This is a genomic window from Aliivibrio friggae, assembly GCF_057368515.1.
The window spans coordinates 57,672-115,342 of sequence record NZ_CM170649.1; the positions used below are offsets into that span (position 1 = coordinate 57,672).

The window sequence follows — 57,671 nt, forward strand, 5'->3', positions numbered from 1 at the left end:
TATGAATAAAAAAGAAATAATAGAAACAACAAATATGACCATTGATTATGAGAGTTTAACTGTGCTCATAAAAGCAAATGGTGATGAAATTAAGCTTAGTCTTAACGAAGCTAATCTATTATTTCTGCTTTATAGCAACCCAAATAAGATCTATACCAAAGATGATGTTTATCAGGAGTGTTGGCAAGACACTTCTGTTTCAAACAGTGTTGTTACTCAAACGATTTCACTACTGAGGAAGAAGTTTCTCAAATACAATATTGTCGTCATAGATACCATCAAACAAAAAGGGTATAAATCAGGTGATCGTTTAAAAACGGTAACTCAAAAATCACGCTACTACTTATTACTTCCTCTCTTCTTTTTGTCTTTCGCTGCCCTTTTTATTATCTATAACAAAAAAGAAAACCGTGGTCCGATAGAGCAAAGCCTCATCTCTCTTCAGCCGAATGTTTATATGCTTTCAACCTCTGAACACATTGACTTAAACAGCATTGAACTTAATCCTGATTATCTTTATTTCTTCAACAAAGAAAAAAAACATCTTTCAATATCAATTTGCTTCGTTGTTGACGATATATGTAATAACTCTTTTAATAAATTCATACTGCTAGATAGTAAAAACAAAAATCACACCAATATTCTTAATGATGTTATTAACGTAAAAATAGACAAGAGGAAAAGATTAATAAATAATTCAGATACTTACGGGTTCTTTAATCTACAAAGTAATATAAGTGTGTCGTCAATAAAAGAAGAAGCCTATCAAGCCCAGGTCTCTTATAGCTTTTACTTTCAAGAAATTGCTCATGAGAAGTACAATGTGAATAGATCAATTTATATTAGTGAATCTGGTTACCATGGGAACTATACGAACTACAGCGATGTAACAGTAAATTTTGATAAATCATCTTTAATCGCCGAGTTCGTTAACTCAGATGGTCAGAACAACCTTATACAAAATGGATACATTCAAGAAACTGAAAAGTTAAAAATATTTCCTTTACGCTTTAAAAAGTTAAAAAAATATAATTATATGCACTTCTATATTATAGATGATACTTATAGCCTCGCTTACAATGAAAATGAAGGGGTTTCATTTATCGTAAACGAGAACTATTAATAATTCACACTATTATAAAATAGAACTTCTTATCGATTGATTAAGCTCATCTGTTATTTTTATATTTTTCATGCTAAAAACTTCATTGATAAACTCTTTCTCTTTAGTTGTTAACCCCTTGCTACATAATGAGTCTTTCCCTTTACTCTCGACTGTTTCTTTACGACTCATAAATACCTCTAATATTTCAGATTATAATGAAAAGAATTTTAATTGCTTCTCTTGAGATACAGAAAGCTCAGATAAAGCATCTGCGTTAGAACTAATATTATTCATTTCATTAATATTATCGTTGATACTTTCTGTCATTAAATTAATACTTTCGCTAATAGACATAATAGCTTGATTTTGTTCATTTGCTGCTGTTGCTACTTCGGTATTTGAACGAGTAATTTCTTCTATTTCAACTGATATATCAACTAGTTGACTGTTTGTTTTATTTGTCATTTCTTGTGTTTCATTAATAATATCGATTGATTTAGAAACAGATTCAACCACATCATTAGACGTATTTTGTAAGCGGTCAATAACTTCTTGAATCGTTAATGTAGATTGCTGTGTTTTTGCAGCCAACATCCTTACTTCATCGGCAACAACCGCAAAGCCTCTACCACTCTCTCCTGCTCTTGCAGCTTCAATCGCAGCATTAAGTGCCAGTAGATTAGTTTGATCTGAAATAGAATCAATAACGGTGATCACTTCACTTATCTGTTCTGATTGTATTTTCAATGATTCAACTTCTTTCGCTGTCAATCCCATTTGAGATACTAGCTCTTGGCTTAATTGGCTACTGATAGAAGCTGTTTCTGCACCAGAACGGCTTAAATTAAGTACTTCTTTTGCTCTTTCATCCGCATTCATCGCAACATGATCAACTTGAGTCGCTGCCGCTGATAATTCAGTAATTGCCGCAGCAACAAGATCAATCTGACACTTTTCTTCTAATACGTTTTTTTCGTTCACGCTCATTAACACATTTAAACTTGATGATGATGAAGATACTTCTGATGCCACACCTCTCAATACATCGACGACTTTATGTAAATGAGTAACCGTTTTATCCGTATTTTGGCATAGCTCAGCGATTTCATTACTACCGGTTAAAGAATTAAGATTATTTAATTCACCTTGAGAAAGCGACTCAATTTGGTTTCTCAAGATTTTAATTGGATTTACAATCGTCTTAATCGTTATCCAAGTAATTAAGATTGTCAGTAAAGTAAAACAAATCATCGACATTATTATCAATTTTTTACTCGAAAACATTAATTCAATGCTGTCTTTCGATAAATTACTACTGATTGTATTAATGCGAGACACTTGTGATTTTATGACTAAATTAATATCACTCTCAAGCTTATAGAGTTCATTTGTATTTTTATCTAAGTTTGCTCTTAATTTTGAGAAAAGGTTATATATTGTATATAAATTATCAATCCTTTCTTTAATTATATTTTTAGACTCACTTACATTCAGCTTTAATAAATTAGTATTAAACCTCTCAAACTCTTTCTGGATTATATCATCATCCCCTTCAGAACTATTAAAATTGTAGAGAGCACTCAGCTTCATTTGAAGAACCTCCGAAGAAGAATATAAAGCCTCCTCTATTTCTAACCATTCATGTTGATAGTTAATAGAACTAGAGTCTTGCTTTTCTTTACTCAACAATTCAATTGAATCACTTAAATAAGGTAATTTACCCCAAGATATTTGCATTTCTTCTGAAATTTTTTGATTATCTTTAATAATAAAAGCAATACGCTCTAATAACTCAGAAATGTGATTTAGGTCAGTAATTAGTTGCTGTGTTGTATGTTTTTCATTCTTAATCTGTTCATGTTCAGCTGCTATATCTTTAAAGTCTCGATGAATACTTTTTATTTTATTAAAAACAGATTGGTCAATTTCTTTTAATGTTTCTGGATTAGATAATGAACGATTTACTTCACTAAATATCTCGAGGATTTTCATTTCACCACTAGATAAGTAAGTCATTTCCTTTAGACGTACATTCAATACTTCAGAGTTATTTACTGACTGATTCATTGCAGAAGCAATAATCATCATAGATGCAATCATTACAATAATGGCAAATAAAGGGGGAAAAACGATTTGAAATCTTAAAGGGATATTTAATAAAAAACGATTAATACTACTCATAAACTACTTTGTAACCTGCTCATTAGAAATGGCGTTGAAGTATATGAACCCATATTATTAATTTCAAATGGCAAAAAATACAATAATAAAAATTACTACATATTTTTCAGTATGTTAAATCACTATATCCTTGGATATTTTAGATCTTTTTATAAAAAAAGAGCACTCCTTATATTGGAATGCTCACTATCTAATTTCAAGCGATATAAACGCTTTAATTAGAAACCAAAATTGCGCGACTGCTTAACCCATTCTCCAAAGTCAGCAATAACATTTGCGATGGCTCTTCATTTAATGCTTCACCCGTCCAAAAGTCACGCCACATTGAAGACTGATCAGCAACCATGTACGAAATTAAACAGCTAACTATGTAATTTCCATAGAATACTACGATTCAAGATACAAGCAACAATAACAGGCGCAGGACGAGAGTCTGGAAGGGGTTAATACATTAAAAATACCAAGCCAGTTATCATTGATACTGACTTGGTATACTCAACTACTCTACTTATACTTTGAAGAATTGTAGCTGTTCTCTTTGATTTTCAAAAAGCTCAGATAAGTGTTGGCTAGCCAGATCACTTTGATGCTCCAACGCATGATAGAAAACAACGCATTAGTGCTGCAACGCCTAAAATTGAGTGTTAGAGCATAGATTAAATATGAAAAACAACCGGTTATCTAAACCGGGTGTTGATAAAAATACAAGCCTATATTTTCTTAGAAGTTCATACCTAAAGATAACTCTACATTCTTAGTAGATAAATCAGGGGCGTTTTGCGAGGTCGCACCTATCCCATAGTCATAATAATTATAAGCTAAATTGATATCTATTAATTGGTTAGTCCAACCAATCTTATTCTCCAATTCTAGGATATCCTGTTCAGATACATCATAGTTAAAGTCAACTCGATAATAAAATTCATTAATATAAGTCATATAACCTAATGTTAAAAATGTATGCTGGAATTCATAAGAATCAGAAATACTAGATTCTGTAAGATCAAATTCATATATTGTGCTCTTTATACCAATATTTCCGGTTCCTGTTGAGCCAGTATGAACATAATTACCAGTAAAACTAAGTTTTGAATAATCAAGCTTATTCATATAATCATAATCTTGATTTACTATATTTAAACTTGAACCAATAACAAAATTATTAATGACAATTTTACCAAAAATAGTCCCGTCATTGTCAAATGGCTCTGCCGGAGTATTATAAGTTAAACCAATTAAGCCAACACCTAAATTAACTTGACCAGTAAACCCTAAGCGTGAGTCAATGCCATCATTCTTTTTAGTATGTAAAGAAATATTTGACGACACATTCCTTATATCTTTTACATGATACATATCATTTTTTGCTAAAGAAGAAGATGACATAATAATGAGAGATAAAGTTAAAAACCTGTAATTTTTCATTGTACCCTTATTAAATAAAATAATTAAGCTAACTATTATAATTTAAAAAAACACAGATAAAAATATGTAGTAATATTAATTAAAAACGTTAACACATACACACTAATAATTAGTTAACATAATATACCAAAATATACTAAGATGTAAGTTTAATATATTACCCTATTTAGTTTTAAATATTTATTTTATATGTTACATAGTAATCCATTAAAAAACCAAGCACTCACATTAATAAAACATTACACATAATAAATGCATTTAAAATAAACTAACACTGATAGACTTGAAGATTCACCACTAATACATGACTAGGCACCATCAATAGGATGAATAATCATTTACATTAAAATCAATAACTTAAGCTGGAACACGACTTATAACAGAGAACAATTAGCCATTTCATTACGAATATGATAGATTAATCAATAAGTTGTATTTTTTACAAAAGAGTTTTAAATGGAAAATAGAAAAAATTTAAAAACTTCTCTATTTACAATTAACTTTGAAAGCAATTTTATTGAGATAAATGATGGGGATAGAATTAAAATAACTCATATTGAAGCTAATGTGTTAAATCTCTTATTCACGAATCCAGACGTTGTTTATTCACGTGATGATATATTAAATCATGCTTGGCATGATAATAGTAACAACTATGATTCGGTTGTACCTCAAACAATCTCATTGTTACGTAAAAAATTACATAAATATAATATAGATGCAATAGAAACAGTAAAAGGTCAAGGCTATAAAGCAAATAATAATATTTTGAAAGATGGAAAATCGACTATAAAAATACCAAAAGTAAATCGCACCATTCTTTCTTTACTTGTATTGTCCTTACTTATTCTTACCATATTTCTTGCTTTTAAAGCATATAATAAAAACAAAATACCCCCGCCAATAAAACAAACATTAGAAGCTAGAAGTAAAAACCTAAATATATTGTCAACATCATTACCGATAGTAGTCGATCATAGCCTTTTAAAAAATGACATTAATTACTTTATAAACCGTTCAGAAAAAATAATAAGCTTATCAGCATGTAAAAAAGAAAGTAACACATGTAGTTCTATTTATAACGAACTCATATTTTATACAGACGAATTTGACATTAACAATAAAATTTCAAATATTATTTTTGAAGATGATATCCCTGACGTATTCCATAATAATGATGGTAAGTTTAGCGCTGTTAGTAAAATAAAACTATCATCTAGTGATAACTCTGATTACCATGGGCTTACTTATATTAATGTGGATGTTAAAACGAAGAACAAAGATTTTTTCATAACTGAATTTTCAAACTCTACCGCGGAGAGTGGTTATAGCGGGCATTATAATATTAATACTAGCTTAAATATGTCATTAGTATCAAAGATAAAAAACAACATTAAATATAAATATATTTACAAAACAAAATTAAAAGATGAATATGATTCTCTTGCAAAGTCCCGTTCCCATTTTGGTATGATCCAAGAGCAAAATAATACTTTACTATATAATTTTATTTTTGATAAAGGAAGGCAGTCTACATATAAGCATTATTATCCTATATTCGATAATATTGGTTATTTATATCAAGAGAACTATGATTCTGGAGTTTTAATCTTTACCTATGACTAAAAGGTCACAATAATTAAATTATGACCTTTTTAAATTTAGTTTATTCTAATTTCATTCCTTTTTTGCATACATATTAAAAACCTTAACGATGAACTCTATTTCCTCTTCACTCAACCCTTTATTATGAAAAGGTAAATGATCCGGCTGCTTACTCTCTGATTCATTAGTCATACAAATTAAAACTTATATATTAAACATATTGTTATAATTTAAAGAAAGCCAATTGTTCTTTTTGGTTTTCTGAAAGCTCTGATAAATGATTACTCGCTTGGCTAGATTCTCTTATCCCTTCAACGTTTTGATTAATACTTTCAGTTATCACGTTCACATTTTCGCTGATCGATGCTATGGCTCTATTCTGCTCATTGGCAGCAGCAGCCATTTCTGAGTTTGTGTGAGATATCAACTCAATCGAATCGGAAATACTTAGTAATTGTTCGTTTGTATCAACACTCATTTTTGTTGTTGAATGGATCATTTCTATCGACTGGTTAACAGAGTTAACTACATCTGATGATTTTTGCTGTAAGTTATTTATGATATCTTGAATATTTTGAGTAGATTGTTGTGTCTTAGCAGCTAAAACTCGGACTTCATCAGCTACGACTGCAAAACCTCTACCAGTTTCACCTGCCCTAGCAGCCTCAATAGCTGCATTAAGAGCTAATAAATTTGTTTGTTCAGATATAGAATCTATAACAGTAATTACTTCACTAATTCGGTTAGTTTGATCATTAAGTATCATAACTTCACCTGATGTTTCATCCATTTGAGTAGCAAGATCTTGACTTAATTTAGCACCATCTGAAGCTAACTTCGCACCATTACGACTCATATTTAATACATCTTTTGCTTTCACATCTGCTTGAGTTGCGGATGCATCCACTTGAGTAGCAGAAGCCGATAATTCAGTAATAGCAGCAGCGATTAAATCTACTTGGGATTTTTGCTCTGAAGCATTCGCTTCACTTTGTGTCATTACTGCTGCAAGTTCCGTTGATGCTGAAGAAACTTCGTCACCAACATTTCTTAAATTACTAATCATATCTTGTAAACGTAAGACTGTTGTATCTGTGTTTTGGCATAACTCGCCAATCTCATTACTACTTGCTATCTGGTTAATTGAATCAAGATTACCATTTGAAACATCAGACATTTGTTTCTGTAAAGTTAAAATTGGCTTTGTAATTATGTCAGCAATAATCCAACCAATCACAAACGTTATCGCTAGGACAATTAAGATTGACATGATTAATAGATTTTGACTTTCATCTATAAGGTCTATATTCAACGTTGACAAATTCTGATTAATTTCATCAATACGCTTTAATTGTTCTTTAATTCCATTATCTATGTCATAACCAAGAGATACTGCACTTTCAGTTTTATCATCCATCTCTCTTGCCGTATCCCAAAGGATATTAGCAACTCGTTGATGGTTATTTAACGATATTTCAAACGATGTTTTTGCAGTTTCATTAGGGATTAATTTAGCTAATTTAAATAATTCATCAAAATTAGATTTGATTAATTCATCTCGAGGGATTCCTTTTGAATTTAACACCTCACCGCCATAAATATAGCCGAGGCTACTTTCAAGACGAGCTGCAATAGAAAATAACTCTAAACGGATAGGTCGCCACTCATTCATTACTACACTATCATTCAAATTTGATATTGTGTCATTTGCACGAGAAATATAATCATTAAAATAATCAATTTCAGTCCATTCTTTTGTTCTTAATAGATGTAATTTATTAACATATTTGATTAAATCTTCTTGCTTCGGTATTAAAGAAAGTATTTCATTCAAATCTTTTTCTAAACTTCCCGATGGATTTCCTAATGCTATAATAAGCTCATGATGTTCTAATACCCTATCAAAATCATTCTTTATTTTTATATATGTTTCGTTAAATTCTTGTTCTGAATTTACTAATAGATCAGGAGTTCCTAGAGCTCGAGTCAATGATAATCTAAGTTGTAAAAAATTTGATTCTGCATCTGACAGGCTACTAGCCTGTAGTGCTCTAACATCTGATATCTTTGCATTCTCAACTGCTGAGCTAAGCTGTTTAGTAATAAAAAATGCCGCTATAAGTAACACAAATGCACTTATGATGACTGGCAACAAAACTTGGTATTTTGTTTTAATATTCGCTAATAATAAGCTGACTTTCGACATTACCTTTCCCTATTCAATATCTATTGATAGTAAATATAATTTTACTATCTACGTTAGTCCGTAATTGTATTTGAGAGATATTTTAAAAAAAAGTAACCGCATTAAGTAAAAAAATATAAAAGCTTAAATATCAATACCATAACTAATATATTTCAGTTTATATTATACTAAACTGAAATTTAGATATAAAAAAACCGAGCATAATGCTCGGTTGAAGAAAAATAATTTATGCCACTGTAACTAAAATTGCCCGGCTACTTAATCCATTCTCCAAAGTCAGCAATAACATTTGCGATGGCTCTTCATTTAATGCTTCTCCCGTCCAAAAGTCACGCCAAATTGAAGGCTGATCAGAAACCAATACGTGTTCTATTGGAGCATCTTCATAATTAAAGAGACAGTGAAGCTCATGTTGATGATTAAGGCTTAGTATACAGTGGCTATTTGATAACGATTTAAACTGAGCCGAATCTTGTGTTAAGCGATGACGTGAAAGTAAATTTTTCCATGTCTTTTTCGCAAAACTATTTAACTCAGGTAATGGATCACCAGATAGTGTCAATCCACCAGATGCAAGAATGACATTACGATGAAAATCATAATATTTTCGCTCGGTTCCTTGATTCGATAATGATGTCAAGGTTACGCAATCAGGATCTATTTGCCATAACTTACGATGTTGCCAACTACGGTAAAATGTCTCTTTTGCAATTTGTTCAAATCGCTCTGGATTTCGCTCTACATCATCCGATACTCGCATTGCATCAACTAACCCTAAAGAGGGCCACATTGGTGCATTACAACCTAGAATCAACGCCTCGCCTGCTCCATTGATAATTGCCTGCATACCTAAACGATACGCCTCTATGCCTGTGATACCAGATTGAACTCGGTGACCTTTTAAACAACCCCAGAAATTAGCATCCAGTTTAAAAAGCTCAACGCCCCATTCCTCTCTCATAGTACGGATAACTTCAGTAAGGTGTACCTGAACTTCTTGCTTAGAGGTATCAAGAATATACCAAGGAGTGCAACGCCAGCCTCCGTAAGTAATATCTTCCGCTTTGAGTAAGTCACCATTATGATGGCGCACAAACCAATCTGGATGATTCTTAAATATCGCTGATTCAGGTTGAGCAATAAACGGGGCAATCCAAATTGCCGGTTTCTTACCTTTTTCTTTAATAGCGTTAAGTAGACTTTCAATACCATTTGGGAATTTTTCTGATGCCGTTAACCAATCCCCCATAAAGGCTTGATAACCATCATCTAATAATACCCACTCAAGCGCTTGTTGTTCATCGCACATTACATCAACATTATCGAGTACATTTTGTTCTGTAACATCGGAATAATAAGCATACCAAGAACACCAACCCACTGGCGCATTCTGTTTTACACCAGCTCGAATAGGGTGTTGCTGCTGTACTTTAACAGCATAAAGTTCATAAAGCTCAGCCAATGAATCCGCTTTCACGACAGTCATAACTTCCATTTGGTTACTAGCCCAATCTTGTGGTTTGGTATCTTCACCATCTAGAAAAGCCATTACATTCATTACGCCTTGATATTGATGAATTTCAAAATATCCAGCAAAACGATAACATGATGTAAATCCAAATAGAGTGAAACCATCTGACTGCTCAACAACCAAATAATTATAAAAACGTTTTTTTGCTTTTTCTGAGTACAGACGATAACTGGTGCTATTATCAGGACAACGGCCGACATCTTGTGGCGAGTCAACTTGTCCTGCTGTTTGAGCAAGCATTTGAAAGCCATCGCCTAAAATTCTTGCATCATGCTCTAACTGAGTTGGTAATTGTAGAACTGGATAATGACTATCAATAGGGGAGTTATGAATACCAGCAAAACGCATAGTGATTTGATCATCTTGCATTTCATAAACTAAATCGGTTTGAACAGGAATTGTTTCTTGTCCGCATAAGAAAAATAATGGATTCATCATGAACTTCCTATCGCTGATTTCTGTACGAAATTAAACAGCTAACTATGTAATTTCCATAGAATACTACGATTAAGAATACAAGCAATAGCGACTAGTAAAGGACGGGAGGTCTGAAGGAATAAAAAAAAGCTTAGCAAAACTTAAATGTATAATAAATAAACTCAATCTCTTCATGTGTTAATCCTAAATTGAGCAACGAGTCTTTATTGATTCTGCTTACATCGTGTGCATTCTTATGATTCATATTTATTCTCGGTTCAAAATCGGCCATTGTAAAATACCAAGTCAGTTATCATTGATACTGACTTGGTACGCTTAATCACTCTGCTTATACTTTAAAAAACTGTAGTTGTTCTCTTTGATTTTCAGAAAGCTCAGACAGATGTTGACTGGCTTGAGTGGACTCTCTAATCCCTTCAACATTCTGATTAATACTCTCAGTAATTACATTTACATTTTCACTGATTGATTCAATCGCTCGACTTTGCTCGTTAGCAGCTGTTGCCATTTCAGCATTAGTTTGAGAAATAAGCTCTATTGAATCAGAAATACTTAGTAACTGATTATTCGTGTCCAGACTCATTTGAGCCGTTTTATGGATCATCTCGATAGACTGATTAACTGAATCAACCACGGTCAATGACTTCTGTTGTAAGTTATTAATAATATTTTGAATATTCTGCGTTGACTGCTGAGTCTTCGCTGCAAGTACACGTACCTCATCAGCAACTACCGCAAAACCTCGACCACTTTCACCAGCACGTGCAGCTTCAATTGCCGCGTTCAATGCTAATAAATTAGTTTGCTCAGAAATAGAATCGATAACCGTAATCACTTCACTAATGCGATCCGTTTGATCTTTCAGTATCATTACTTCAGTTGAGGTTTCATCCATCTGAATAGCAAGATCTTGACTTAGCTTAACCCCTTCAGCAGCTGATTGAGCCCCATCACGGCTAATACTGAGAACTTCTTTCGCTTTTATATCTGCCTGGTTTGCCGAAGCATCTACTTGATTTGCTGAAGCCGCTAATTCAGTAATTGCCGTTGCAATCAAATCAACTTGAGATTTTTGATCTGACGCATTTGCTTCACTTTGTACCATAATTGCTGCTAGTTCCGTTGACGATGAAGAAACTTCTTCACCAACATTACGTAAGCTACTAATCATATCTTGTAAGCGGACTACAGTGCTGTCTGTATTTTTACATAACTCACCAATTTCATTGTCACTTGATTGATGATTCAATGAATCTAGACGACCATTAGAAATATCAGACATTTGCTCTTGAAGTACTAAAATTGGTTTTGTTACGATCTGGGCGATAATAAAACCAATCAACAAAGAAATAATTACAGTAACCATTAAAGCAATTAACAATAAATTCTGGCTTTCAGAAATTAGTGACATATTTTTGTCTGAAATATCACTATTCATTGCTGTTAGTCGAACTCTCTCATCATTTAACTCTTTATATAGAGTCTCTCCAAGTTCAACTAATGCTTTCTTGTCTTTATTTATTTCATCAGTAGCATTCCACAATACAATATTAATTTCCGATTGAGCCTTAAATGCTGAGGCAAGAATATTTCTAGCTTCTTCATTTTCTAATGGTTCAATTAATTTAGATAAAGCTTCAAAATCTCGATTAACAATATCTATTCTTGGCGTTTTACTTACCGATGTATATAAGTCTTCATTGAACAAAGAAGTCATCTGAATTTCGATGTTGCCTGCTTTATTGTATACTTCAGGTAATATTTTCTCCCAATACAACTTGGATTCTTCATTTTCTGACGATGTAAATATCAACTCACTTGCCTGCTGAATAGGAGTAGTCAAATACAGAGAATTACCCCATTCTTTTATCTTTTCATCATTATGATTTACAATCTCATTTACATATTTTTTATAATCATTCAAATGAGAAATCAATACATTAAGTTCAGATTGAAGTTGCTCAGGAGATTTAACGGCTGCCCCCATTTTTTGCAATGTTCGTTGTTGGTTTACCATATTATTAAAATTAGAACTCAGCTCAGAACTAATACCATCAAAATCGATCAATTTTAACGATTCAATATTTGTAAAACCTGCTGATACACTCAACCTAAGAAATAATAAACGAGACTCAGAAATAGAGACATTACTCAATTGGTAACTTCTATGGTCTGATATTTGAACATTACGATTTGTAGATTCTAATTTTGAGTTCACTAAATAGATAGCTAACATCATTACTATAATAGTAGCTAGAACTGGAACTAATATCTGATATTTTGTTTTTAAATTTGAAAGTAACTTTTGCAGCATTCTTGCATTATCCTAATGGTTTCACTTATGTGAAATTTTCGGCGAAAGAATAATACATATTTTGCTTTTCTCATAGAAAAATAATGTTCATTTCTAATTAATTTTAAAACAATAAAAAATATATTCGATAAGTTATAAAAAAAGCTTTTGTTATTATACTCCCCCTTAAAATATTAATGATATATATAAAAAAAGCACCTATATTTAGGTGCTTTTTCATTAATTAACTTTTATTGTCTTATTCAACAATAATCGGACCACCGAATGATGTTACTGGTGGAACCTTACCTTTAAACTTCTCAAAATTTACTAAACATGTATTCGCAGAAGTCGCCTGAGCAAGCTCAGATGATGGAATATCTTGTGTTAGTGTATTTGGATCGCCATAAGTACAGATTGCCCCCACTTTTTCGTTCAATGGACCGTACCATGCACCTTCTTCGATACGGATAACACCACTTGGGTAACTATCAGTAAGAACTGCACCAGCAAGAAGCTGACCACGGTCATTAAATACGCGAACTAAATCGCCATCTTTAATGCCCTTCTCTTTTGCATCTAGAGGGTTAATGTATACAGGTTCACGGCCTTGAACAGCATAAGTAGCACGGAATGCTTCAGATTCACACATTTGTGAATGCAGACGCTTGTCAGGGTGACAAGATTGCATCCAGAATGGGTGTTTCTTAGAGCCAGGGCCACCGTGTGAACGTTCTGATTTCTCGAACCACATTGGGTGACCTTGACATTCTTCGTAGCCAAAGCGCGCAATCTTACGGCTTGTAATTTCAATGAAACCAGAAGGCGTACCTAGAGCATTAACTTCAGGGTCTTTACGGAAATCGGCGTGACGAACCCATGGTTTACCTTCACCAAAGTCTAGAACACCTTTTTCCCAGAACTCATCAAATTCAGGCATATCAAATTTGCCTTCGTTTGCTGTACGACAATCAGCATAAAGTGAACGAACCCACTCCATCTCATCCATGCCACGGGTATATTCTTTATGACGGCCAAAACGACGAGTCAGTTCAGTCATGATCTCAAAATCAGATCTTGATTGGTATAAAGGATCAACCAGTTTGTGCATTGCTACTAGGCCACGCGCAGAGTATGAACCGTATTGGTCAATATCGTTACGTTCCCATTGCGTACATGCTGGAAGTACGATGTCAGAGAAACGACACGTTGCAGTCCAAGCAAAATCAATCGTTACAACCGTTTGAAGTTTTTGGAACGCTTTCTTCATACGGTTACGATCTTGGTGGTGATGCCAAGGGTTATTACCCGAAATAACCATCATTTTGAAATCAGGCAGTACAACTTTAGAGCCGTTGTAACGGATCTCTTTACCTGGTTCTAATAGACAGTCGATCCAACGTGCTACAGGGATAGTACTGCTGTAACCGTTAAAATCGTTGTTATTCCATTTAGGTTCGTTACCTTGATCCACGTTACGTGGGAAACCACCAGGACCTGCAAAACCAGTAGAAGGAACACCAACACTTGAATAGTGGTGACTGTAAGATACACCACCACCAGCAAGACCGATTTGACCAGTCATTGCAGATAGAACCGTACCCATCCAGTATGGTTGCTCACCGTGCTGCTGACGCTGAATACACCATCCAAATAGGATTTGTGTACGGCCAGTAGACATCATTTTCGCAAAATCACGAATTTGTTCAGGTGATACGCCACAGATCTCAGCAGCCCACTCAGGAGTTTTAACTACTTTATCTTTAGTTTCACCAAGTACGTATTGCATAAACTCGTCAAAGCCTAGGCAGTAAGTATCGATGAATGCTTTGTCGTACAAGTTCTCAGTGTATAACGTGTAAGCAACAGCCAACATGAACGCCACATCAGTTTGTGGATTCAAGTACATGTGGTCATTTTGTAAGAAACGTTGCGTTTTGTTTTTAACTGGGTCAACAGAAAGCACATTTACTTTACCAGCAGCCACTTTTTCTTTTAGTTGCTCAAGGTATGCGTAAGATTCATGAGTTTCACAGTTCCAACCTACTTGTAGGTTTTTAACTGGATCCGTTGCCCATAAAATAATGTTATCTGAATGCTCGATGATCTCAGACCAAGAAGTACCTTGTGCGTATACCTCTGTAGAACCAAGTACGTAAGGCATGATCGTTTGACCAGCACCCGTCGAGTAGTCACCTACTTTCTTGATGAAGTTACCATGCATACCAACAGCACGTTGCATTTGAGCAGTACAGTTATGGAAAGAACCCGTTTGGTTCCAACCAGTTTGTCCTGCGTGTAGAGCCCATGGACCGTAGTCTTTTTGAACACGCTCAAGCTCACGGTAGAATAAATCTAACGCTTCATCCCAAGTTACACGTACAAAACGGTTATTACCACGAGTCTCAGCTGAGTACTTATGCTTTTTCAGCCAATCTAGACGCACCATTGGGTAACGTACACGGCTTGGACTGTAAATAATACCTTTGATACCATCCAACATATCTGTTGGATGTTTATCCAGATCTAGCGCTTTAATTTCTTGAACTTTGCCCGCATAGATATGTGCACGGAATGCACCCCAATGTGAGCCAGATGTACGCCATGTGCCAGTTGTTTCTGCAGCATTGGCTTTTGAAGACATTAGTAGGCTTGGACCAACTAGAGATACTGCACTTGTTGTTGCAACACCTTTTAGAAAACTTCTTCTGCTAATAGACATAATTCTATCTACTCCATTAATTCTTAGTGTTTTTCGTCAGAAAAATCTGAAGAGTGTTTTTGTAGGTATTTCAATACAAGTGATTTGCTGTCTGTATCGAAGTTAACGAACGCCATCATACCGTCAAACATACCAGGCCATGTGTTTGAATCAAAATGCGCTTCTGCTGGTTGAGTGTGACATACAGAACAGTTAGTTTTGTATGACTCTTCAGCTTTCTGCCAAACAGTAGTGTAGTCAGGTAAGAAATCTTCTTTCTTCATCCATAGACTTACTGTTACACGCTGCCAAGGTAGACCGGTTAGATCATCTTCTTTTGTTTCGAATTTCTGAACAAACTTGTCGTTCTGAGCTGCATCTTTAAGCAAAGCACCTACCGCAATGTTCATACCAAAATCTTCTTGGATAACACGACCGAAGCCTTTAACTTTACGCCAGCCTTCAATGGCAACTTTCATTGCATCGCCTTTCTCTTCAAGTACAGTCACTTGAGAGGCAGGGTTTAATAGACCCGCTTCAACAGTCAGTTTCGCATCTTCATACATTGGAAGGTGACGAACAGAAACGTACGTTTGACCATCTTCATATTTAGTGTTGCTTGCTAGTTGAGTTAACTCACTAACCATACCACCAGAACTGTCCATATTTGCAGGAAGGCTGTGTGCGATACCTTTATGACAATCTACACAACTTTGATCACGCTCTTTCGCGCCTTGCATTTGAATACGAGCCGTTGGTTGCATTTTAGAGAAATCCATACCGTCATAATCATGACAGTTACGACACTCAAGAGATTTGTTAGCGCTAAAACGATCCCATTCATGCTGGGCTAAAACGATACGACGCTCTTCAAATTTCTCAGGCGTATCGATGAAACCGAATACATGAGCAAATACTTCTTTACTTGCTTGCATCTTACGAGCAATTTTAGAAGTCCATTCGTGTGGAACATGACAATCAGGACAAGTAGCACGAACACCTGAACGGTTTTTATCGTGAATAGTGCCTGCGTATTCAGGTTGAATGTTATCCGCGTGACAGCTAACACAGAACTCTTCTGTATTTGTTGCTTCTAACGCAACGTTAAAGCCACCCCAGAAAATAACACCTGCAATGAAACCACCAAGGGTTAAAACACCCAAGCTGATATGTACACTCGGACGAGCAAAAACCGCCCAAGCTCTTTTAAGTAATGACATCATAATTGCTTCTCTTTTTATCTAATTCTAATTGTTGTTTCGATTCTGTCTAAAAAGAGAGAATCAACCACCGTGACCTGGCATACCAAAAAACAGTGCCTGCATTAACCATACAGAGAAACCATACGCACCAACCACACCCACACTTAGAATTGGGAAAAGAACAACTGTGATGAAGAAAAAGGCTTTCCATTCAGATGAACGCTCTGCTCCATCGTTTTGCTTTATTGCATTGCTCATAATTTTATTCCTAGTTATCTTTCTACTTTATAAATATAGAAAATGTTAACAAGTTGTCGAACCTATCTGACATAGATTTTAATCCCTCACAAATAGTGCTTCAATTAAATTTTCAAGATAAACCCTTTTATCTACTAGTTTTTTGCGTTCATCCAGAGATGTATTTAATTGAAATATAATATGTAAAAATATTAATACTTGTGACAATTTAATTTTATGTGATAAATGTTAATAATGTTAATTACCTCTAAAGGATAGGTTATTTTAGCAACTTTACTAATTGATCTACATCAATTTAATCAATCTATTTTATAGAGTAGCACGTAAATATTACGCTATAGGTTTCTTTGATAAGCAATGTTGACATAAACACTCTGAGTTCTCAGAAACAATACCAACATCCCGAGTTTCAACACCAAAACACCAGCAAGTTTCCTTTCCCATTTTAATGTCACACTGAGCAGGCTTACTGCATTCTGGGCAACGATGTGTGGAGGCTTTTCCTGATAACCTATCCATCACCATCTCTCTCTCGTCATCTGTCATTGATTTCCACTCTATAATCTCAGTGATGGTTCGTTTGCAACCAATACAGATACCATCTTCATTTTTACAAGCTGCAATACAAGGTGTTTTCATCTTTACTTCTCTCTATGTCCTTTAAATCCCATACAAGTCATGGGATAATCGTCGGAATTCGACATCGTTATTATTAGGAATTATTTATGGCACTAAGCTTACAAGAGCAAATGCTAAAAGCTGGGTTAGTGAACCAAAAGAAAGTAGCAAAAGCAAAGAAAGCTTCAAAAAAATCACGAGTTCAAAATCGTGAAGCAAAAGCAGCGGTTGAACTAAACAAAGCCGCACAAGTAGAAAAAGACAAAGAACTAAGCTTAAAACACAAAGCTGAAAAAGAACAAAAAGAGTTAGCTGCACAAATCAAACAATTGATTACTGCAAATAAGCTAGATCGCACTCATGGCGATATCGGCTATAACTTTACTGATGGTACGTTAGTTAAAAAGATGTACGTAGACAAAACAATGCAAACACAATTGATTGCTGGCCGTCTTGCTATTGTTCACTTTAATGAAGATTACGAAATTGTTCCTGCTGGTGTTGCTGATAAAATTACACTACGTGATGAATCAGTTGTTGTACTTAACAACGTTATCGCGGAAGATGCACAGGATGAAGACGACCCGTATGCGGAATTCGTTATTCCTGATGATTTGATGTGGTAATAAGATGAGCCGTAAAAATAAAGTCAAAGAGACTCTTTTAAAAAAGCACCGTAGAACTCAAACGAAAAATAGCCGTTCGCATAATAAGCCGAAGTACATTTGTAAAGCTGATCGCGAAAAGATGGAGCTTGAAGCTGAACAAGCTGCCGCAGAATCGAAGAACACAGAAGTAGAACAAGTAACGCCATCAGAAGAGTAATATTTTCTGAGAGTAAGGAATAAAAAACCTCATTGTAATAATTAACAATGAGGTTTTTTTACGACTATACTAAGAGTGTTAATTAAATAATCTATTGATTAATATTAAAAATAACTCTATATATATGCTAATACTGCTTGTAAAGCATAAAGAGACCCAACCGTATATGTTGGCTCGACACCTTCAGGGCACGCTTGTTCTTTCTCATTTAACCAACAGGTATCAACGCCTGCATTCATTCCACCCAATACGTCAGAATCAGGGTTATCACCTACCATTAATACTTTAGATAAATCTACAGAGCCCATCTGAGAAAAAGTATGTTCAAAGATACGTTTATCTGGTTTTGCTACACCCACTTGTTCTGAAATCGTAATTAATTCAAAGTAATGGCTGAATTCGGTTTTTTCTAAACGGATTTTTTGTAGTTCAGTGAATCCATTGGTTATGATCCCCATCTTTACACCATTAGCTAACAATGAATCAAGTAATTCTTTTGCGCCATCTAGTGGGGTACAAATCTCTGCCATTGCCATCATAAAAGCACTATTCATTGCTTTTGGCGTAACTCCAACTTTCTTTGCCCACTCTTCAAAGCGTGTTTCTTGTAGCTGCTGAGCTGTAATTTCATTGTCTTGGTATTGCACCCACAATGGTTTGTTCACCAATTGATATTCAATGAATTGTTCTTTACTAAAATCAATGCCATAGCCTTCAAACATACGCTGTAAACCGGCAAATGCATCAAAATGAAAAAGTGTTTCATCGGCATCAAATAATATCCATTGGTACTTCATATTTACTTCCTTTATGAGGGCTTAAATTTTTAATATCATTATTTTGAGCATAAGTCTGATTGAGTCACACTTACACCTTTAATTTGTGCAAACCACTGTTGATCGGGCTCTAACCCTAAATCTTCTTTTGCCCAACGCGTAATATTAGCCCACAGTACATGGCCAGATAAATTCAATTTAACTGCCACCACATCGTTTTCTTTATCTTCTATTAGGCTTTCAATGATCACAGGTAAGATATTACGGATCGAACTTTGATCAGGTTGTTGCTTAATCAAAGAGACATCATTCGCTCTAATACGTAAACGAATGTTCTGCCCTTCTTCTGTACAATCACAAGGCGATTTTACCCAAATACCTTGCTGGCTATTATTTAATGTTACCAGTGTCATTGGATGCTCTGGATGCAGCTCTGTTATCGTTCCTTCCAATAACACCGAATGCTCTGATGCACTTAACCAAGGTCGCATTAATGGAGAACTCCAGACCTGTGTAATATCACCCGCTAGACTGACTTTACCTTGGTTAAGTAAAACCATATGATCTGCTAAACGTAATATTTCATCTAAACTGTGTGATACATAAATAATCGGCGTTTGGATCTCTTTTGCTAATCTCTCTAGATACGGCATAACTTCATGCTTTCTTGGTAAATCCAAAGAAGCCAGTGGCTCATCCATTATAAGTAATGCCGGTTCAGATAAAATAGCTCGACCAATTGCCACTCGCTGCTTCTCACCACCAGATAAAGAGTGAGGATAGCGCTGCAGTAAAGATTCAATGTCTAATAGCTTTACTACATCATTGAATAAATTAGTTCTTTTACCATTGCAGCCATAAAGTAAATTTCCCTCTACTTTATAATGAGGAAATAGACGGGCATCTTGAAATACATAGCCAATATGACGCTGTTCTGGTGGCACTGATACTCTTGTATCCGAATCAAATAACACCGAATTATTAAGGCTAATTCGTCCTGAATCTGGTGAGCTAAGACCACTAATAATATTTGCGAGTGAAGACTTACCTGCCCCTGAGCGACCAAACACTGCGCTGATACCAGAAGATGGTAACGATAATTGAACATCGAGGTTCAAATCACCTAATTGTTTTTTTATATCAATGACTAGCATAAATTAACCCATTAACCTTTTTTTACTGGCACGCGCTAACCATTCTGAAAGTAATAAAGATATTAAAGCGACAATAATTGAAATAACACACAAACGTGCAGCTTCCATTTCAGCACCTGGGATCTCAATATAACTAAACATAGCAAGAGGAAGCGTTCGAGTCTCACCCTCTATATTTGAAACGAAACTGATCGTTGCACCAAACTCACCTAAGCTACGTGCAAAAGCCAGTACCGCCCCCGTCAAAATACCAGGTAACATCAATGGTAGGGTGATCGTGCTAAAGACTTTGGTGCGAGATGCTCCCAGTGTTCGAGCCGCTTGTTCTAATTTTTGATCGACTGATTCTAGAGCCAAACGAATTGCACGAACCATCAAGGGTAATGCAACAATAGCTGAAGCGAGTGCAGCCCCTTTCCAATTAAAACTGAATGTTAGGCCAAATAGCTCATACAACCATTTACCAATAGCGCCTTGTCGTCCCATTGAAATAAGCAGTAAATAACCAATCACGACTGGTGGCAGCACTAAGGGTAAATGAATTAAACCATCAAGTATGGCTTTTCCTTTAAACTCACAACGAGCCAATATCCAAGCCAAAAGGATACCAATAGGTAAAGAAAAGCCAACAGCTATGCCTGCAATTTTTAAGCTCAGTAGTAATGCTTCTACTTCATAATCCGTCAATATCATTAAATTGTTGTAAATCCATAAGAGGTGAATATATTTTTGGCTTTTTCAGATAATAAATATTGGTAAAAATGAGTGACTTTATTTGAGTTTTTATTTTTTATTATTGCCATTGGATACACAATAGGATCATGAGAATCAGCAGGGAACTCCTCCACAATTGCGACTTCTTTTGACAATAATGCATCTGTTTTATACACAATACCCAGTGGCGCTTCATCACGTTCAACAAACAATAAAGCAGAACGAACATTGTTGCCTGACGCAATATGATCTTTCACTTCAGGCCAGCGAAACTGTTTTTCTAAACTTTGTTTTCCATAGATCCCCGCAGGTACATGCCTAGGATCTGCCATTGCAATTCGGAAGCCTTTTTGCCCAATAAACCACTGCCATGTATTTTTTTTGGGCGTGCTTTTCGAGGCAATTAACACCAAGCTATTTCGTAATAAATCCACTTTGCTTTCTGTGTCTATTTGATCTTGTTCAACCAAATAGTCCATCCATTTACTATTTGCTGAAAGGTAAATATCCGCCGGTGCGCCATTAGCAATTTGTCGAGCCAATGAAGATGACCCAGCAAAGCTGACTCGTACTTTTTCACCCGTTTCATTTTGGTATTCATCAACAATATCATTCATCACATTGGTTAATGACGATGCAGCATAAACCGTTACATTTGCTGATACTGATAAAGAGCTAAACAAGAGTGCTAAAAATAATGTCAATCGGGACATACTTATACTTTCCTTAATATGCTGCTTTCTTTTCAAATAAATTTGGCCAGATCTGTGACAGATCTAAACTCTCTTCAATAGACTCAGCAATACGCTCAATTGCTTCTTCTTGAATTTCGCTCATATCTACCGCTTTAGCCTTTTGTAGACCCGCCCAAGATAAAATGGCTTCAAATGCGGCGGGCTCATCGAAAATACCATGCAAATAAGTGCCAAAAATGGTGTCTTCATCATTAAGTGTACCATCATGCCTTACGGTACTTTCATTTGTAATTGAGATTGGGTAATTATTATCTATAGCCTTAGTGCCTTCTTTTATACGAGTACTTACTCCGGCATGAATTTCATAACCTTTAATACTTGCTAAAGCTTGTTCAGGAAGGTTCAACGTCCCCTCAACCAACGTTAATTGTTTTTGTTTTTTTAACTCAGTGACGATCGGTAAATAACCTAAACCAGAAATCGAGGAGGCTTTTCCCTCCAAGCCAAGTGGGTCAGAAAGATTCTCACCTAACATTTGATACCCTCCACAAATACCCATGACTTTACCGCCATAGCGTAAATGCCTCTCAATGTCTTTATCCCAACCTTGTGATTTAAGATAAGTTAAGTCGGCTTGGACTGATTTACTGCCCGGTAAGATAATAAAATCGGCACCTGACAAAGAATGTCCTTTTCCTACAAATTGAAGATCTATTTCAGGATGTAAGCGTAATGGATCAAAATCGGTATGATTACTTATGCGTGTAACGACAGGCACTTTAACAACAAACTTCCCTTTCTCTTGCTGTTCACTCTTAATCGCATCTTCCGCTTCTAAATTTAACCCATGTAAATACGGAATAACACCCAATACTGGTTTACCCGTTTTATCTTCTAACCACTCAAGTCCAGGAACCAATAATGAAATATCACCTCGAAAACGGTTAATCACAAAGCCTTTTACTCGTGCTTGTTCTGATTCAGACAATAATGCCAGCGTGCCATAGAGATGAGCAAACACCCCACCGCGGTCAATATCAGCAACAATAATAACAGGAACATCAGCCGCTTCTGCAAAGCCCATATTAGCGATGTCATTTTCACGTAAGTTAATCTCAGCAGGACTTCCCGCTCCTTCAACGACAACGCACTGATAGTGATCAGTTAGATAAGAAAAAGATTCTAAAACATAAGGCATGGCTAATTTTTTGTAATCTTGAAAGCCCCAAGCATCCATAGTTTCAATCGCTTTACCCTGAACAATAACTTGAGCACCAATATCAGTATTTGGCTTTAATAAAATAGGATTCATATGAACATGAGGTTTTACTCTTGCCGCATCAGCTTGAAGTGCTTGAGCCCGACCAATCTCCCCCCCTTCTTCTGTCACCGCGCTATTAAGTGCCATGTTCTGTGGCTTAAAAGGGGCAACTTGGATCCCTTTATTGGCAAGAACTCGGCATAAGCCTGCCACAAGTACGGTTTTTCCTGCATCAGAGGTAGTACCTTGAACCATTAACGGAGTAAAGTTGTTCATAATTCCATCTATTTTACGTTAGAAATTCAGTCGATAATATTAACATTATTCTCAGTTGAGAGGCGAGGTTCTGTTTGTCTTCTTATGTTCTTAATTCAAGATGAATCGAATATGAATAATTTACTCACGATAGATTCAACCTTGTTTTGTTTTAATAGCTCTATCGAAGCGATACCGCTTAAATTAACTCTCTATGCATCACTTAAGGATCTATTATGAAAAAGACAATTATTGCTATTACTGCAGCCCTAATCTTATCTCCTACTATTGCTCTTGCTGGAAATGGTGACCACGACAATCATAAACAAGCACAATTTAATTACACTGGTCCTGTCAGCACAATTACCGTTGCTGAATTACTGAAAGATACAAGTATGTTCACTGAGCAAAATGCCATTGTAGATGGCCAAATCATTCGCCATGTACGTAAAGATAAATACCTATTCTCTGATGGCACGACAGAGATTCAAATTGAACTAGATGATGATATCTCATTACCAACAGCAATTAATGAAACCACGAAAGTTCGTTTATTTGGTGAATATGAAGGCGGAAGCACACCAGAAATTGAAGTTGATAGAGTTCAAATCCTGTAAAATCACCTAAAATACTTATAACTTGGCCTGCATTTTGCAGGCTTTTTCATAGATAAAATTCATGAATGTTAGGTTAATAAGTTATGGAATCAACTAAGTACATCAAAAAGGCTCTCATATTGGCAACCATGCTATCTTCGTCAACAGCAATGGCCAATAACTTCCCTTACAGTTTTTTTGAAGCCCGAGTAGGTACGAGCCCTGGTACATTTGGTGCTCAAATTAACCAACAATTTACTGAAAATTCTCACCTCGTAGGGCAAATTGAAAGTAAATTTGAAGGTGACTGGGATATCAATGGTGGTATTGGTTTTAATGGACCTATTAATGAATTTGCTGATATTTATGGTCAACTATTGCTTCATAACGTAAAAGACAAATCAAGTGACAAATTTGGTGATGAAATGCTCACTGAAGTAAATATTGGTCTTCGAGTTTGGTTAATGCAACAAATTGAAGTTGGCGCTAAATATGGACAGCTATTTAATAGTGACGTAAGTAAAGATATCGGTAGCGTGCATTTTCGTTTTCATTCAACGGAGCAGTTATCTGTTGGTGCTGAGGCTAAATTTAGCGGTGTTTATGGTGGTCAAATGATGATGACTGCCAGATTTACATTCTAACTACATTATTACACAACTTAGATCACATTATTAGCTATTGATAGAACTAGTTATAACAGTATATCAATAGATACGTGTTATATATTGCGCCAAATTCTTATGCGTAACTAATATCTGTGGTCTTAATATGCTGAAAAATATTTCAATCAAAAACAAACTCACATTAATGTTTGTGATTGTCATCCTAGTGATGGCATCAATTCAAACAGTAATGACTGGACGTCAACTACTTGATGAAACCTATCGCTCAGTGAATCAGTTTTCAGCAGCAATTACTAAAGTAAGTGTTTCAGGGCTTGATAAATGGATAAGCGGTCGTACTAATATTGTTGAAGCATCCACTAATGCTTTTTCTCATTCAGCTATCCCTATCAGTTATTTTAACCAAGCTCAAAGAGCTGGCCACTTTATAATTAACTACGCAGGTTTAGACACTGGCGAGTTTTTTCAGAGCAATGATGATAATCCTGTCCCTGCAGGATACGACCCGCGTCAACGCGGTTGGTATAAAGAAGCTTCTTCGACAACAAATACCATAGTTACCAGTCCTTATGTTGATGCCGGTAATGGCGATCTTGTTGTAACTATTGCGAAAGCATTTAGTACTAATGGTTATCGTGGTGTTATTGGTGCCGACGTTAGCATTCAATCTATTGTTGATGATATTTTAGCTATTAACCAAGATGGTGTTTCTGCATTCCTAATTGATGGCAACGGCAACTTTGTTGCCCATCCTGATAGAAACATGACCATGAAATCTATTTCTGCACTTGGTAATGATTTCTCATTAAGTCGAATCCAACAACTTGCAACGAACCACTCTCAAACCGAAGTTAATGTTTATGGTAGCGATGCTTTTTTAACTGCTGCAAAAGTACCTCAAACTGATTGGTATTTCATTGTTGTTGTTAATAAGCAGCAAGCCTTTGCCTCAGTTAGAAGCGTATTACGCGATTCTACAATAATGACATTACTTCAAATCGCTATCATTGCCATTCTTGCTATGTTCTTAATTAAGCACGCATTAGCCCCTTTAAATACATTAAGCAAAGCAATGGAAGATCTGGCAAATGGTAATGGCGACTTAACACAACGCATTGAAGTTAATTCTAAAGATGAAATAGGAATATTAGCCACTCACGTCAATGGTTTTGTTGAAAAACTTCAATCCATAGTGAAAGATATCGCAACCTCTTCGTCAGAGTTGGATTCACAGTCAAAAGTGAGTACAAAAGTAGCCCGTCAAACTAATGATGGTTTAACTATTCAATTAAATGAAATTTCACAAATCGCTACTGCTGTTCATGAAATGTCAGCGACAGCTCAAGAAGTTGCTAACAACGCGCAAATGACGGCAGATTCTGCGGTCAGTTCAACTGAGAATTGCGAGCAAGGTAAATTAGTTATCATGCGTAATCAGGAATCAATTACTAACCTTGCTAACCAAGTAGACAACGCATCAGGTATTATCCAAGAGCTAGATAAAAACGCACAAGATATTAATACCATTCTTTCGACAATTCGCGATATTGCTGAGCAAACCAACCTACTTGCACTTAATGCCGCAATTGAAGCAGCACGAGCAGGTGAACAAGGTCGTGGTTTTGCTGTCGTTGCTGATGAGGTTCGTGTTTTATCCCAACGAACTCACAGTTCAACGGATGAGATCCGTAATATGATCGAAACACTGCAGCGCAATACTGAAAATGCTGTTCAAAGTATGGATGAAAGCAAAAGCTTCGCTCAATCTAGTGTAGATGATGCTAATAATGCAACTCACGCATTAGAAGAAATTGCGATTTCTATTACCCAAATTTCAGATATGGCGATTCAAATCTCAAGTGCTGCCGCAGAGCAAAGAACGGTTACTGATGAGGTTAGTAAGAATATCCAATCAGCTAACGATGTGTCCGATCAAATGTCACATCAAGCTGATAATTCACAAAAATTATCAGAAGAGCTGCGTAGCATTGCTAAGCAACTAAATAATCAAGTTCATTTATTTAAATACTGATATCTAAGTAAATAACCAACAAAGCCAGTGCATGATTCCTAATATGCGCTGGTTTTTTGTTTCATAAATAGAAACCTTACTCCATTAATATAAAAACACTTGATTTCACTTCTTTTTAACACTAATTTGTTATTATGTTGTTAAAAAGGATATTTCGACATGAATCTGTTACGTAGTTTTATTGTATTATTGCTATTAATTCCAAGCTTAGCTTTCTCCCTTGAATTATCACCTCTGGCTCAGGTTCCATATACTGGTGATCTTGATAGTTTAAAAAAGAAAGGAACTGTCAGAGTTCTTGTTTCAGCCGATCTTGGTTTCTACTACATTGAAAAAGGCCAGCCTAAAGGAATTATTGCTGAGTTTCTTCACCATTTTGAATTACATTTACGTAAAAATAAAATTCATGTCAATGTTCAAGTTATCCCAATTCCACGGGATGATCTTTTTGATGCGCTCGAAGCTGGCTTTGGGGATATTGCCGTCGCTAATTTAACCATTACACCACAGCGTTTAAAATATGTGGATTTTAGTGACCCTATCATCAGTAACAGCCAAGAGTGGCTTGTGACCTCAAAATCAGTCCCGACGATTACTTCTTTCGATGACCTATCAGGAAAAGAAGTCTGGGTTCGAGCAAGTTCGAGTTATTTTGAAAGTTTACAGGTTATTAATAAAACCTTATCAGAAAAAGGGCTTCCTCCTGTACATGTTCAATTTATCGAAGAGAATCTTCAAGATTACGAATTAATGGAGATGATAAATCAAGATATCCTTCCTATTACTGTTATTGATAGCCACAAATCACAATTGTGGACAAAAATAATGGACAATATCACGATCAATAAATCACTCCCAATCCGCACTGATGCAAATATTGGTTGGGCAATAAGAAAAGATAGCCCTCAATTAAAAGTAGCGGTTAATAAATACGTAAAGAAAATTAAACAAGGCTCTTTTCTAGGAAATGTTATTTATAATAAATACCTTGATAATACCAAGTGGCTTAAAAATGCACTTAATCCCAAAACAGTTAAACAATTTAACAGCCTAGCTCTTTTATTCGAGCAATATGCGGATCAATATCAATTCGATTGGTTAATGATTTCGGCTCAAGCTTATCAAGAATCACGATTTAACAATCGACTTGTTTCTCATATGGGTGCGGTAGGGATTATGCAGGTACTACCTAAAACAGCCAAGGAACCTTATATAAACATAAAGAATTTCAGACAGTTAGAAAATAACATTCATGCTGGTGTAAAATATATGGACTTTGTTCATAAACGCTACTTCTTAAAACCAGAAATAACCAAAGAAAATCAAATGTATTTTTCATTAGCAGCTTACAATGCGGGCCCTGCTAATGTCAGAAAAATGCGTAGAATGGCGGTAAAGCACGGCTATAATCCTAATGTCTGGTTTAATAATGTGGAGATCATGGCTAGAAAGTATGTAAGTAAGGAGCCTGTTCACTATGTGGCTAATATCAGCCGTTACTATGTTATCTATAAACAGATTGCATTACTGCAATCACTTAGAGAACATCAAAACGCCTCCAACTACAAACTGTTTTAACTAGCCAAAAAAACGCCCAAAGATTATCTTTGGGCGTTTTTAGTTCAAATAGTTTATTCAAGCTATTTAGCTAATTTCACTTTTGGTTGAACAAACTTTTTACTAACATCGACAACCGCAACATCACGGAAGAAAGTTCTACCCAGTAATACAGGGAAAGTCATATGTGTACGATCATTCAACGTGAACTCTGTCTGAGTTTTTAAATCACCAATTTGAACCCAAGCTTCAATCACTGGGCGATCTGTTCTCTCTTCAGTACTCGATTGTCGAATCGTTACAATACGAGAAACAGGCGATTCAAATTCCTTGGTCTCATTACCACTATGAGCCAGTTTAAACTTAACCCAATCTTTTCCATCACGCTCAAACATTTCAATATCAATTGCAGAGATTGACGATGTTGTTGCTCCTGTATCTACACGAGCCTTAGCATTATGATTAATGGCTTTGATGTACATCCACTCTTCTTCACCTAAAATCAATTTACCATCTGCGGTTTTTAAACTTGTAGCATCTGGCTTCTTAACTGGTGGCTTTGGATCTACTTGCGGCTTCTGTTCTGGTTTTACTTCTGGATTTTTTTCAGGAGTAGCTGGTTGCTCTACCGCTGGCTTATCTGCCGTCTCATCAGGTGTCGTTGTTGCTGTTGTAGACATACAACCAGCAAGCAAAATAGGTAAAAGTAACGTTGACCACTTTTTTGTTATCTTCATGCGTTTTCCTTTACTGTCTTATTTATAATCATCTATTTTAGTATAGTGAATATCTCAAAAATATCTGTTACTTATTTGCAACAGAGGCTACAGATTTTGCAATATAATCAATATGCTGCTTTTGCATACCCGCAATATTAATGCGTCCATCACCTACGGCATAAATACCATGTTCAGATTTTAAACTTGCCATCTGATTAGGGTTGAAACCAATAACAGAGAACATGCCTTTATGCTGTTCAATAACGTCAAAGTCTGTTGATTGTGTTTCATCACGTAATGCCGCACAAAGATCAGTACGCAAACTTAATAGTCGTTTTTGCATCTCATCTAACTCTGTACGCCATGATAACGTTAATGCTTCATCATTTAAGATCCGACCAACAATCGCAGCACCATGATCGGGTGGCATGGTATAAGTAGCACGTGCCATTTGTAGAAGTTTTGCTTTGGTATTCATAGCTATTTCGATATTGGCAGCAATAACCATCGCAGCGCCAGTACGCTCACGGTATAAACCAAAGTTTTTCGAACATGAGGTAGCAATAAACATTTGAGGAACGCGGTCAGCCATAAAACGCAGACCTGCGGCATCAGCTTCTAAGCCATCACCAAAACCTTGGTAGGCAATATCTACAAACGGAATAAAACCATTCTTTAGCGCTAATTCTGTAATGGTAATCCAATCTGAAAGACGAATATCCGCCCCCGTTGGATTATGACAGCAGCCGTGAAGCAAAATAATATCTTTAGGACCAGCTTTCGCAAGATCAGCCAGCATCGCTGCACTATCGACTTGTTTTGTTGCAGGATTAAAGTAATTGTAGTGCTTAACCTTTAAGCCAGCAGCTTCCATGATTGGTTGATGATTGATATAACTTGGGTTACTTATCCAAACCGTTGCATCAGGCTCTGTTGATTTAATCAGATCAGCCAGCATACGTAAGGCACCACTCGCCCCTGGGGTTTGAATGGCAGAAACACGTTCATAAGCAGAGGTGTCACGTAGCAGTAAATCAACCATACTTTGGTTAAACACTTCACAACCAGCAAGGCCAACATAGGCTTTTGTGGTTTGCTCTGCAGCGATAGCTTTTGCTGAATCGCTCACCGCTTTCATGATTGGAGTTTGACCTTGGTCATTACGATAAACACCAATGCCGAGATCGACTTTGTTGTCACGATCGTCAGCACGGTATTCAATAGAAAGAGAAAGAATGGGATCTTTAGCTGGAGTCGCTATATTTTGCAGCATATTTTCATATCCTTATGATCTGTAATGTATTTAAATTACCATTCAGATAGGAAAATATCACGGTTTATTGTTTAGTTTTTCACATTTTTCTTACAAAACATTAATTGTATGAATAATTTGATTGCTCGAACCACGCCATTCCAATGACGGATCGGCTTTATCTTGTTCAAAGCGACCATCAATGAGTGTATCAATCAGAGCCACTATCTCTTTTTGTGTCTCATTAAGCTCGTTTAATTCGTAACCCGTCCACATCCAAATGTCTTTATTTTCACATTCAGATTTAACGCGTTTGACTAACTTAAGGACCGATTCGCAGTTCATTGGATGCAGCGGGTCACCACCAGATAACGACAATCCTCGACGATAAATACGTGTATCGTTCAAGTCAGCAATGATCTTATCTTCTAACTGCTGACAAAAAAGATGCCCCGAATTTGGATTTAATGTGGCCTTGTTGTAGCACCCTTTACAGTTGTGCTCACAACCAGAAACAAACAGGGTACAACGCGTACCCGGTCCGTTAATCACATCAATCGAATGATAGACGTGATAATTCATTATAAATGCTTCACTCGGCGTTGAACTTCTTCTTGCTTACCAAAGTTAAATGGACGTGCATCTGGACTGCCTAAGTAACCACAAACACGACGTGTTACTGATACTTTGGTTGAGTCATGATTACCACATTTAGGGCACGTAAAGCCTTTGCTTGTACACTCAAACTCACCGGTGTAACCACACTCATAACACTCATCAATTGGTGTGTTTGTTCCATAATAAGGCACACGGCTGTAGCTGTAATCCCATACGTTTTCTAACGCTTCAATATTGCGTTGCATGTTAGGGAATTCCCCATAACAAATAAAGCCACCACTTGAAATCTCAGGGTAAGGCATTTCAAAATCAATTTTGTCGTATGGGTTTACTGTTTTTTGTACATCTAAATGGAAGCTATTGGTGTAGTAGCCTTTGTCTGTCACTTTATCAATCACACCGAATTGGGTGTTATCAAGCTTACAGAAGCGAGAACATAAGTTTTCACTTGGCGTTCCATAAAGACTAAAACCAAAACCCGTTTCTTTTGTCCAAATTTCTACTGCATCTTTTAGGTATTGAATGATTTCTAATGCTTTTGCTTGAAGCTCAGCATTGTCATATAAGTGATCATCACTGCCAAATAGTGCTTCAATCGTTTCATGTACACCAATGTAGCCGAGAGATACAGACGCGCGACCATTTTTGAAGATGTTGATAATGTCATCATCTGGTTTCAAACGAACACCACACGCACCTTCCATATAAAGGATAGGAGCAACGCGAGCTTTCACACCTTCTAAGCGAGAAATACGTGTTTCTAATGCACGACGACAAAGAAGTAGACGATCATCAAGCAATTTATAGAATTCGGTAACATCACCTCTTGCTTCAATCGCTACACGAGGAAGATTTAAGCTGATCACGCCAATGTTGTTACGACCATCATGGATTTGCTCACCATTTTCTTCATAAACGTCTAGGAAGCTGCGGCAACCCATTGGGGTTTTGAATGAACCTGTCACTTCAACTACTTTGTCGTAGTTAAGAATGTCTGGGTACATACGCTTTGATGCACACTCAAGCGCAAGCTCTTTAATATCGTAATGTGGATCTGATTTTTTATGATTCAAACCATCACGAATAGCGAAGACTAATTTAGGGAATACCGCTGTTTTACGGTTTTTACCTAAACCAGCAATACGGTTCGCTAAAATAGAACGTTGGATCAATTTAGATTCCCACGTTGTACCTAAGCCAAAACCAAAAGTAACAAAAGGGGTTTGTCCGTTCGCTGTATGCAGTGTATTTACTTCATATTCTAAAGATTGGAATGCGTCGTAACACTCTTTTTCTGTTTGTGCTTGAGCAAATGCTTCAGCATCTGCAATGTTCCATTTTTCAGCCAATTTCTTCGCTTTTTCATAACTCACAGTTACGTATGGCGCAAGAATTTCATCAATACGGTTGATAGTTGTGCCACCGTAAATATGGCTTGCTACTTGTGCAATAATTTGTGCAGTTACCGCTGTTGCTGTCGCAATCGATTTTGGCGTGTCGATTTCGGCATTACCCATTTTAAAGCCACCTGTTAACATGCCTTTTAAGTCGATCAGCATACAGTTGAACATTGGGAAGAACGGTGCGTAATCTAAATCATGGTAATGGATCTCTCCACGCTCATGTGCTTGTACAATATCACGAGGTAAAATATGACGTGTTGCATAGTGTTTTGCCACAATACCAGCAAGTAAATCACGCTGTGTTGGGATAACTTTACCGTCTTTATTCGCGTTCTCATTAAGCAGTTCAGCATTGCTTTGTTCAATCAGACCACTGATTTCTTTATTTAGTACACTGATTTTCTCACGAGCGATATCACGGTCATGACGATATTCAATATAAGCACGCGCTAATACTTTATGTGGTCCTTGCATTAATTCATTTTCAACCAAATCTTGGATCTGGCGAATACCGACTTCTTTCTTATCCTGTAGAGCCACTTCTACAGCATGGGCCACTAACTGTGCATAACTTTCAATCTCAGGTGTTACCTGCTCTGACGCGCCTTTAATTGCGTCAATAATACGAGAGTTCTTATAGGCTGCGCGGCTTCCGTCTCGTTTGATTACAGTGATATTCACAATGGCTCCAAATACTAAATAGTGGGTGCATTAGATCAACTAACACAAGATGTGGTGTATTAAGCTCGATCTACGAATAAAATACTTTGATCTAGATCAAGCTAGTTTTATGGGTGATTCTAGTTTCGCCACTGCTTTTAAATTGTTCTCAACTTTGCTGCAATGTATGAAAATGATACATTTTTTTGTGTGCTATCTATGGATTTTTTAATTAAACTGCTTGCGATTTCTGGAGGACTTATGAATCAACGAATTACTCACTTTTTTAGTTTTTGTATCCTTATTTTTAGCTCATTTACTAGTAACGCGATCACATTTTCGACCTGGAACATGGAATGGCTAACACTTAACCCTAATGAAAAATTTAAATCTTCGGAGAGATACCAACAAGACTTTGAACAATTAAGTTACTATTTTTCCCAGTCAAATAGTCAAATTTTGGCTTTTCAAGAAGTCGATTCTATAAAAGCAATCCAAAAAGTCGTTGGTAATGATTATCAAATTTTCATTTCCGATCGCTCTTCTAACTCTAAACAGCAATTTGATGGTATTAACCAGTACACCGGATTTGCAATTCATCGGTCAATTTCAGTCAATGACCCTAATGATTTTTCTCTTTTACCTAATAAGAAAAGCAGTAAATTACGCTATGCTACTTATGTTATCGCGAGCATAGATAACCAACCTCTTCACCTTCTATCTGTACACCTAAAAGCGGGATGTATGGGGCAAAAGAAAAATAACTATGCGTGTTCTACTTTAGAGCAACAAACCGAAGAATTAACAGACTGGATGAATGAACGAGAAGAGAACAACGACAAGTATTTAATTTTAGGGGACTTCAATAATACCCTTGCTCACCCAAGAAGTTGGTTATGGAAAAATATCGATAAACAAACGATAAAAACGCCAATGCTGTTAACCGAAAATACCAAAGGAAGCTGCACTGCAAAACAGTGGAAGCGAGGTTGGCCTAAATACACCACGTTTACTCGTTTAATTGACCATGGTATTTCTAATCTATCACCAGAAGCGATCACTGTAACCCAACAAGTTTTCGAGCAATCGGATGTGAAAAAATACCAACTGACGGATCACTGCCCTATTCTTTTTTCATATCAGTAAAACTGGCAATTAAAAAACCTAACCAAGAAACAAAAAAGGGACACTAATATTAAGCGTCCCTTTCATTACAGGTTATTAAGATAAATGGATTAAAATTTTGCTTTGCTATCCATTTTGGTTTGGCTAAAGTCCAAGCTCTCTTTTTTAGCCTCTTCTTTTACTGTTGATTGAGGCGACGTCTGGTCTTGTTGTTTTGAAGTCTCTTCTTGTTCCTTATCCTGATCTTCTTGTCGCTCACCTTTTGAGCCAGAGCCAATCACAAACTCATTGCTATCAGGAAAATAGCTCTCACGCTGATATAACTTATCCAATGACTTTATAATGATGTGTTTCTTTACTTTACCTCTGGCCATTTTTTCAAATAGAGGTTTTGCCATGCTCTGCAAGCCAATCACGGCATCAACACCGACAAGATGCCCAACATGATCACGTCGAGAAACCGCTGCTTCAATACCATTCTTTGCGGCTAACCATAACCAAATATAAGCAATAGAATTGCCTTTCTCATTAGTGTCTGCGCCCATTTCTCCCGCAAAATATTGCGCTTTAGCATCACCGGCTTCCGCTGCGACTTCTAACCAATACGTTGCTTTTTTAGGATCAACGGCTACACCTCGACCTTCAGCATACTGCTTACCAATGCGAATTTGAGCTTCAATATTATCAAGCATCGCTGCTCGTAAGTTCCACTCAGCAGCTAATTTAGCATTAGGCTGTGGGTTTGATTCTGCAACATACCAATCAGCAATAAAAAGTTGAGCTGGGATATGATCTAATTCAGCAGCTTCTGTAATTAGATTTATTCCTTTTTCAACATTAGCTTCAGTACCATTACCTTGCAAAAATGCAATACCTAAAGCGAGCTTCTCTTCAGCCCCTCCTTCTTGAGCAGCTACGACCTTACTCCAAAAAACCGATTTTTCTCGTAATTCTACATTTTCACGGCGACTATCGCACAGGCGGATCACTGAACGCATGGCTATACTATTATCCAGTTTTGCTGCCATTTCATACCAATGTAACGACTCTTCAAAATTGTTCATTTCAGCTTCTTTCGCTAAAAACAATTGAGTTGATATATGTCCTGTCTGTGCTTTATACACTCGCTCTTGGCGTTCTGTAGCCCGAGCCTCAGCCAATGCTCTACGATACGAACTTTCATCGCGTTCTTTCTGCTTCTGTTTCTGTTTCTGTTTATTATTCGCGAAAAATAAATTAATACACACTAACACGAGCAAAATAACTAGCCCAACGACAGCGATTTGAATCCAATCCATGCTACCCCATTATTCTAAATTTTTGATATCACCTATTATTATCGACATTAATGACCAAAACATGAAAAAAAATTTGTGATGCATCTTCAAAAAAAACACTTAAACAAACTACAATTTTATAAATTAACTTCATATAGCGTAATTTTTATTTGTATATTTTAAAAATGAGGATTACTATCCAGATCTTGGGGAGTAGTCACAAGGTTTAATACTTAATCTTGTTCAGATATCGTCATCCCGAAGCCTTGGCTTCCGGTATCTGTAAGTGGGCAAATGAATGCCAATCGCTTTGACAAGACCAAATACCATAACGTTAATTTTATTGTTTATGGTGGAAGGTTTACTCACTCATTTTAGCGGGACTCCTTTCACCTATTTGTAAGGAATTATTATGTCACCGTTAACTTGGGAACTTTTTGGTTTCGTTGTTCTCGCTCTATTCGCTCTAGATATGTTTCAAACAAGAAAAGAAGCACCTAGCTTAAAAAAAGCTTTAGTGTGGTCACTTTTCTGGTTCGTACTTGCTTTCATTTTCTGTGCAGCTCTTTATGTTTACTGGCCATTAATGGCACCAGAAAGCAGCTATTCAGCGAAAGACGCTAGTATCGCCTTCATTACAGGCTACTTACTTGAAAAAATGCTTAGCGTGGACAATCTATTCGTCTTTGCATTAATCTTTAGTCAATTTGCCGTACCTGAATCAAGCCGACCTCGAATCTTACTGTGGGGTATTATTGGTGCACTAGCGTTACGTGCAGTAATGATCTTTGTTGGTGCAGGGTTATTAGCTCAATACCATTGGATATTATACATTTTCGCCGTATTCTTAATCATCACGGGTGTTAAACTGTGGTTTGCGAATACCGAAGAGAACAGTGATTTCTCATCATCAAAATTAGTCATGTTTGCGAAAAAATACATTCCATTTGATGACAAGTACGACGGTCATAAATTACTTACAAAAATAAACGGAAAAACGATAGCAACGCCTTTACTGTTAGTTGTAATTGTTATTATGTTTACAGACATTATGTTTGCGCTAGATTCTATCCCTGCAATATTTGCTATCACTCAAGAACCTTTCTTAGTGTTTGCTGCAAATGTGTTTGCATTATTAGGTTTGCGCTCTTTGTATTTTGTTCTTCAAGGCATGTTAGATAAGTTCTGCTACTTACAACCTGCTTTAGCATTTATTCTAAGTTTCATCGGTATTAAGATGTTCTTGGTTGGTACTGCATATGAAGTACCTACTGTAATTTCACTATTAACCATCGTTGGTATTATTACATTGGCGATTATTGGTTCTATTATGAAAAATAGATCTCAAAACGCTTAACCCCCATAGTACAGCGGTAACCAATTACGGCTACCGCTGTTTATTTCATTTTTTGCATAAATCTGTCCTATTCTTTACATACCATTGAACTCAATTCAGATTTAAACGTCTATTATTTACCGATACTTTTCATTTCATCAAACTTACAATAAAAGGCATCCATGAAAAAACTAATCCTCTCTACATGCTTATTGTTACTTTCTACTTCCAGTTTTGCTGCAGAATCATGCTCTAATAAAACCATCGTAGGCCAAATTGAAACCATCCATATCAAAGAATTAGACTCTAATTACCAAGCTCGTATTGATACAGGGGCAGCGACCACTTCAATCCATGCAACTAATATTGAGATTCTTGGAAAAAAAGATGAAAGTGAAGATATGCGTGATCATTTAGGTGATACCGTAAAGTTCACAACTTACAATGAAAATAACGAAGCTTCTGAACATACAGGTCGTATTATTAAGGTAAGTAAAATTCGTAATGCTCAAGGCGTTGAACGCCGTTATGCCGTTAGAATGCATTTAGCATTTGATGGAAAAGATAAAAAAATAGCAGTAAATCTGCGTGATAGAAGTAAGTTAGATTACAAACTTTTAATCGGTCGTAACTGGTTAGAAGGTGATTATTTAGTCGATGTAGAGAAAAATGCAGAATAACGTTTATTTTTTAAACGGTTAACTTCTTTTTTTCAAAAAATGCTTTACATAAAAATCAAAGCTGACTATTATTCTCGGCATTGGAGGGATGGCTGAGTGGTCGAAAGCACCGGTCTTGAAAACCGGCAACCGTTAATAGCGGTTCTAGGGTTCAAATCCCTATCCCTCCACCACTTTTCAAAATTCAGATAGAGTCTGGGTTTTAAAAATTGGAGCGGTAGTTCAGTTGGTTAGAATACCGGCCTGTCACGCCGGGGGTCGCGGGTTCGAGTCCCGTCCGCTCCGCCAACATCAACGAAGGCATTGTCGAAAGACGATGCCTTTTTTGTATCTGTCAAATATGGAAATAACTACTTTTGAAAATTAAGATAGCGTCTGGGTTTTAAAAATTGAAGCGGAAATTCAATTAATAAGTCTTATTCTTTTTTCTGCGTTATTAATACTACAGCCATCACACTTTAATTTATCTTTTTGGGTTTCTTTAAACTTAACAAAGGTATAGCATGGATGTTTAGGTACATAAACAGAGTGCGCAATGAAACCAATACATATTGATTCGACCTATGGCGTAGTTGTTCACCGTGATTTTTTTCCGCTTTATGCAGATGAAAAATACGCTCAAATGTTTGGTTTCGATTCTACTGATGCTGTAATGAACCTTAATTCTTTGTTCGATATCATTGACCCAAAGTTTCATTGTGCAGCCCAACAAGCCTATAACGACGTTATGTCAGGCAAAGAACAGCCGAAAGTTCGCTCCTGTGTGAATCAAAATGTTCATGGCCAAATATTCTCAGTATTAACGGTTGACCATGTTATTAAATGGGAAGGTGAATCTGCGCTTCAAATTACGGTTATTGATATGTCAATGATCGACCATGCCAATCAACAAATTTTAGAGCAAGAACAAAAATATAAAGACCTCATTTGGAATTCATTACAAGGTATCCTTGTTCATAGAGACTTTAAACCATTGATGATCAATCCTTCTTTTGTTGAAATCATCAGAGCAAAATCTGTTGCTGAAGTAATGGCTCTAGATAACTTCATGCATATTATCCCAGAGCATAACCACAATAATGCTAAAAATCGTTATCAAGATCTGATTACTGGAAAAGTAAAATCTACGAATTCAATTGTTGAAAATATCGCATTTGATGGTGAGCTACGCTACTTTCACTTATTTGAGAGTGTGATCAATTGGGATGGTGAGCCCGCCGTTCAAAGTTCAATGATTGATGTAACAGAAAAACATAATTTAGAAAGACAAATTAAATACCAAGCATCACATGATGATTTAACCGGGCTTTTAAATCGCCGAGCTATTTCAGAAAAAATAGCTAAAAAAACACCGACTTCATCTTGCCCTTCAGAAACATGCCTATTGATTGATATTGATAACTTTAAGCTTATTAATGATCAATTTGGTCATTATGCCGGCGATGAAGTGATTAAACGCTTTTCTCAATTATGTAAAACGATCATTAGCAATTCAGGTTTAGTCGGACGCTGGGGCGGCGAGGAGTTTATTATATTTCTACCACACCAAGATAAAGAACAAGCCTACGCACTTGCAAAACGTATTCTTCTCGAATGTGAAAAAGAACGCTATGAATTTTCAGGAAATCAGCATACCGTTACCGTAAGCATTGGTATCAGTATCTGTTCACCTAAACATTGTAATATTGAAGCATTAATTCAAGACGCAGATAACAACATGTATAAAGCAAAACAACAAGGTAAAAACCAAATTGTTCTGCCTAGTCAAATACATACTGAAAACTGTTGTTAATAAAACTCGATAGCAACTCCAATTTCTTGAGCAAGAAGCTCTAGTTGCTCACTATTATCAAGCTTAATCGACCACTTCATACCACTTCCCACTGCACTTATTACATTAGCACCACCAATTAAAGTCAGTGCATCTATCTCTGCCTGCACTGTAATTCTAGATGTATTATTTAATCGAATAACCAATTCATGCTGATTTGCAATTATATCGCCTTCTGAAAAAGTGATTTTCATTCTTCTTTACTTCTATCTAACCAATTGAGTTCGAATTATATCAAGTTTTCTCTTCTTTATTTAATTTATGAACACATGAAACATAAGCATGATTGCGATAAATCACATTTGTTACATATTCATCACTACCTTTTCTTGACTAAAATATCCACACAAACTATTCTAGCGCACAACTGTACGCTTAAATGGAATATTTATTATGCATCAAGGATCAAAACCACCTATTATTTGGTTAAATGTATTTATATTTACATCAAGTTTATTACTCGCTTTAGTCGCTACCCCTCTTTACGCCTATTACAATGGCTTAGGTAGTGAACATTGGATCTGGCTATTAGTCGCTTTCAGTTTTTGTAACCTATCTATTACGGCAGGTTATCATCGTTTATGGTCTCATAAAGCTTATAATGCTCACCCTGCCTTACGCTTTATTTTTGCTTTAGGTGGCGCATTTGCACTACAAAATAGTGCTCTGCATTGGTCTTCGGATCATCGTGTTCATCACCGTCATGTAGATAATAATGACAAAGACCCTTATTCAGCCAAACGTGGGTTTTGGTACTCACATATAGGGTGGATGCTACGTCACTACCAACCTGCAACTTATAACGATTACGCTAATTGCCGTGATCTACAAAAAGATACCGTAGTAATGTGGCAACATAATCATTATGTACCGTTAGCTCTTCTTATGAACATTGGTATTCCAGTGCTTCTTGGCATTATCTACGGAGACATTATAGGAATGCTGCTTATGGTTGGTGCAGTACGTTTAGTATTAAGTCATCACACAACTTTCTTTATCAACTCACTTGCTCATATTTGGGGCTCTCAGCCTTATACTGAAAAAAACACTGCGCGTGATAATGGCATTTTAGCAGTATTTACTTTTGGTGAGGGGTACCATAATTACCACCACATTTTTGAAAATGATTATCGTAACGGTATTTACTGGTGGCAATATGATCCTACAAAATGGTTTATTAAAAGCTGTTCATGGTTTGGCTTAACCACGAAGTTACGAGTTAGCCCTCAAGCTAAAATAGAAAAAGCTAAAGCCCTTATGTTACGTAAGAAAGCAGAAGATAAAATTGCATCACTCCATAATTATCATGCCGTTAAAGAACATTTAGAAGCAGAGTATGATGCGTTGATTGAACGTATGTCAGAATATTACGATTCGAAAAAACAGCTTCTTGATAATAAGAAAAATGACTTATCGAAAAAATATGAGCTAGCGGTTCTTAGTGTTCAACATAAGCAAATTAAATTGCAGTTTGAACAGCAGAAAAAATCATGGAACAGTCTTGTTTTACAATACATTTAATTTACTTTCTCTTTAAATACTAAAAAGGACACCTCATCACGAGTTGTCCTTTTTTATCACCTGAACGCTATTGTTAACTTAATTTACGACGGGAAAAACCAAAGATGTATAATGCAAGTAAACTTCCAAAGGTGAGCGCCCCACCAGAACTCCCACTACTTGCTGTCGCCGAAGTCGTTGGCGCGATCTCTCCCCTCTGCGCCTGAAGGATCCAATCCTTATATTGACTAACATCCGTAAAAACCGATTGAGCAGCAACATTTTTATCCCCACAAGTTCCTGGGCCAAAACTCACAATTCCTATTTGTTTATTATTCCAAATCAATGGCCCACCAGAGTCTCCTTGGCAAGTCGCGGTCACTAAGTCTGAATCACTAATGGGTGGATCTGGCTCTTTACCTTTGGTACAAATTAATTTATCTGTAATCGTAATTCCCTGCCATGAACCACAATTTTCAGAACTAACATAATTAACCGATGCTTCCATAAATTGTAAATCAGGGTTCTTCTGACTAGTACTTAAACGTCCATAACCAACAATAGTCAAAACCTGATTCTCATCTTGATATAGCTCTTGATCATCAGAAGTACTCAAACTCACCTTCTTAATTAAAGCATAAGTTGGCAGAGGCTGAGATAGCTCTAGTACCGCTACATCATTAATTAGTGTTGAATTATCATAATTACTAGGATAATAAATATTTTTAACTGCGACCCGCTGAACAGCAAACATCTCTGGCGCATTATTAGCATCTATCGCAACTTTAGTATTTGCAATATTAAAATCAGAAATATCATAAACACAATGTGCCGCTGTTAATATATGAGTTGCATCTAACACAGACCCACCACAAAAAGGATAAATCGTATTCGGTTGGCTTTCATACTCAAACATTAATGAAGCCATAAATGGGTAATTTGCTACATCAGCATCAATTCCACCCACAATATATGGTGTCACTATAGCTTCTTCCGCTTGTAAAACAGGCGAGAAAAATGATACTGATAACAATAATCCTATAAGTATTTTCATGTTTACCCCTTGATACAACAGTAAAACATGTTAATAATACATTGAATCCATGTTGTAATGTTAGTTCATGTTTAGTCTTTAATCATACTTTTGACTACAAGCCACAAATAAAAAAACACTTACAATATTAAGACATTTATTAATTTCTTTTGCGATATAACCTATCAACGAACGCTAATGACAAGAAGTAGGAAGATAATGGGAAGAGTTTTCTTTTTTGATTTACTAAGATGCATTGCTGCGATTGCAGTCGTCGCGATTCACGTATTGGCTCCCTATCGACATGAGTTGAATTCAATTCCTTTTGATCAGTGGGCAACGTCAGTATCAGTAAACAGCTTGAGTCGTTGGGCAGTTCCGGTGTTTATTATGATAACCGGAGCATTAATGCTCAGTGATAAGAGAGAGTTTGATGCACCTTATTATGTAAAAAAACGACTCGGAAAGGTACTTGTTCCTTTTCTTTTCTGGTCTGTCTTTTATGCTTTATTGTCAGGGTTAACCGCGCAGGGTTATGATTTTGAAGCAGCAAAAACGGTATTGATCGATCTGCCTTTTGAATACACCTATTACCACTTAGGGTTCTTTTATTACTTTATTCCACTTTATATTGTTATTCCGTTTTTTCGAGTGATGGTTCAAAAAATGGATAACACCGCTCTCTTTTCACTTATTGGTGTGTGGTTACTTACTACCTGTTTCTTTCTTGTCAAATTTGAAGGATTCTGGAGCACAGAGATCTGGCTGTATAGTGGTTACTTATTGCTAGGCTATGCATTATACCAACGAGTTTCGTTAACTAAAACGAACACCATAATCGCACTGTTGATTGGAATTACTGCATTAGCAACGACGGTTTATATGGTGATAAGCCAAAGCCTACTATTAGGAGAATATACGGTAGGTAGATGGTTATCCTATAAGACCATAAATACCGTCGCTGCGGCTGGAATGCTGTTTTTTGTTTGCCGTTATTATGGTGAATCACTGTCTGATAAATCCCGCACCACTGTCGGTTTTATTAGTACCTACAGCCTAGGTATTTACTTACTCCATCCATTATTCTTATGGCCAATGAAAAATTACGCGTGGTACGAAGGACATAACCCGATGTGGGTCATTCCGGTTTGGGTTGTCCTTAGTGGTGCTGGCGCACTTGGCTTAAGCTGGTTACTTTCTAAATCGAAGAAAACAGCATGGCTTGTGCCTTAATTCTCTAAACCTGTTCGGCTGCGATAATTAATTGTCGCAGCCATTGATTCGCTTTATTGTTTTCAACCTTAGTAGCCCAAAGCATATGGATTTTTGTTGCCCGAACAGGAAAAGGAACATCCAATAGTTGTAACCCAAAACTCTCTTTATACTGGGAAATCAAACGAACCGAATTAATACCAATAAAGTCCGATTGAGCAACACATGCCATCATTCCCATCATAGAAGTATGCTCACTGCCCATTTTGCGATTTGGCAGTGCTTCCTCAGCTAAGTAATCTGTTATCGTCTGCTTAAAGCGGCGGATATTTAGAAAGGCATGATCTTCTTCAAAAAAACTATCTCGAGTAATACTTCCAACTATTCTTGGATGCCCGCATCGTGCAATGCAACAGATTTTATCTTCTGACACCACTAGGCTTCTCAATGATGATTGTCTTGGTTTCATCACATCTAATACCAAATCCACTTTCTCTAACATCAAAGCATCAATAATATCGTTTTCATTACTCGGTAGCTCTCTTAAAGTAACAGTAATGTCACTCTCTTTAAGCAGCGCTTTTAATCTTATTTGCAATTGAGGGATTACAGACTCTAGTGCATAAATAGAAAAGGTTAGTTTCGATGTTTTAGGATCAAATTCCTCACCTTCTTTTCCTACGTTTGCTAAAACCATAACTGATGGCTCTACTTGCTTAAACAGGTTCTCCCCATAATTCGTCATCTCAATGCCACGGCCCGAGCGAGCGAACAACTCACTGCCTAAAGAGGCTTTTAAACGACGAATAGCATTACTGACTGACGACTGAGTTAAATCAAGCTCTTCTGCCGCTTTAGTGAATGAACCGGTTTGACACACAGAAACAAAAACTCGTAATAAATTCATATCGAAATCTTTTTGTTTTGGCACTATTCATTCCTCTCTGTTTTTACTCATTAAAAACCCATTACATTTATATTGTAAATGTTAATTATACAATTTTCTCTATTTTTAAAATGTATATAGATCACTAATATTGGTTTCAGCACTGAGGCAAATCGCGAAGTTAAAGCCTCACACAACTTTATTATTCAGTTCTAATTTACTTAAACCGGTGGATTTATGAAAAAGACTATTTTAGCTATTGTTATCTCATCAATATCTTTAAGCTCTATCGCTGCGGATCACGACCATGAACACTTTAGTGAAATTGGTAAACAAGGCGGCAAACCAGCAACCAAAACAACTATTGAGAAAAATGACGCTTTCGCAAAAACATTAAACTTTTCTGATACTCGTGCTTTTGAAAATAATAACAAAGGTCTGATTGCTTCATTCGATAAAAAGACCGGTGACATTATCCGTAATAGCTTTGACTTTATCGACCCATCTGTAGCTAACGCTGATAATGCACCTGATTCAGTAAACCCATCGCTATGGCGTCAAGCAGTATTAAACCAAGCAGCTGAAGGTTTATACGAAGTCGTTCCAGGGAAAATCTATCAAGTTCGTGGTACAGACTTAGCTTCAATCTCTTTCATTCGTAGTGATAATGGGTGGATTGCCTACGACGTATTACTAACACGTGAATCAGCAAGCCAATCATTAAAATTCTTCCAAGAAAATGTTCCTGAAGGTGGTGACTTACCTGTTGTCGCTATGATCTATTCTCACTCACATGCCGATCACTTTGGTGGTTCAGCAGCGATTAAAGAAGCCTTCCCTGATGTAAAAGTATACGGCTCAAAATACATCACAAAAGAGATTGTTGATGAAAACGTATTAGCTGGCAATGCCATGTCTCGCCGTACTGCTTACCAATACGGTGCAACGCTTAATCGTCACGAACACGGCATTGTTGATGCGGCGTTAGCGAAAGGCTTATCAAAAGGCGCAATTACTTATGTACTACCTGATTACGAGCTAAACCATAACGAAGAAATTGAAACACTAAACATTGATGGTTTAGAAATGCAATTCATGGATGCCTCTGGCACAGAAGCGGCGTCAGAAATGGTGACTTACATCCCAAGCATGAAGGCACTATGGACGGGGGAATTAACTTATCAAGGAATGCACAATCTTTATACACTGCGCGGTGCCAAAGTTCGTGATGGTTTAAAGTGGTCTAAAAAAATCAATGAAATGCTAATGACGTGGGGCTCAGCAACTGACGTGCTATTTGCTTCTCACTCAGCACCAGTATGGGGAACCGAAGAAATCTCTGATTACCTAAAAATGCAACGAGATGCTTATGGTTTTACGCATAATCAAACCCTTCGCTTGGCAAATGACGGTGTCGTTCTGCAAGACATGGGGGATGAGATCTACACGGTAATGCCAGAGAGTATTCAAAAAACGTGGCACACCAATGGTTACCATGGAACCTACTCTCACAATGCTCGTGCCGTTTACAATATGTATTTAGGCTATTTTGACATGAACCCTGCGAACTTAAACCCATTACCAGTAAAACCTGAATCTGCAAAATTTGTAGAATACATGGGTGGCAGTGAGTTAATTTTAGAGAAAGCAGAGGCTGATTTTGAAAAAGGCGAATACCGCTTCATTGCAACGGCTCTAAACAAGGTAATTCAGGTTGAACCTAAAAACGTAGAAGCTCGAAAATTACTGGCTGATACTTATGAGCAACTAGGTTATCAAGCTGAGGGCGCAGGTTGGAGAAACATCTATCTTACTGGTGCTCAAGAATTACGTGTAGGTACATTACCAGGCGCACCGAAAACTGCATCACCTGATGTACTTGCAAACATGACGATTGAAAACCTATTGGATTATTTAGCAGTACGTGTTGATTCAATGAAAGCTCAACACACACCGTTCACATTAAATGTTGTCATTCCTGATGAGAAAGAAACGTATTTTGTGGAAATGTCTAACGGCAATTTAAATAACATTTTAGTTGATAAAGAAGTGAAAGCTGACGCGACACTATTAATTAACCGTTCTGATGTTTCTAAGATCTTGCTGCAACAAATGACACTCGCCACATTGCTAGAAAACGGAAGTGCTGGAATTAAGGGTGACAAGTCAGTCCTACAAAAACTGACTGACTCACTAACCAATGCTGATGCTAAATTTGAAATTGTTCCTCGCCCAGCAAAAGGCGAAGAAGTTGATGCTGAGTTATATGAAACCGCTCATAAGCATTAATTCATTCAACCTTTTCAAATAAAGTAACTAACCGCCGATGATACATAGCATCGGCGGTTTCTTTTCTTCTTTCAAACGAACCGAAAATATCACCTATACTAGAAATATGGATAAGTGATATTACATCTATTTTAGAGGCTTCTTATGAATAAATTTCTTATAAAAATCATATTTCTAACTTCAAGCTTATTCTTTTTAGGCTGTGCCAAAACAACAACAGTAACAAACCAAAACGAAGTCACTTCTCATTCTGTTGAGGTATTTTATAGCCCTCCAACAGAAAGAACCTATACCGAATTAGGAATGATCAATACTCAAACAGGACAAACTATCTTTCATGACAGAAGTAATGAAGGCATGGTGAAAAAACTGCAAGATGAAGCCGAAAAACTAGGCGCAGATGCCATTATTGTTAGAGCATCAAAAGAAGGTACATGGGGAGTTAAAGGTGGAGGAACTACAGGCTTCGAACGTGGTAACGCTGAAGCCATTGCAATTAAGTTTACTGACAACAAGTAAAATTATTGAGATTTAATCTTCTGATAAGTGCTAATAACAGCAAGAAGAATAAAGCCACTCAGTAACCCTACAATCCCATTACCAATCGTTAAATAGGTCGCAGCAACATAAGGAATACTAGGAAATAAACTCACTACACTTTCTAGTGTATGGTGAACAAATGGAAGGCTGTGAACGACAATGCCACCACCGACTAAAAACATAGCGATGGTACCGACAACAGTTAAGAACTTCATTAACTTTGGTGCCATTGCCACTAAACCATTACCAATAGAACTTAAAATTCCCTCACCTTTACTTTTACGCTGTAGATAAAATCCTAAGTCATCCATTTTTACGATACCAGCCACAAGGCCATATACACCAATGGTCATCAGTACTGCGATTAAGCTCATTACCAATACTTGAGTAATAAACGGATGCCCTTGAACCGTTCCTAGTGCGATGACAATGATCTCAGCAGACAAAATGAAATCAGTACGAATCGCCCCTTTTATCTTCTTCTGCTCATAATCTTCAATGTCTTCTGGATTGGTTTGCGTCTCTTTTTCATGGTCTTCGTTTGCATCATGCTGGTGAAAGAATTTCTCATGGATTTTCTCAGCGCCTTCAAAACAGAGGAACAAGCCACCAATGAGTAATAATGGAGTGATCAGCCAAGGTGCAATTGAACTAATCAGCAAGGCAGCCGGAACTAAAATTAGCTTATTTTTGAATGAGCCTTTTGCAACGCCCCATACAACAGGGATCTCTCGTTCCGCCCTAACGCCTGACACTTGCTGTGCGTTAAGCGCTAAATCATCACCCAATACACCCGCGGTTTTCTTTGCCGCCACTTTTGACATTAGCGCAACATCATCAAGTACCGATGCAATATCATCTAATAGTGTTAATAAACTTAACCCTGCCATTTTGTTTCCTTTTAATTCTTTTGAGTTCTCATTAAATAGTAAGCCGAATTTATCAATTGTCATGGCTTATTTTTTAGATAGTACATAAAAACAAAAAACCACAGACTCAATTAGATCCTGTGGTTTTTAGGATAACTACAAATTAATCGTTATCTAGTTCAATTTCTGTTGCTTCTAACACGCCATTTTTATTGATTAAATCAACTTCTACTTTTGCATTTAGTGCCAATATGCTGTTATCACTCGTGACATCTTCACCATTTTTATCTTCTTTAAAGAACTGAGTATTTTCAGTGATTGTTACTTTTGTTCTACCATTCAATATCATTAATGTTTTTTCAGGATTAAGAGCTGTGATATGCCCTTCTACTTCTGCATTAGAAAAGTCAGATACGTCTTCTACATCAACATCAATAGCTATGAATTTATTTGCACTATATGTACCTTCGACTTCAACCCACACGCCATTGCTTAATTCATTTACATCATCGTAATCTTTAGACTCAACAAATGTAGAGTTCAATTTGAACGTATTGTTTGCTCGATCAAAATCTGACACAACACCTTCATGCACATCATTAGGTAAAAAATCAGCGTTATAAATTGCTGTAATTACCCATTCTTTTGAGTCGTTAAGGTAACCAAATAACATAGCTCTTTGATCAGCCAATATATTCTGCTTTGCTGCTAAATCAGCATGTTTAAATGTTTGCCCATTAATTGTAATATCAGCACTAGTAACGTGTGATACTTTGCCTACAACTACTGGCTCCAACTCAACTTCGTAAGCCGTACCATTATCATACTCAACTTCAACCTGCATTCCTTTATCAAGCTCAATGAAGTTAACTGGCATATCATTTAGTTTAATTTCAGCATGACTTACATTTAATGACTTCGAGCCTACTGTCATCGAATCATTGCTTTGATCAACCGACTCAATTGCACCAATGTATGAGCTTGACACACGGCTATCACTTGAATCATCCGAGCCACAGCCCGATAGCATTGCAGTTCCTAATAATAAAACAGCGACTTTTTTCATTTTTTAACCTAATTATTATAAATTATGTACTTTATGAGAGTACTATAATGATTAGTATGTGAAGGATTCGTGAAGAGATAAAATGAAAGTATTAATTGTTGAAGATAACCACCACGTTGCTGAAACTATTGCTGATTACCTTGAATTAGTCGGTATCGATATTGATTGCGCCTACCATGGTGTTGCAGCAATAGAAATCCTAAAAAAAGAGAGCTTCGATGTCATCGTAATGGATATCATGATGCCTAAACTGGATGGTATAAGCACAGTAGAAGCACTGCGTAGTGAGCATGCTTGCAGTACCCCTATTCTTTTCTTAACCGCAAAAGATACATTAGAAGATAAAATTCATGCCTTTGAAGTTGGCGGAGATGATTACCTTGTAAAACCATTTGCAATGGAAGAGCTGCATATGCGTTTACTTGCTTTATCCAATCGCGGTCGACGCACTGATATCGGAAAATTGACGTTTGAAGATATGGAAATGGACATCAAAACCGGTACTCTATATCGGCAGGAAAAACTTATTAAATTAGCACCAATTCAGCTAAAAATCATTGCATTATTAATGAAAAAAGCGCCTGATATTGTCAGTAAAACTGAACTTGTAGAGCACATTTGGGGGGATGATTCTCCATCAAGTGATGCATTAAGAAGTCATTTATATACAATTCGAAATGCCATTGATAAAGGCTTTGATACACCACGACTAGAGACCATTCATGGAAAAGGCTACCGACTTAAATAATCGCTCACATCAACCGAGCTTTTTTAAAAAAATCCGTTGGACATTTGCCGTCCTTACCTTTTTGATGTTCGGACTCTTTTGGGCGGTTATTTATATCGCAGAAGATCAATTAGAAATCATTAGCCTACACCACTGGTTAGATACCGAAGCCACCCAATACACCAGAAAATATACTCAATTAGGTAAAGATACCCCACTGCCTAATGAAGAAGAGTTTTCTACGTATTGGAGTGAAAGAGAACATCCGCTTTGGCTTAACAACTACAAAAAAACTGGGTTATATGAGCAACTGCTAGGTACAGAAGATAAGCACTTTATTGTCATCGACCACCCTTCTGGTGATGGACTGCTTTATATTCTCTTTCAAGATGATGCCGATGATTACCTAGATGAGTATGAAGCCAACTTGCATTACATTACTGTAGGTCTAGGTATTCTTACGACTATTTTAATGGTTTTATACGGGGTATATTTTGTTCGTAGTATTTCAATCCCTCTGCGCCATATTCAACATAAAGTTGATTTAATGTCGCCTGAGCATCCTGACTTTACTATTGATACTAAATACCAAGAAACTCAAGATATTGAACGCTCATTACTAAAAAGTAAGCATCATATTGCTCAATTTTTTACTCGTGAAAAAGAGTTTAGTCGCTTCGCTTCTCATGAATTACGAACACCAATAATGATTATTAGCGGCTCAGCCGATCTACTTGCTAAAGTACCAGATCAACCTAGAGTCGCGCTCAAAGCAATTAATCGGCTACATCAAGCAAGTGAAGAGATGACGCTGCTTACTGAAACTTTTTTACTATTGGGTAAACAAGAAATAGAGGCTCATCATTTTCATCACTATCAAATAGAAGAGATCTTGCAGACTCAACTTAACCATTTAGAACCTCTATTTGCCAAACAAGAAATGGGCGCTCAACTAAGAATAGTTCAAGGTGAACCTTGCCTTGCTCCGAGCAGTTTTATAACGGTTGTGATCAATAACCTAATAAAAAATGCCTTTAGCTACAGCGTGGGCGACATTCAAATAAGCCTAGATAAAAACCAGCTGTGTATAATCAACTGTCATGATGGTAATGATACTTATAATGCTGGCTATGGTTGCGGGTTGGTGATTGTTGAGCGCATTTGTGAACGCATGGCTTGGGAATTTAATATTCAAAAAACTGAGAAAGACTTTATTACCACAGTCACCTTCAAATCCTATGAACTTTCAGAATAATAATGAGTAGAGAATAGGCAGTAAAATAAAAGAGAGTTTGATACACTTTACATAAATAACACCACAAAGAATGGATGCCAGCGTGAGTCAAATTAATTCAGTTTCAAATTTATCAAACATCAACGTATTCCCTGTAAAATCAATCGCAGGTATTTCACTATCTAGTGCTCAGGTTGAAAAGCAAGGCTTACAGTGTGATCGCCGATTCATGGTTGCGTCTTTAGATGGAAAAATGATTACCGCACGTACTCATCCACAAATGGTCAAAATCAAAGCCATTATTGAACCAGATGGATTAGTTCTATGCTATCCAGGATTGATTGACCTGCATTTCACCTTTAATGAATTAGAAATGAAAGAGATCGATACAACCGTTTGGAGTGATACTTTTACGGCTTATTCCACCACAGAAGAAGCCAATCAATGGTTCAGCTCTATTTTAGGCACTGAAGCACAATTGCTATTCTCTGGCGAGCAATCCAATCGTATGCGTGAAAAAATTCAAACCAACGTGAGTTTTGCCGACGGTTACCCATTGTTGGTGATCAGTGAAGCTTCACTTGCTGAATTAAATAAACGCAGTAGCAGCCATCATACTATGGCTCAATTTCGAACTAACTTAGTCGTTTCAGGTAATGAAGCCTTTATTGAAGATTCTTGGAAGCGTATTCGTATTGGTGATGTTGAATTTGAAGTCGTTAAGCCTTGCCAACGCTGTATCTTAACCACGGTAAATCCAAATACCGCTCAGTATCATCCAAATAAAGAACCGCTAAAAACCTTTTCCACCTTCCGTGCTGACGACTCTGGTAATGTTTACTTTGGTCAAAACCTCATTGCTAAAAATGAAGGGACGATTAAAGTCGGTGATAAGATCGAAGTATTGGAAACCAAAGAGAAAGAATATTATAAAGATTCAGGCTCCATTGCTGTAACTCAGCAAGTAACAGTAGATCCAATAAAAGCAAAAGAAGACACTAAATCAGAAGAGATCACCATCAGCTTAAACGGCAATTTATTCACTGGAAACACTGAAGAGCCTTTACTTCAACAAGTTGAGGCGGCAGGACTTAGCATCAATTACAGTTGTCGCTCAGGTTTATGTGGTGCTTGTCGAGTCACTTTAGAGTCTGGCGATGTTGAACAAGAAGACTCTCCTGCACTAAATCAGCGTCTTAAAGATGCAGGAATGATCCTAGCATGCTGCTCTGTACCTAAAACAGACATTGAAGTGGTTGATTAAGACTTTCACTCGCAAGCAGAGAAAGGCGCTAGGACGATGCCTTTCTCTCAGTTACAATAGCTATAATTCGTAATCCTAAGAGACCCACATGTCAGATCAAGAAGAATTTGAAGTAGAAGCGATTGGCGTTGAAGTAAATGTTCAACCTATCGAACTCTATAAAGTATTAAAAATTGCTAATGTTGTGAATGGCGGCGGTGAAGCTAAGCACATGATTAGTGAAGGCTATGTAGGTGTGAACGGCGAATTAGAACAACGTAAACGTCGTAAAATGTACGATGGTGATGTTATTGAATTCAATGAAGAATATTACGTTGTTATCTGTGATACTCCTGTTGGCGAGCTGCCAGAAATTGAAGAGAAACCTCAATTTATTCCAGTAGAACCTGAGTACACAGAGCCAAAGCCTAAAAAAGAGAAAAAAGAAAAGAAGAAGAAGCAGAAACCAGAAATTCCAACAACGATTGATCCAGAAAGCGGACGTCGTTCAATTAACTTCTTCTAATCCAGTTTCAATTATAAGCCCCTTACCCTTAGGGGCTTATTTATTATGTCCACTACAAATATTTTATCCTCCTTTCTTATTATTACAAATAAGCAAAAGTAATTATTTATTTTGCCTATTATCATTAAATTTGAAATAGCTATACTCTTCCCAACTTAATAACACCTTGACTCTAAATAGGAATAATAAAATGGGATGGCTTTTTCTCTTTCTTGCTGTAGCTTCTGAAGCACTTTCACATGTCGCCCTAAAAGCAACAGATGGTCTTTCACACCTTGTTCCTAATGTGATTGTTATTACCGGACACTTAGGGGCTTTTTACTTTCTTAGCCAAGCGATGAAAACATTACCGGTTGGTATCGCACACGCTTCTTGGGCAGGTTTGGCTATTATTGCTGTTACTCTTATTTCAAGTGCGTTTTATCACCAACATTTAGACAACAAAATTTGGCTAGGTATTGGATTTATTAGTATCGGAATTGCGATCATAAATCTTTCATCAGTTCCACATACCCATTAAGCCCCTTTTATTGCTATGATTGTAAAGTATTCAAGATTTACTTTATAAACTTAGTAAAAACAAAGAGGTTTTATGACAAAGCAACCCAAAAAAGTATTGATATTATTTGCTCACCCTTCTCAACATCGTTCAGAAGTGAATGTCTCTCTAATAAAGGCAGCAAAGAAAATCGAACATGTCACCGTGGTTGATCTGTATCATGACTACCCGAAATTTAATATCGATATTGATAAAGAACAGCAACGCCTACTTGAACATGATGTCGTTATTTTTCAATTTCCACTTTACTGGTATTCAACACCCGCGATTTTAAAAGAATGGCAAGATATGGTACTTGAATACGGATTTGCTTACGGTACCGAAGGGAAATCATTAGAAGGCAAAATCTTTCTATCCGCCATTACTGCCGGTGGTAAAGAAGAAGCTTATCAAACCAATGGTTATAACCAATTTACTATTCGTGAACTTCTGCACCCTCTTGAACAAATGGCTTCTTTAACAAATATGGAATACATCGCGCCATTAGTACTTTTTGGTGCTCGAACCGCATTAGAAGATGAACGAGTAGAAAGGCATACAGAACGGTTTAAAAACTTACTCTCTGCGTTAATTAATGATCGCGTGGATATTTCAGTGGCGAAAACCTTACCTAAGCTAAACCACTCATTCGATAAATTTATTAAGGATTAACGCATTATGACGGGATATTTTTTACAAGCTTTTATCTATCTCTTTGCTGCTGTGATTGCCGTTCCTATCGCTAAGCGTCTTGGTCTGGGATCTGTTCTTGGTTATCTGATTGCAGGGGTTGTAATTGGCCCAATAATCGGCTTAGTTGGCGAAGAAACAACAACAATTCAACATTTTGCTGAGTTTGGCGTAGTAATGATGTTGTTTCTTGTCGGCCTTGAACTTGAACCAAAAATGCTATGGGGAATGCGTAATCGCTTAATGGGATTAGGTGGCCTACAAGTTGGTGGAACAACCGCCATTGTTATGGGGATTGCTCTGTTCTTTGGCCAGCCTTGGACTATCGCCCTCACCATCGGTTTAATCTTTGCACTCTCATCAACCGCTATTGTATTACAGACCTTTAATGAGAAAGGACTAGCAAAAACTGAGGGCGGTCAAAATGCCTTCTCTGTATTGTTATTTCAAGATATTGCTGTGATCCCAATGTTGGCTTTTATTCCATTATTGGCATTGCCTGAACTAATTGAAAAAGCACAATTAGCGGCAGCAACCGCAGCAGAGCACCATGATGAAATAAGCTTAGTTGCAGGACTTCCTGGGTGGGCTTATGGTTTAGTGATTACCGCATCCATTGCACTTGTAGTGGTTGGTGGTCATTATCTTAGCCGTCCACTGTTTCGCTTTGTAGCAAGCTCTGGACTGCGTGAAATATTCACAGCAACGGCACTAATGCTTGTGATTGGTATTGCAGCTCTTATGAGCTTAGTGGGACTGTCACCTGCACTAGGAACTTTCTTAGCTGGCGTTGTATTAGCTAACTCCGAATTTAGACACGAACTCGAATCGAATATTGACCCATTCAAAGGGCTGTTGCTCGGGCTGTTTTTCATTACCGTGGGGGCAGGGATTGACTTCGGTATTCTGTTTGATGACTTCTTTACCATTATCGGTTTAACTATTGGGGTAATGGCACTTAAAGCAGCTGTTCTATATGTTTTAGCCTTAATCTTTAAGATTAAAAACAGTAATCGTTGGTTATTCACCTTAAGTTTGGCTCAAGCTGGTGAGTTTGGATTTGTACTATTGAGTTTTACGGTTCAAAACCATGTATTACCACCAGAAGTCGCACAGCCATTATCATTAGTTGTAGCCCTTTCTATGTTCTTTACTCCTGGGTTATTCATTCTTTTTGATAAAGTGATCTTACCTCGCTTCGAGCAAAAATCGAATGATAGAGAGTCGGATAGCATTGATGAAAAAGGCACGGTAATTATTGCTGGCGGTGGTCGATTTGGCCAAGTAGTTAATCGCTTCTTAGTATCAAACCATGTAAAAACAGTGGTTCTTGACCACCAAGCCGATCAGGTAGATACATTACGTCAGATCAATACCAAGAGTTACTTTGGGGATGCTACTCGTCCTGATCTACTGCATACCGCAGGAATTGATCATGCAGCAATGTTGGTCGTTGCTATAGATAATCAAGAAAGCAGTGTTGAACTGGTTAAGTATGTTAAGCACACCTACCCTAAAGTTAAGATCTTAGCTCGTGCATTTGATAGAGGTCATTCTTATATGCTTCGTTGTGCTGGTGCTGATTTTATTGAATCTGAAACCACTCGTTCTGCACTTGAGATGGGGGCAGAAGCAATGCGTGGATTAGGCCAACACCCATTCCATGTAGAACAACAAAAAATAGCGTACAAAAAGGTCGAAAATCAAAGCTCTGATAAATTATATCAGGCGTGGTTAGATGATTCAGAAGGCGAGCGATTTGATAATAACTATCGCAAACTCTTCATTGAACTTGAAAGCACTATTAAACATGCCATGAGTAAAGATCGTTCTGACAAACACAACCAATCAGAACGTGCGTGGACACCACCACCAAAAGGCTATGCTGATGATCTTGATGAATAAATTTATATACTAATAATTTACTCCTACTATATGCTTATATTTTCAATTTAAAAATATAAGCATTATCATTACAAAATAAATGGTTATTTTTATTTTAAGTACCTTAAAATCGAAAACGAAACCTATGCGTAATTAATTTATTTGCTAAGTAAACAGATAAGATCTTATTAATTCATAAAGCATATTAAACTTCTACTCCTACGATACAAAGAATGCTATTTTTACATTAAAATTCAACTAGTTATAAGATTAAATTTTTTTATCGTCATCAACAAAAACATTCATCATTGATTGTTGTTTATTTATTGATAATGAAGTTTCTTTCTTGATATGCTTATCAACATGATAAAGGCACTTCCTTTGTTTCCTTCTCTTTGGTTACATAATGCTAAATAAGAATATTATACGATTTAAAGATATAACGTTTGACCCTAAAATAAATCAAATAATTAAAAATGACTGTACAATCAAGCTTACTTATAGTGAATCACGAATTTTAAAACTGCTTTTAACTTCTCCAAACAAGATATTCTCGAAAGATGATATCTTTACATATGTTTGGAACGGTACAGCTAGTAATATAGGTGTAGTACCACAAACCATTTCGGTGTTACGAAAAAAATTACATAACAATGATATCTATATTATTGAAACTATTAAAAATAAAGGTTACAAAGCGGATACTTATGGTACTAGTTTTGGACAAAAAAAATTAAATCAAAGCCATTACATATTTTCTTTACTTATTCTTGTCGTTTTCTGTTTTTGTCTTTTTTTCTTTGAAAAAAAACTGAGACACACACCAAGCAAAACAGAACCAAGTTTAGAAATATTAATGCCAAACGTATTTCAGGTAAGTGACTCTCTGCCGTTTATTTTTGATCCTACTGTATTAAAAGAAAACATGACCTATTACATTAACCGACAAACTGAAAGTTTGAATATCTCAGCCTGTCATCAAATAAATAACAAATGTGATTTGGTTTATAATAAAATTATCTTCTTACAAAATGGGAATTTTGACTCTATAATTACCAAATATATTGACGAAATTAATTTCACTAATTCGCTATATAAAAAAGACATAAACAGCAATCAGGACCGATTTAATACAGCCTCGCAAGTTCTAGTTGATAGCGAAAGCGAAAAAGACTATAGAGGTCAAGTGATTGCAAACTATAGCTTAAAGAAGTCGAATAACCACAATAATTATTCTTATAACAAGGCATCTATTGTTATTGATGAAACAGGCTATCGTGGGCAATGTACTTTCACTCGTAAAAGTGATGCTCATCCACTCCAATGCCAAGGAGAAGATTGTGTGAATTATTTTGGATCCATTTCAGATCCTAAAAAAGATTATGCTTATAGAAAACTTTTCCAACAAGCAACAAGCGGATTAAGTATTCACTTATTTCCGGTGAGTAGAGATGTCTCGCTATTTTATAATACAGAGTCGCAGCTCTCTTACTTGGTTTATCAATACTAAACGAATAGCCGTTAATTTATCATAATTAACGGCTATTATTTATAACAACTTGGCTTTCTTGGGCAAACTGCTCCACGAGAACAAATCACTCTCGCATCCGTTTCTAACCCACGTTCAATCCAATTAATATTTAGTATCTTAGCAACACTAATTAACTCTCTTTTTATTCCTTTTGCTATAGGGCTTTCACCGCCATTTTTCACACACGCTTTTTGTAGATCACGAGCTAATGAAACCGCATCTTTACCTTGAGCCTCAATTGCCGGATTCAAGTCAATACCAGCGCATAACACGCGATTATTACCTGCAGGATCAGTCATATTGACCGATTCACAACAATAGATACGAGGTTCATTATTTACATTAAGAATAGATATTTGCGCTGAACTTCCCTCTTTAGGTTCCGATAATCGTCTAAATACCGCCCAATGGTGACAAGGATCATTCACCTGTTTCATGTTTCCCCAAGGTAAGGGAATACCATTGCCACGATAAACGGCTTTGAGCTTCCCTGGAGCATACGCATCAAAATAATGCCAATGAGGATAGGGAGAAACCACCGTCATTCGTCTCATCGCCACAGAAGGAGAAACTCCTGCTAAACGATGGGTATCTATTTCATATCCATGTCTATCAAGTAATTGCCTAAACGGAACTCGTGGACACAGTAATGCACCCGCAAAGAAACTGGACTCAAAATCACGCCACGCATTTAAAATATCTTGTGCATTTAACGAGCTGTCAGTGTGGTGAATTTCATCATCAAACACGCGATGGCTACCGACAGACAAAGAGCTCTTCAAGCCTTCTTTGTTATGTAAAACACAGTGACCAATGTATACCGCTAAATCGTATTTCAATCGCGTCGGATGATTCTTTAAAATCTCATTCAGATAGACGGTGCAAGGTGGCTCAAAAAAGGACGTCAGTAACTCTTTACCGTTAACACCAAATTCATCAACAACGGAC

Annotated in this window: 50 protein-coding genes and 2 tRNA genes (1 of these 52 only partly in view); 26 read left to right on the forward strand and 26 right to left on the reverse strand. The window is 36.6% G+C overall.

Going from position 1 to position 57,671, the window contains the following annotated elements; genetic code table 11:
* Window position 1 precedes the first annotated feature (1 nt).
* A complete protein-coding gene (locus AC2INI_RS13970) occupies window positions 2-1,123 on the forward strand; it encodes a winged helix-turn-helix domain-containing protein (RefSeq protein WP_486306132.1) in 1,122 nt (373 codons plus the stop codon).
* Window positions 1,124-1,135: 12 nt separating this feature from the next.
* Here the strand turns inward: AC2INI_RS13970 and AC2INI_RS13975 are convergent, their stop codons facing one another.
* The 3 genes from AC2INI_RS13975 to AC2INI_RS13985 form a co-directional block, all read right to left on the reverse strand.
* The gene (locus AC2INI_RS13975; RefSeq protein WP_162922409.1) at window positions 1,136-1,294 is read right to left on the reverse strand and encodes a hypothetical protein; all 159 of its coding nucleotides are present in this window, start codon (window positions 1,292-1,294) and stop codon (window positions 1,136-1,138) included.
* A 21-nt stretch (window positions 1,295-1,315) separates the two neighbouring features.
* Window positions 1,316-3,286 carry a methyl-accepting chemotaxis protein gene (locus tag AC2INI_RS13980; protein WP_486306133.1) on the reverse strand — a complete coding sequence of 657 codons (1,971 nt, stop codon included), beginning with the start codon at window positions 3,284-3,286 and terminating at the stop codon, window positions 1,316-1,318.
* Window positions 3,287-4,006: 720 nt separating this feature from the next.
* Window positions 4,007-4,711, reverse strand: a complete 705-nt coding sequence (locus AC2INI_RS13985; protein ID WP_486306134.1) for a hypothetical protein — start codon at window positions 4,709-4,711, stop codon at window positions 4,007-4,009.
* A gap of 456 nt (window positions 4,712-5,167) precedes the next feature.
* Between AC2INI_RS13985 and AC2INI_RS13990 the strand changes: the two genes are divergently transcribed.
* A complete protein-coding gene (locus AC2INI_RS13990) occupies window positions 5,168-6,337 on the forward strand; it encodes a winged helix-turn-helix domain-containing protein (RefSeq protein ID WP_122032044.1) in 1,170 nt (389 codons plus the stop codon).
* A gap of 202 nt (window positions 6,338-6,539) precedes the next feature.
* On the opposite strand, the gene AC2INI_RS13995 is transcribed toward AC2INI_RS13990, so the two are convergent.
* From AC2INI_RS13995 to AC2INI_RS14025, 7 genes are all read right to left on the reverse strand, one after another.
* The gene (locus AC2INI_RS13995; RefSeq protein ID WP_122032045.1) at window positions 6,540-8,522 is read right to left on the reverse strand and encodes a methyl-accepting chemotaxis protein; all 1,983 of its coding nucleotides are present in this window, start codon (window positions 8,520-8,522) and stop codon (window positions 6,540-6,542) included.
* Between the two features lie 226 nt (window positions 8,523-8,748).
* Window positions 8,749-10,491, reverse strand: a complete 1,743-nt coding sequence (locus tag AC2INI_RS14000) for a glycoside hydrolase family 36 protein (protein WP_486306135.1) — start codon at window positions 10,489-10,491, stop codon at window positions 8,749-8,751.
* A 328-nt stretch (window positions 10,492-10,819) separates the two neighbouring features.
* Window positions 10,820-12,805 carry a methyl-accepting chemotaxis protein gene (locus tag AC2INI_RS14005; RefSeq protein ID WP_486306136.1) on the reverse strand — a complete coding sequence of 662 codons (1,986 nt, stop codon included), beginning with the start codon at window positions 12,803-12,805 and terminating at the stop codon, window positions 10,820-10,822.
* 238 nt (window positions 12,806-13,043) lie between these two features.
* Complete coding sequence (gene torA / locus AC2INI_RS14010) at window positions 13,044-15,506, reverse strand: trimethylamine-N-oxide reductase TorA (RefSeq protein WP_122032048.1); 2,463 nt, start codon at window positions 15,504-15,506, stop codon at window positions 13,044-13,046.
* Window positions 15,507-15,529: 23 nt separating this feature from the next.
* On the reverse strand, window positions 15,530-16,708 hold the full coding sequence (gene torC, locus AC2INI_RS14015; RefSeq protein ID WP_122032049.1) for a pentaheme c-type cytochrome TorC: 1,179 nt from the start codon (window positions 16,706-16,708) through the stop codon (window positions 15,530-15,532).
* A gap of 60 nt (window positions 16,709-16,768) precedes the next feature.
* Window positions 16,769-16,945: a trimethylamine N-oxide reductase system protein TorE gene (gene torE, locus AC2INI_RS14020; RefSeq protein WP_060992256.1), complete on the reverse strand. Its 177-nt coding sequence runs from the start codon at window positions 16,943-16,945 to the stop codon at window positions 16,769-16,771.
* Between the two features lie 330 nt (window positions 16,946-17,275).
* Window positions 17,276-17,584, reverse strand: coding sequence for a DUF1289 domain-containing protein (locus AC2INI_RS14025; RefSeq protein WP_122032050.1), 309 nt, complete (start codon window positions 17,582-17,584; stop codon window positions 17,276-17,278).
* An 86-nt stretch (window positions 17,585-17,670) separates the two neighbouring features.
* On the opposite strand from AC2INI_RS14025, the gene AC2INI_RS14030 reads away from it, so the two are divergent.
* Window positions 17,671-18,189 (forward strand): DUF2058 domain-containing protein, encoded by a 519-nt coding sequence (locus AC2INI_RS14030; protein ID WP_122032051.1) that lies wholly within the window; start codon window positions 17,671-17,673, stop codon window positions 18,187-18,189.
* 4 nt (window positions 18,190-18,193) lie between these two features.
* Entirely contained in the window at window positions 18,194-18,388 is a 195-nt protein-coding gene (locus tag AC2INI_RS14035) for a DUF2986 domain-containing protein (RefSeq protein ID WP_486306137.1), read from the forward strand.
* Window positions 18,389-18,504: 116 nt separating this feature from the next.
* Here the strand turns inward: AC2INI_RS14035 and yjjG are convergent, their stop codons facing one another.
* Genes yjjG through AC2INI_RS14060 form a run of 5 tightly spaced genes read right to left on the reverse strand, consistent with a single transcriptional unit; the run spans window position 18,505 to window position 23,264 of the window.
* Window positions 18,505-19,185, reverse strand: coding sequence for a pyrimidine 5'-nucleotidase (gene yjjG / locus AC2INI_RS14040; protein ID WP_486306138.1), 681 nt, complete (start codon window positions 19,183-19,185; stop codon window positions 18,505-18,507).
* 38 nt (window positions 19,186-19,223) lie between these two features.
* Window positions 19,224-20,318 (reverse strand): molybdenum ABC transporter ATP-binding protein ModC, encoded by a 1,095-nt coding sequence (gene modC, locus AC2INI_RS14045; protein ID WP_486306139.1) that lies wholly within the window; start codon window positions 20,316-20,318, stop codon window positions 19,224-19,226.
* Window positions 20,319-20,321: 3 nt separating this feature from the next.
* Window positions 20,322-21,011: a molybdate ABC transporter permease subunit gene (gene modB, locus AC2INI_RS14050; RefSeq protein ID WP_486306140.1), complete on the reverse strand. Its 690-nt coding sequence runs from the start codon at window positions 21,009-21,011 to the stop codon at window positions 20,322-20,324.
* Window positions 21,011-21,745, reverse strand: a complete 735-nt coding sequence (gene modA / locus AC2INI_RS14055; protein ID WP_122032056.1) for a molybdate ABC transporter substrate-binding protein — start codon at window positions 21,743-21,745, stop codon at window positions 21,011-21,013. The genes modB and modA overlap by 1 nt, the downstream gene beginning before the upstream one ends.
* Window positions 21,746-21,758: 13 nt before the next feature.
* Entirely contained in the window at window positions 21,759-23,264 is a 1,506-nt protein-coding gene (locus tag AC2INI_RS14060; protein ID WP_486306141.1) for a cobyric acid synthase, read from the reverse strand.
* Between the two features lie 215 nt (window positions 23,265-23,479).
* On the opposite strand from AC2INI_RS14060, the gene AC2INI_RS14065 reads away from it, so the two are divergent.
* The 4 genes from AC2INI_RS14065 to AC2INI_RS14080 all read left to right on the forward strand — a co-directional run bounded on the left by AC2INI_RS14065 (window position 23,480) and on the right by AC2INI_RS14080 (window position 28,075).
* Entirely contained in the window at window positions 23,480-23,860 is a 381-nt protein-coding gene (locus tag AC2INI_RS14065; protein WP_122032058.1) for a YgiW/YdeI family stress tolerance OB fold protein, read from the forward strand.
* 83 nt (window positions 23,861-23,943) lie between these two features.
* Window positions 23,944-24,483: a hypothetical protein gene (locus tag AC2INI_RS14070; protein WP_122032059.1), complete on the forward strand. Its 540-nt coding sequence runs from the start codon at window positions 23,944-23,946 to the stop codon at window positions 24,481-24,483.
* Window positions 24,484-24,610: 127 nt separating this feature from the next.
* A complete protein-coding gene (locus tag AC2INI_RS14075) occupies window positions 24,611-26,497 on the forward strand; it encodes a methyl-accepting chemotaxis protein (protein ID WP_486306142.1) in 1,887 nt (628 codons plus the stop codon).
* Between the two features lie 159 nt (window positions 26,498-26,656).
* On the forward strand, window positions 26,657-28,075 hold the full coding sequence (locus AC2INI_RS14080) for an MltF family protein (RefSeq protein WP_486306143.1): 1,419 nt from the start codon (window positions 26,657-26,659) through the stop codon (window positions 28,073-28,075).
* Window positions 28,076-28,137: 62 nt separating this feature from the next.
* On the opposite strand, the gene AC2INI_RS14085 is transcribed toward AC2INI_RS14080, so the two are convergent.
* The 4 genes from AC2INI_RS14085 to nrdD all read right to left on the reverse strand — a co-directional run bounded on the left by AC2INI_RS14085 (window position 28,138) and on the right by nrdD (window position 32,727).
* Window positions 28,138-28,791 (reverse strand): ATP-dependent zinc protease family protein, encoded by a 654-nt coding sequence (locus tag AC2INI_RS14085; RefSeq protein WP_122032061.1) that lies wholly within the window; start codon window positions 28,789-28,791, stop codon window positions 28,138-28,140.
* Window positions 28,792-28,858: 67 nt separating this feature from the next.
* The gene (locus AC2INI_RS14090; RefSeq protein WP_486306144.1) at window positions 28,859-30,046 is read right to left on the reverse strand and encodes an amino acid aminotransferase; all 1,188 of its coding nucleotides are present in this window, start codon (window positions 30,044-30,046) and stop codon (window positions 28,859-28,861) included.
* 90 nt (window positions 30,047-30,136) lie between these two features.
* A complete protein-coding gene (gene nrdG / locus AC2INI_RS14095) occupies window positions 30,137-30,607 on the reverse strand; it encodes an anaerobic ribonucleoside-triphosphate reductase-activating protein (RefSeq protein ID WP_122032063.1) in 471 nt (156 codons plus the stop codon).
* Window positions 30,607-32,727: an anaerobic ribonucleoside-triphosphate reductase gene (gene nrdD / locus AC2INI_RS14100; protein WP_486306145.1), complete on the reverse strand. Its 2,121-nt coding sequence runs from the start codon at window positions 32,725-32,727 to the stop codon at window positions 30,607-30,609. The genes nrdG and nrdD overlap by 1 nt, the downstream gene beginning before the upstream one ends.
* A 198-nt stretch (window positions 32,728-32,925) precedes the next feature.
* On the opposite strand from nrdD, the gene AC2INI_RS14105 reads away from it, so the two are divergent.
* Window positions 32,926-33,852, forward strand: coding sequence for an endonuclease/exonuclease/phosphatase family protein (locus tag AC2INI_RS14105; protein WP_486306146.1), 927 nt, complete (start codon window positions 32,926-32,928; stop codon window positions 33,850-33,852).
* A gap of 89 nt (window positions 33,853-33,941) precedes the next feature.
* Here AC2INI_RS14105 and AC2INI_RS14110 read toward each other — a convergent pair whose 3' ends face one another.
* On the reverse strand, window positions 33,942-35,129 hold the full coding sequence (locus tag AC2INI_RS14110; protein ID WP_486306147.1) for a tetratricopeptide repeat protein: 1,188 nt from the start codon (window positions 35,127-35,129) through the stop codon (window positions 33,942-33,944).
* A 391-nt stretch (window positions 35,130-35,520) separates the two neighbouring features.
* Here AC2INI_RS14110 and AC2INI_RS14115 point away from each other — a divergent pair, with 391 nt between their 5' ends.
* The 5 genes from AC2INI_RS14115 (at window position 35,521) to AC2INI_RS14135 (ending at window position 38,916) form a co-directional block, all read left to right on the forward strand.
* Window positions 35,521-36,465, forward strand: a complete 945-nt coding sequence (locus AC2INI_RS14115; protein WP_122032067.1) for a TerC/Alx family metal homeostasis membrane protein — start codon at window positions 35,521-35,523, stop codon at window positions 36,463-36,465.
* A gap of 161 nt (window positions 36,466-36,626) precedes the next feature.
* A complete protein-coding gene (locus AC2INI_RS14120) occupies window positions 36,627-37,124 on the forward strand; it encodes an ATP-dependent zinc protease family protein (RefSeq protein ID WP_122032068.1) in 498 nt (165 codons plus the stop codon).
* A gap of 82 nt (window positions 37,125-37,206) precedes the next feature.
* A tRNA-Ser gene (locus AC2INI_RS14125) sits at window positions 37,207-37,297 on the forward strand.
* Between the two features lie 38 nt (window positions 37,298-37,335).
* A tRNA-Asp gene (locus AC2INI_RS14130) sits at window positions 37,336-37,412 on the forward strand.
* Between the two features lie 247 nt (window positions 37,413-37,659).
* Window positions 37,660-38,916, forward strand: a complete 1,257-nt coding sequence (locus AC2INI_RS14135) for a sensor domain-containing diguanylate cyclase (protein ID WP_486306148.1) — start codon at window positions 37,660-37,662, stop codon at window positions 38,914-38,916.
* On the opposite strand, the gene AC2INI_RS14140 is transcribed toward AC2INI_RS14135, so the two are convergent.
* On the reverse strand, window positions 38,913-39,149 hold the full coding sequence (locus tag AC2INI_RS14140; RefSeq protein WP_486306149.1) for a DUF3389 domain-containing protein: 237 nt from the start codon (window positions 39,147-39,149) through the stop codon (window positions 38,913-38,915). The two genes, AC2INI_RS14135 and AC2INI_RS14140, sit on opposite strands and share 4 nt — an antisense overlap.
* Window positions 39,150-39,348: 199 nt before the next feature.
* On the opposite strand from AC2INI_RS14140, the gene AC2INI_RS14145 reads away from it, so the two are divergent.
* Window positions 39,349-40,476: an acyl-CoA desaturase gene (locus tag AC2INI_RS14145; RefSeq protein WP_486306150.1), complete on the forward strand. Its 1,128-nt coding sequence runs from the start codon at window positions 39,349-39,351 to the stop codon at window positions 40,474-40,476.
* A gap of 73 nt (window positions 40,477-40,549) precedes the next feature.
* On the opposite strand, the gene AC2INI_RS14150 is transcribed toward AC2INI_RS14145, so the two are convergent.
* The gene (locus tag AC2INI_RS14150) at window positions 40,550-41,509 is read right to left on the reverse strand and encodes a S1 family peptidase (protein ID WP_122032072.1); all 960 of its coding nucleotides are present in this window, start codon (window positions 41,507-41,509) and stop codon (window positions 40,550-40,552) included.
* A 195-nt stretch (window positions 41,510-41,704) separates the two neighbouring features.
* On the opposite strand from AC2INI_RS14150, the gene AC2INI_RS14155 reads away from it, so the two are divergent.
* On the forward strand, window positions 41,705-42,721 hold the full coding sequence (locus AC2INI_RS14155; RefSeq protein ID WP_486306443.1) for an acyltransferase: 1,017 nt from the start codon (window positions 41,705-41,707) through the stop codon (window positions 42,719-42,721).
* Window positions 42,722-42,725: 4 nt separating this feature from the next.
* Here AC2INI_RS14155 and AC2INI_RS14160 read toward each other — a convergent pair whose 3' ends face one another.
* A complete protein-coding gene (locus tag AC2INI_RS14160; RefSeq protein ID WP_486306151.1) occupies window positions 42,726-43,631 on the reverse strand; it encodes a LysR family transcriptional regulator in 906 nt (301 codons plus the stop codon).
* Window positions 43,632-43,823: 192 nt separating this feature from the next.
* Between AC2INI_RS14160 and AC2INI_RS14165 the strand changes: the two genes are divergently transcribed.
* Entirely contained in the window at window positions 43,824-45,875 is a 2,052-nt protein-coding gene (locus tag AC2INI_RS14165; protein WP_486306152.1) for an alkyl/aryl-sulfatase, read from the forward strand.
* A 144-nt stretch (window positions 45,876-46,019) separates the two neighbouring features.
* Window positions 46,020-46,394: a hypothetical protein gene (locus AC2INI_RS14170; protein WP_122032076.1), complete on the forward strand. Its 375-nt coding sequence runs from the start codon at window positions 46,020-46,022 to the stop codon at window positions 46,392-46,394.
* Between the two features lie 2 nt (window positions 46,395-46,396).
* Here the strand turns inward: AC2INI_RS14170 and AC2INI_RS14175 are convergent, their stop codons facing one another.
* Window positions 46,397-47,305: a DUF808 domain-containing protein gene (locus AC2INI_RS14175; protein ID WP_486306444.1), complete on the reverse strand. Its 909-nt coding sequence runs from the start codon at window positions 47,303-47,305 to the stop codon at window positions 46,397-46,399.
* A 142-nt stretch (window positions 47,306-47,447) separates the two neighbouring features.
* Window positions 47,448-48,350 (reverse strand): DUF5666 domain-containing protein, encoded by a 903-nt coding sequence (locus AC2INI_RS14180; protein WP_486306153.1) that lies wholly within the window; start codon window positions 48,348-48,350, stop codon window positions 47,448-47,450.
* An 82-nt stretch (window positions 48,351-48,432) separates the two neighbouring features.
* On the opposite strand from AC2INI_RS14180, the gene AC2INI_RS14185 reads away from it, so the two are divergent.
* From AC2INI_RS14185 to AC2INI_RS14220, 8 genes are all read left to right on the forward strand, one after another.
* Window positions 48,433-49,098 (forward strand): response regulator transcription factor, encoded by a 666-nt coding sequence (locus AC2INI_RS14185; RefSeq protein ID WP_486306154.1) that lies wholly within the window; start codon window positions 48,433-48,435, stop codon window positions 49,096-49,098.
* Window positions 49,073-50,332, forward strand: coding sequence for a sensor histidine kinase (locus AC2INI_RS14190; RefSeq protein WP_486306155.1), 1,260 nt, complete (start codon window positions 49,073-49,075; stop codon window positions 50,330-50,332). The genes AC2INI_RS14185 and AC2INI_RS14190 overlap by 26 nt, the downstream gene beginning before the upstream one ends.
* A gap of 70 nt (window positions 50,333-50,402) precedes the next feature.
* Window positions 50,403-51,575 (forward strand): YcbX family protein, encoded by a 1,173-nt coding sequence (locus AC2INI_RS14195; RefSeq protein ID WP_486306156.1) that lies wholly within the window; start codon window positions 50,403-50,405, stop codon window positions 51,573-51,575.
* An 88-nt stretch (window positions 51,576-51,663) separates the two neighbouring features.
* On the forward strand, window positions 51,664-52,080 hold the full coding sequence (locus AC2INI_RS14200; protein ID WP_122032081.1) for an RNA-binding S4 domain-containing protein: 417 nt from the start codon (window positions 51,664-51,666) through the stop codon (window positions 52,078-52,080).
* Window positions 52,081-52,270: 190 nt separating this feature from the next.
* The gene (locus AC2INI_RS14205) at window positions 52,271-52,600 is read left to right on the forward strand and encodes a DMT family transporter (protein ID WP_486306157.1); all 330 of its coding nucleotides are present in this window, start codon (window positions 52,271-52,273) and stop codon (window positions 52,598-52,600) included.
* A 72-nt stretch (window positions 52,601-52,672) separates the two neighbouring features.
* Entirely contained in the window at window positions 52,673-53,290 is a 618-nt protein-coding gene (locus AC2INI_RS14210) for an NAD(P)H-dependent oxidoreductase (RefSeq protein WP_122032083.1), read from the forward strand.
* Window positions 53,291-53,296: 6 nt separating this feature from the next.
* Window positions 53,297-55,213 carry a monovalent cation:proton antiporter-2 (CPA2) family protein gene (locus tag AC2INI_RS14215; protein ID WP_486306158.1) on the forward strand — a complete coding sequence of 639 codons (1,917 nt, stop codon included), beginning with the start codon at window positions 53,297-53,299 and terminating at the stop codon, window positions 55,211-55,213.
* A 385-nt stretch (window positions 55,214-55,598) separates the two neighbouring features.
* Window positions 55,599-56,702 carry a winged helix-turn-helix domain-containing protein gene (locus AC2INI_RS14220; protein ID WP_486306159.1) on the forward strand — a complete coding sequence of 368 codons (1,104 nt, stop codon included), beginning with the start codon at window positions 55,599-55,601 and terminating at the stop codon, window positions 56,700-56,702.
* Between the two features lie 35 nt (window positions 56,703-56,737).
* On the opposite strand, the gene AC2INI_RS14225 is transcribed toward AC2INI_RS14220, so the two are convergent.
* Window positions 56,738-57,671, reverse strand: the 3' portion of a protein-coding gene (locus tag AC2INI_RS14225) for a DUF3612 domain-containing protein (RefSeq protein WP_122032086.1). Its footprint extends 569 nt past the window's final position; 934 of the gene's 1,503 nt are visible here — the last part of the coding sequence; the start codon falls outside the window, past its right edge — the gene reads right to left on this strand; its stop codon occupies window positions 56,738-56,740.

Bases quoted from the DNA above. Each gene is read 5' to 3' on its own strand.
- AC2INI_RS14065 (WP_122032058.1), top strand. From the start codon at position 23,480: ATGAAAAAGACAATTATTGCTATTACTGCAGCCCTAATCTTATCTCCT.
- AC2INI_RS14215 (WP_486306158.1), top strand. From the start codon at position 53,297: ATGACGGGATATTTTTTACAAGCTTTTATCTATCTCTTTGCTGCTGTG.
- AC2INI_RS14030 (WP_122032051.1), top strand. From the start codon at position 17,671: ATGGCACTAAGCTTACAAGAGCAAATGCTAAAAGCTGGGTTAGTGAAC.
- modA (WP_122032056.1), bottom strand. From the start codon at position 21,745: ATGTCCCGATTGACATTATTTTTAGCACTCTTGTTTAGCTCTTTATCA.
- AC2INI_RS14150 (WP_122032072.1), bottom strand. From the start codon at position 41,509: ATGAAAATACTTATAGGATTATTGTTATCAGTATCATTTTTCTCGCCT.
- AC2INI_RS14000 (WP_486306135.1), bottom strand. From the start codon at position 10,491: ATGATGAATCCATTATTTTTCTTATGCGGACAAGAAACAATTCCTGTT.
- AC2INI_RS14140 (WP_486306149.1), bottom strand. From the start codon at position 39,149: ATGAAAATCACTTTTTCAGAAGGCGATATAATTGCAAATCAGCATGAA.
- AC2INI_RS13995 (WP_122032045.1), bottom strand. From the start codon at position 8,522: ATGTCGAAAGTCAGCTTATTATTAGCGAATATTAAAACAAAATACCAA.
- AC2INI_RS14210 (WP_122032083.1), top strand. From the start codon at position 52,673: ATGACAAAGCAACCCAAAAAAGTATTGATATTATTTGCTCACCCTTCT.
- nrdG (WP_122032063.1), bottom strand. From the start codon at position 30,607: ATGAATTATCACGTCTATCATTCGATTGATGTGATTAACGGACCGGGT.
- torC (WP_122032049.1), bottom strand. From the start codon at position 16,708: ATGATGTCATTACTTAAAAGAGCTTGGGCGGTTTTTGCTCGTCCGAGT.
- AC2INI_RS13980 (WP_486306133.1), bottom strand. From the start codon at position 3,286: ATGAGTAGTATTAATCGTTTTTTATTAAATATCCCTTTAAGATTTCAA.
- AC2INI_RS14060 (WP_486306141.1), bottom strand. From the start codon at position 23,264: ATGAACAACTTTACTCCGTTAATGGTTCAAGGTACTACCTCTGATGCA.
- AC2INI_RS14135 (WP_486306148.1), top strand. From the start codon at position 37,660: ATGAAACCAATACATATTGATTCGACCTATGGCGTAGTTGTTCACCGT.
- modC (WP_486306139.1), bottom strand. From the start codon at position 20,318: ATGCTAGTCATTGATATAAAAAAACAATTAGGTGATTTGAACCTCGAT.
- AC2INI_RS14105 (WP_486306146.1), top strand. From the start codon at position 32,926: ATGGATTTTTTAATTAAACTGCTTGCGATTTCTGGAGGACTTATGAAT.
- AC2INI_RS14145 (WP_486306150.1), top strand. From the start codon at position 39,349: ATGCATCAAGGATCAAAACCACCTATTATTTGGTTAAATGTATTTATA.
- AC2INI_RS14175 (WP_486306444.1), bottom strand. From the start codon at position 47,305: ATGGCAGGGTTAAGTTTATTAACACTATTAGATGATATTGCATCGGTA.
- AC2INI_RS14190 (WP_486306155.1), top strand. From the start codon at position 49,073: ATGGAAAAGGCTACCGACTTAAATAATCGCTCACATCAACCGAGCTTT.
- AC2INI_RS14205 (WP_486306157.1), top strand. From the start codon at position 52,271: ATGGGATGGCTTTTTCTCTTTCTTGCTGTAGCTTCTGAAGCACTTTCA.
- torA (WP_122032048.1), bottom strand. From the start codon at position 15,506: ATGTCTATTAGCAGAAGAAGTTTTCTAAAAGGTGTTGCAACAACAAGT.
- AC2INI_RS14025 (WP_122032050.1), bottom strand. From the start codon at position 17,584: ATGAAAACACCTTGTATTGCAGCTTGTAAAAATGAAGATGGTATCTGT.
- modB (WP_486306140.1), bottom strand. From the start codon at position 21,011: ATGATATTGACGGATTATGAAGTAGAAGCATTACTACTGAGCTTAAAA.
- AC2INI_RS14005 (WP_486306136.1), bottom strand. From the start codon at position 12,805: ATGCTGCAAAAGTTACTTTCAAATTTAAAAACAAAATATCAGATATTA.
- AC2INI_RS14185 (WP_486306154.1), top strand. From the start codon at position 48,433: ATGAAAGTATTAATTGTTGAAGATAACCACCACGTTGCTGAAACTATT.
- AC2INI_RS14070 (WP_122032059.1), top strand. From the start codon at position 23,944: ATGGAATCAACTAAGTACATCAAAAAGGCTCTCATATTGGCAACCATG.
- yjjG (WP_486306138.1), bottom strand. From the start codon at position 19,185: ATGAAGTACCAATGGATATTATTTGATGCCGATGAAACACTTTTTCAT.
- AC2INI_RS14200 (WP_122032081.1), top strand. From the start codon at position 51,664: ATGTCAGATCAAGAAGAATTTGAAGTAGAAGCGATTGGCGTTGAAGTA.
- AC2INI_RS13985 (WP_486306134.1), bottom strand. From the start codon at position 4,711: ATGAAAAATTACAGGTTTTTAACTTTATCTCTCATTATTATGTCATCT.
- AC2INI_RS14170 (WP_122032076.1), top strand. From the start codon at position 46,020: ATGAATAAATTTCTTATAAAAATCATATTTCTAACTTCAAGCTTATTC.
- AC2INI_RS13970 (WP_486306132.1), top strand. From the start codon at position 2: ATGAATAAAAAAGAAATAATAGAAACAACAAATATGACCATTGATTAT.
- AC2INI_RS14090 (WP_486306144.1), bottom strand. From the start codon at position 30,046: ATGCTGCAAAATATAGCGACTCCAGCTAAAGATCCCATTCTTTCTCTT.
- torE (WP_060992256.1), bottom strand. From the start codon at position 16,945: ATGAGCAATGCAATAAAGCAAAACGATGGAGCAGAGCGTTCATCTGAA.
- AC2INI_RS13990 (WP_122032044.1), top strand. From the start codon at position 5,168: ATGGAAAATAGAAAAAATTTAAAAACTTCTCTATTTACAATTAACTTT.
- AC2INI_RS14110 (WP_486306147.1), bottom strand. From the start codon at position 35,129: ATGGATTGGATTCAAATCGCTGTCGTTGGGCTAGTTATTTTGCTCGTG.
- AC2INI_RS14080 (WP_486306143.1), top strand. From the start codon at position 26,657: ATGAATCTGTTACGTAGTTTTATTGTATTATTGCTATTAATTCCAAGC.
- AC2INI_RS14165 (WP_486306152.1), top strand. From the start codon at position 43,824: ATGAAAAAGACTATTTTAGCTATTGTTATCTCATCAATATCTTTAAGC.
- AC2INI_RS14115 (WP_122032067.1), top strand. From the start codon at position 35,521: ATGTCACCGTTAACTTGGGAACTTTTTGGTTTCGTTGTTCTCGCTCTA.
- AC2INI_RS14220 (WP_486306159.1), top strand. From the start codon at position 55,599: ATGCTAAATAAGAATATTATACGATTTAAAGATATAACGTTTGACCCT.
- AC2INI_RS14075 (WP_486306142.1), top strand. From the start codon at position 24,611: ATGCTGAAAAATATTTCAATCAAAAACAAACTCACATTAATGTTTGTG.
- AC2INI_RS14180 (WP_486306153.1), bottom strand. From the start codon at position 48,350: ATGAAAAAAGTCGCTGTTTTATTATTAGGAACTGCAATGCTATCGGGC.
- AC2INI_RS14120 (WP_122032068.1), top strand. From the start codon at position 36,627: ATGAAAAAACTAATCCTCTCTACATGCTTATTGTTACTTTCTACTTCC.
- AC2INI_RS14085 (WP_122032061.1), bottom strand. From the start codon at position 28,791: ATGAAGATAACAAAAAAGTGGTCAACGTTACTTTTACCTATTTTGCTT.
- AC2INI_RS14035 (WP_486306137.1), top strand. From the start codon at position 18,194: ATGAGCCGTAAAAATAAAGTCAAAGAGACTCTTTTAAAAAAGCACCGT.
- AC2INI_RS14195 (WP_486306156.1), top strand. From the start codon at position 50,403: ATGGATGCCAGCGTGAGTCAAATTAATTCAGTTTCAAATTTATCAAAC.
- AC2INI_RS13975 (WP_162922409.1), bottom strand. From the start codon at position 1,294: ATGAGTCGTAAAGAAACAGTCGAGAGTAAAGGGAAAGACTCATTATGT.